Raw genomic sequence first — 55,170 nt, 5'->3', positions numbered from 1 at the left:
TGCTGGTCACGCGCAAGGGCGCGGTGAGCGCCAAGGCCGGCGAGCTGGGGATCATCCCCGGCAGCATGGGCGCCAAGAGCTACATCGTGCGCGGCAAGGGCAACCCCGAGAGCTTCATGAGCTGCAGCCACGGCGCGGGCCGCAAGATGAGCCGCACCAAGGCGAAAAAGCTCTACACGGTGGCCGATCAGATCGCCGCGACCGAAGGCGTGGAATGCCGCAAGGACGCCGAGGTCATCGACGAGATCCCGATGGCCTACAAGGACATCGACGCGGTGATGGAAGCGCAGAAGGACCTGGTGGAGGTGGTGTACACGCTCAAGCAGGTGGTGTGCGTCAAGGGCTGAGCCGCGCGGCCGGCCTTTTCGCAAAGAAAAACGGGAGAACGCAGGATGTCCATCGCACTGGAAGCGCTGCCGCAGGAGCGGGCGCATGCCCTCGCGCTGCTGCGCGAGCGCATGCAGGCCGCGGGCTGCGTGTTCGATTTCGCCGTGCGCGGCGTGCTGGCCGATGCGGGCGTGGAACTGGCCCACCATCGCGCCGTGCTGCGCGCGATGTTCGACGACATCGATGCGCAATGGGCGCTGCACCGCCAGGCATTGCGTGCCCAGGGCATGGACCTGCCCGAGCCGCTGCCCGCGGCGATGCAGCACGAGCTGGCGCGCGCCAGTGCGACGCCGTGGGACGCGCGCAGTGTGTGCGACGCATCGGGCTTTAAGCCGCGCCGCAGCGAAGGCATCAGCTTCCCGGCCCCGCCCACCACCCCCTTCGAAAGCCTCTTCCGCGCCTTCGACGATCCGCCGTATGGCACGCGCGCGCAGCCGGGCCTGTTCGCCGATTTCTGCCAGGCCGTGGGCCTGCTGCCGGCGCAGGACATCGTGGTGTTCGATTGGGTCGGCGACCCGGAACAGGCGCCGCAGCGCAGCGCCTGGAGTGCCTACTTCGACGACGGCAAGGAGTGGTGGGGCATCTGGTGCCTCACGGTCTGGAACCCGCGCCAGCGCACGATCGCGGCCCTGGCCGCGAGCGCGACCGATTGACGACAAAAAAAGCCTGATGAAAAAGAGCAACAAGCAACGCCGCGCCGAGATCCGCGCCCGCCGCCTGGAGCGCGCGGCGCGCCTCGAAGCCATGCTGGGCGCACCCGACCCGCGCCGCGCGCCGCCGCTGCGCGCACCCGGGCTGGAGCCCGCGGACGTCGGCGTGCTGGCGCGGCACAACAACACCTACGGCGCGCTGCCGACCTACTACGTCGACCGCGCCTTCACCTGCCGCGACTGCGGCGCCGAAGAGGTGTGGACGGCCAGGCAGCAGAAGTGGTGGTACGAGGTGGTGCATGGCCCCATCGACAGCCATGCGGTGCGCTGCCTGGACTGCCGGCGCGCGCGGCGCGCCGGGCTGGCCGACTCGCGCCGGGGCGAGGGCGCCAACCGGCTGGGCGAGGAAGTGGCCTGGCTGCGCGCCGTCGGCGACGCAGCGCCCGACGCCGAAACCGAGCGCCGTGTCGAGGCCGCATTGGCCAGCAAATGGGAGGGCGTGCGCAAGGTCGCCATCGACGTGCTGGGCCGCTGGCGCCGCCCGCAGGACGCGGCCCGGCTGCGCGAGTGGGCGATGGACGAGCGCCGCGAGTGGTTCAACTCGGTGCGGCGCGCGGCCTCCGAGGCGCTCGCGCCGCTGCTGCGCCACCCGCAGGACGATGCCTGGGTGCTGGAAGCCTTCGCCGCGGCGCGCTACGTCAGCTGGCCCTGGGGCGCCTTCGTGCAAGGCGTGCCCGCTGCGACGCTCGATGACTTCCTGGCGCGCGAACTCGATGCCGGCAACCCGAGCCGCCTGGCCAACCTGTGCGTGATGCTGATGCACGCGCGCCGGCTGCCGTCTGCCGCGCTGTGGCGGCGCCTGCGGGCCCATCCGCACCCAGACGTGGCCCGCATGGTGCGCCATGCCGCGCAGGTGCTGGAGGCGGCCGGGGCTTCGCAAAACAAGAACGCTTGAAATGAAAGACGAAGAAGAAATACGACAGACGATCGAGCTGGACGGCTCGCAGGGCGAAGGTGGCGGCCAGATCCTGCGCACCGGGCTGGCGCTGGCCATGATCACGCAGCGCCCGTTGGCACTGAGCCAGATCCGCGCGCGCCGGCCCAAGCCGGGGCTGATGCGCCAGCACCTGGCCTGCGTGCAGGCCGCGGCCGCCATCAGCGGCGCGCAGGTGCAGGGCGCCGAGCTGGGCGCGCAGGCGCTGCGCTTCACGCCCGGCCCCGTGCGTGCAGGCGACTACCGCTTCGCCATCGCCAGTGCCGGCAGTTGCACGCTGCTGCTGCAGACGGTGCTGCCCGCGCTCTGGCTGGCCGCGGGGCCGAGCACGGTGCATCTGCAGGGCGGCACCCACAACCCGATGGCGCCGAGCTTCCACTTCCTGGCGCAGGCCTATGCGCCGCTGCTGCGCCGACTGGGGGGTGATCTTCAGTTGCAGCTGCGCCGGCACGGCTTCTACCCCGCAGGCGGCGGCGAGATCCAGGCGCAGATCACGCCGCTGGCCGCCGTGCCGCAGCCTTTCGATCTGCTGGAGCGTGGGCCGCAGCTGTCGGCCAGCGCCGAATGCCTGGTGCCCGGCCTGGCGCGCCAGGTGGGCGCGCGCGAGCTGCAGGTGCTGCGCGAAGCGCTGGGCTGGTCCCATCAGCAACTGCGCGTGGGCGCGGCGCGGCAGGACGAAGGGCCCGGCAATGCGCTCATGGCGACGCTGGTGCACTTGCACAGCACCGAGCTGATCACCGTCTTCGGCGAACGCGGCCGCACGGCCGAGGCCGTGGCGCAGGCCCTGGTGGATGAAGTGCGCGCCTGGGAAGCCAGCGAGGCCGCGCTGGGCGAGCACCTGGCCGACCAGTGGGTGCTGCTGCTGGCGCTGGCCTGCTGGCGCAGCGGGCAGCCGGCGGCGTTCAGCTGCACCCGCGTCAGCGCGCATCTGCGCACCAACTGCGCCGTGATCGAGCGCTTCCTGCCGCTGCGCATCGGCATCGATGAGGCTGCTGTCGCGGGCGGTGGCGGCGCGGTGGTGCGCGTGCAGCCGCTGTGAGGCCCGGCATTTACAGACAGGACACATCCGCCCGCAAGGGCCAGAAGAGAATCCGGCAACAAGAATGACTCTCAATGCCACCATGTCCTCGCTGGCTTCTTCCACTTTGCACGGCTCCCGCCGCCAGGCCCTGAAGACCGGGGGCATGGCGCTGCTGGGGGCCGCGTCCTTCCTGGCCACCGGCCGCGCGGTGCGGGCGGCGGCCGCCTGGCCCGCACACCCGGTGCGCTTCGTCGTGCCCTTTCCGCCGGCCTCGGCGCCCGATGTGCTGATCCGCCTGGTCAGCGAGCATCTGGCCCGCCAGTGGGGCCAGGCCGTGGTGGTGGACAACCGCCCCGGCGGCAGCGGCGTGATCGGCATGAACCACATCCTCTCGTCGCCGGCCGATGGCTACACGCTGGGCTTCGTGCAGGGCTCGGCCATCTCGGTGGCGCCCAGCCTGATCCGCGGCGTGGGCTATGACTTCGAGCGCGACTTCGTGCCCATCACCCTGGCCGCCGCCGCGCCCTTCATGCTGGCCGTGCCGGCCGATTCACCCTACCGCACGCTGGCCGACCTGATCGCCGATGCGCGCCGGCGCCCCGAGGGCGTGGAAGTGGCCGACAACGGCCGCGGCACCGCCCCGCACCTGGCGGCCGCGCTGCTGGGTTTGAAGGCCGACGTCCGCTTCCTGCACGTGCACTACACCGGCGGCGCCCAGCAGCTGCAGGCCACCTTGGGCGGGCAGACCCGCATGATGGTCGAGACCTACAACGTGATTGCCGGTGCGGTGCAGGGCGGCCGGTTGCGCGTGCTGGCCAGCATGGGCGACCGCGTGGAGCCCGGCCTGGAGGCTTTCGCACTGGCCCGCGACACCGTGCCCGGTGCCGTGGCGCATGGCCTGTTCGCGGTGATCGCGAAAAAGGGCGTGGACGCCGCCGTGCTGGCGCGCGTGCAGCGCGACATGGGTGCGGCGCTGCGCGATCCGGCGGTGCTGGCCCGATCGCGCGAGCTGGGCGTGTACCCACGCCCCGGCACGCCGGCCAAACTGGCCCAGGTGATCGCCGAGGACCAGCGCACCTGGCAGGGCGTGCTCAATGCCTTGCACATCGTGCCGGAGTGAGGGCCCTCAGCCAGGTCTGGACAGAGCGGATTGGCGAATCGCGTCTCGCAGCCCTGCAATCAAGGCCGAAGATGGAATCGCGCATCGTTGCGGGGCTCTGGTGCAACGCCGGGCGCGCTCACCCCGTCCTTTGCAACTGCCCCGCATCCAGCGCCAGCACCTCCAGCACCTCGGTGCGCCCGCGCACGGCCACGGTTTCCAGTTGCTGCGCCTGGACGCGCAGGCCGGCCTGCTCGGCCGCGAAGCGCGAGAGCACCAGCCGCGCCTGCGCCTGCTTGCTGTGGTCCTGCAGGCGGCTGGCGGTGTTGACCACTTCGCCCACGGCGGTGAAGCTGGTGGTTTCCAGGTACCCCACTTCGCCCACGGCGGCGCGGCCCGCGTGCAGGCCCATGCCGTAGTCCAGGCGCTGGCCGAACTCGACCTCGAAGCCGCGGCTCCAGATGCTCAGGGCGCGGTCGATGCGCCGCGCCGCGTCCAGGGCCTGGGCGCAGGCCACGTCCAGCTCGCTTTCGAGGCCGAAGATGGCCATCACGCTGTCGCCGATGAACTGGTTGGGCTCGCCGCCGGCCTCGCGCACGGCGGCGCCCACGCGCGCGAAGTAGCGGTCCAGCACGTAGACCAGGTCGAAGGGCCATTGCTGCTCCGACAGGCCTGACCAGCGCCGCAGGTCCACGAAGAGCACGGCCACGTCGCGCTCCTGACCCAGGCGCTGCAGCGCGCTGGTGCCGGCGGGCGTCATCAGCGGCACCACCTCAATGTCGCCCGTGGGCCGAAGCTGGCAGGCCAGGCGTACGCCCTGCGGGGCACGCACGCGCGCGAGGGTGCGGGCTTCGTCGGCCTGCGGGGCGGGCAGGTGCGCGGCGGGTCCGCGCACGCGCACGCGGCAGGTGGAGCAGCGCGCCCGGCCGCCGCACAGCGACAGGTGGGGCACGCCATGGGCCAGGCTGGCCTCCAGCACCGACCAGCCGCGCGGCACCTGCACCGGGCCCTGGGGGTAATCCAGCTGCACGGAACCGGCACGGCGCCGGAGGCTCCAGGCGGCGCGCAGCGCCCAGCCGGCGGCCAGCAGGGCCAGCAGCAAGCCATAGGCCAGGCGCAGGCGCTCGGCCGCCAGGTCCAGCGCGGCGCCCTGGTCATGGGGGCCGGCCGCGGCGCCGCTCCAGGCGATCTCGCGGCCCATCGCAGCAAAGCCCGCGATGGCCAGCGCCGGCAGCAGCACGCCCACGGCCAGCAACACGGGGAAGGCGCGCGCATAGCCCGCGCGCACGCGCAGGCCCAGGTGCAGCCCCAGGCAGCCGTGCAGCCAGGCGGCCAGCAGCATCGCCACCTGCAGCAGCGCGCCTTCGCTGCCCCACAGGCCGCCCACCACGCGCAGGTAGCTGCCGGGCAGGCCGTACATCTGGTGGCCCCAGCGCATGGCGCTCAGGTGGCTGGCCAGCAGCAGCGGCAGCGACAGACCCAGCGCGATGCGCAGCGCATCGATGAGCGGCATGCGAAGGCTGTGGCGGCCCCACAGCGCGGCCAGCGCCAGGCCGACGTGCGTGAGCGCCGCGCCGTAGAGCAGCGTGGTGCCCGGCGCGCTGTGCCAGAGGGCGCGCGCCACCGCCAGCACCGATTCGGCCGCCTGCAGCGACACCAGGCCCAGCGCATGGTTGAGCAGATGGCTGCACACATAGCCCATCAGCACCAGGCCGCTGGTCCAGCGCAGATCCCTGGCGGACACGGGGCGGAAGCGGGGCAGGGCGGGCATGGGCGCGCAGCATAATGCCTGCCCCTCATGGACAGCTCCCTTCGCTCCAGCCTCGCGCTGCGCCGCATCGACCTGCTGGCCGGCTTGGGCGAGCCGCGCCTGCAGGCGCTGGCCCAGCGCTGCCGCTGGCAGCATGTGCCGGCCGAGCGGCCGCTGCTGCTGCGCGCACAGGACCGCGGCGAAGTGTTCCTGCTGGTCTCGGGCCTGGTGCGCGTGACCACCTACGCCGCCAACGGGCGACAGGTGACCTTCCGCGACCTGGGCGCGGGCGAGGTGCTGGGCGACATCGCGGCGCTGGACGGCCAGCCGCGTTCGGCCGACGTGCTGACCCTGGAAGACAGCGTGGTGGCCGTGCTGGAGCGCTCCGACTTCCTGGCCCTGCTGCGCGAGGAGCCCGAGCTGGCGCTGCGCGTGATGCAGCGGCTGGCCACGCTGGTGCGCGAGCTGTCCGAACGCGTGATCGAGCTGAGCACGCAGGGCGTTCAGAACCGCCTGCATGCCGAGCTGCTGCGGCTGGCGCGGCTGGCCGGGGTGGCGGACAACCAGGCCCGCCTGGCCCCCGCGCCGCGCCATCTGGAGCTGGCGGCACGCGTGAGCACCAACCGCGAGCAGGTCACGCGCGAGCTCAATGCGCTGGTGCGCGCCGGCCTGCTGCAAAAGCAAGGCGGCGCGCTGGTGCTGACCGACGTTGCGCAGCTGACCCGGATGGTGGCCCAGGTGCGCGGCGAGGCCGCACCTGCGCCTGCGCCGCTCAGTTGAACCGGCCCTGGCTGCCGCCCACGCTGTAGCGGCCCGCGCCCAGCAGGGCCACGGCCAGCGCGCCGAAGAGGAACAGGCCCTGCAGTTCCAGGGCCCAGCCGCCCTGCTTGGTCAGCGCGAAGAAATGGCCGGTGTGCACCAGCACGATCGCCACCACCATGTTGATGGCCACCACCAGGGCTGCGGGGCGGGTCCACAGGCCGATGATCAGCAGCACCGGTGCGACGATCTCGCCGACGTACACGCCATAGGCCAGCACGCCCGGCAGGCCCAGGCCTTCGAGCAGGCCGACCACGAAGCCGGGGCCGGTGCCGATCTTGAACAGGCCGTGCAGCAGCATCAGCAGGCCCAGGCTCAGGCGCAGCAGAAGCTTGCCGGCGTCGTCGTGGTTGCGGCGTGCCGGCGGCAGGGCGGAAGCGGAAGAAGAAGCCGCGCCGTTCATTGGGCGCTCTGCGCGGCGGGCGTGCCGGCCAGGGCTGCGGGGGCGGGGCTGGCCAGGTAGGTGGCGGGCACCTGACTGTCGGCAAAGGCGCTGCGGTTCAGGTTCTGGCGCGGGTCGTGGGCCGCGGCCACGGCTTCGGCGCGCACGCTGGCGCGGTCGCGCGACTGGGGCAGCGGGCCCAGCGCGATCGACGAAGCGTTGATGTTCTGGTTGGGGGCGTGGGCCTGGGCCACGGCCTGGGCCTGCACTTCGGCGCGGCTGAGCTGGCCCTGGAAGTCGAGCACGCCCTGGTAGGGCTCGGCATGGACGGCGGCGGCCAGCAGGGACAGGGTTGCGGCGGCGAGGGTCTTGTTGACGAAGCGCATGAGGAACTCCTTGGTTGCAGGGGGTGGATGAACGGCGGCGTCCGGTGGCGATGTGCTGTGGCGGCGCCTGCCGATGCCCTGCAGTGTGGCCAGCGCGCGCGGGCCTGGAAGTGCGTTTACGCACAGCTTCGGCAAGGTCGCGCGCGTGCGGCCACAATGCGGCCGGTCTCCGGCGCCTGCCGTGCCTTTTCTTTCCTCGCGCTGCGGCGCCCGAGTGCCTGCCTTGCTCTTCGGCCTTCCCCTCATCACAGACCCCTTCTTCTACGCCGTGGCGGCGCCCGCCGTGTTCCTCATGGGGGTCAGCAAGAGCGGCTTCGGCGCCGGCTTCGGCTCACTGGCCGTGCCGCTGATGGCGCTGGCCTGCACGGTGCCGCAGGCGGCGGCCATCATGATGCCGCTGCTGCTGGTCATGGACCTGCTGGGCATCGCGGCCTTCCGGCGCGACGTGGACTGGAAGCTGCTGCGCTTCCTGCTGCCCTGGGCGCTGCTGGGCACGGTGGTGGGCGCGCTGCTGTTCCGCGCGCTCTCGCCCTCCACGGTGGCCGGCGTCGTGGGCGTGTTCACGCTGCTCTTTTTGGCGCAGCGGCTGCTGTTCCCGCCGCGCGCGGACAGCCCGCCGCCTTCTCGCGTGAGCGGGGCGCTGCTCACCGTGACGGCCGGCTTCACGAGCTTCATCTCGCATGCGGGCGGGCCGCCCCTGAATGCCTATCTGGTGCCTTTGCGCCTGTCGCCCATCGTGTTCACGGCCACGGTGGCCTACCTGTTCTTCGCGGTGAACCTGAGCAAGTGGATCCCCTATGCCTGGCTGGGCCTGCTGGACTGGCGCAACCTGGCCACCTCGCTGCTGCTGATGCCGCTGGCGCCGCTGGGCGTGTGGGTGGGCGTGCGCGTGGCGCGGCGCATCAGCGCGCTGTGGTTTTATCGCGTGCTGTACACAGGCATGCTGCTGACCGGCCTCAAGCTGGTGTGGGACGGCTTTCTGGCCTGATCCCCTTCCTCGTCTTTCAAGGAGCCTTCGATGTCCGATCTTTTCATCCTCACGGGCGCCTCGCGCGGCATGGGCCGCGCCATCGCCCGCCAACTGCTGCAGCGTGGCGAGGTGACGCTGCTGACCCTCTCGCGCGGCGTGGACGCTGGGCTGGAGGAAGTGGCGGCCGATGCGGGCAGCCTGCTGCTGCAGTGGCAGGTCGACCTGGCGGAGCCGCTGGGCGCAGCGCAGCGCGTGAACGACTGGCTGGGCTCCCTGCATGCGCAAGCCTTCCAGAGCGCCACGCTGATCAACAACGCCGGCACCGTGGGCCGCCCGGCGCCGCTGGCGCAGGCCGATCTGGCCGAGCTCTCGCAGGCGCTGCGCGTGGGCCTGGAGGCGCCGCTGCTGCTGAGTTCGGCCTTCCTGCGCGCCACGCGCGGCTGGGCCGCGCCGCGCCGCGTGCTCAACATCTCCTCGGGCCTGGGCCGCAATGCCATGGGCAGCCAGGCGCCCTACTGCGCCTCGAAGGCGGGCATGGACCATTTCTCGCGCGCGGTGGCGCTGGAGGAGTCGGCGCAGGACGGCGCGCGCATCGTCTCGCTGGCGCCCGGCGTGATCGACACCGACATGCAGATCGCCTTGCGCGGCGCCGATGCGCAACTCTTCCCCGACCGCGGCCGTTTCGAGAAGCTCAAGCAGGACGGGCTGCTGGACAGCCCCGAGACGGCCGCCGCCAAGGTGCTGGCCTGGCTGGACAGGCCGGACTTCGGCGCGCAGCCCGTGGCGGACGTGCGCCAGCCCTGACCAGGGTCTGTGCGGGTCAGAAGCTCTTGCCGGGGCCGTTGATCAGCCAGGGCGTGCCGAAGCGGTCCACCACCATGCCGAAGATCTCGGCCCAGAAGGTGGGCTCCAGCAGCATCTGCACGTTGCCGCCTTCGGCAAAGGCGTCGAACACGCGCCTGGCTTCGTCCACGCTGGGCAGGCTCAGGGCCACGCCGAAGCCCTTCATGCCTTCGTAGGGCTGGCCCGGCATGGAATCGGAAGCCATCAGCATGCCGCCGCCCAGGCTCAGCGCCGCATGCATGATGCGCTGCTGCGCCTCGGGCGGCATCTTCTGGCCTTCGCCGTCGGGCATCTCGCCCATGGTCATCATCATTTCCAGCTTGCCGCGCAGCACCTGCTCGTAAAAGCGCATGGCCTGTGCTGCGTTGCCGTCGAAGGTCAGGTAGGCATTGATGGGGGACATGGGGGCTCCTTGGGGAAGAGGGCACGAAGGTGGAACGGCAGGGCAAGCGCGAAAGCCGCGCTCGCGGCCCCGGGGCCGTGCCCGGCGCAGGGCGAAGACTGGCACAGCGGCGCAGCCGCGTCCACCGCGCCTGTTTCAGACAGGCCCGGCTGCGCGCAACCGGGTCATCGGCTGCATTTAGGATGGTGGCTCCGTCTTGCAGGAATCCGCCTCCATGCCTGTTGTTCTGATCGCCAATCCCAAGGGCGGCGTGGGCAAGTCCACGCTGGCCACCAACGTCGCCGGCTACTTCGCCACGCGGGGGCATTCCGTGATGCTGGGCGACGTGGACCGCCAGCAGTCCTCGCGCCTGTGGCTGGGGCTGCGCCCGCCGCAGCTCGCGCCGATCCAGGGCTGGGAGGCGGAGAGCGAGGAGGGCCTGCTGCGCCCGCCCAGGGGCACCACGCATGCGGTGCTCGATTCGCCGGCGGGCCTGCACGGCAAGCGCCTCAGGCAGGTGCTGGCGCTGGCCGACGTCGTGCTGGTGCCGCTGCAGCCCAGCCTGTTCGACATCTACGCCACCAGCGACTTCGTGCAGAAGCTGCGCGAACGCACCGAAGGCGGCAAGGCCGGCAAGCGCGTGGCGCTGGTGGGCATGCGCGTGGGCACGCGCACCCTGGCTGCCGAGCAGTTGCGCGAGTTCGTGTCGCAGCTCGACGTGCCCGTGGTGGCCGAGCTGCGCGACACGCAGAACTATGTGCAACTGGCCGCGCGCGGCCTCACGGTCTTCGATGTGGCACCGTGGCGCGTGCAGCGCGATCTGGCGCAGTGGGACGCGCTGACCCAGTGGCTGGACGGCGGCCGCGTATTGCCGCAGCAGCCCCAACCCCCTTCAGGTAATCCCTGAGAGCGGCTGTCGCGGCAGCAACAAGGGCGGCGCCGGTGCGCCCGCAGAATGCCGCGCATGAGCATCCGAACCTTCCAGACCCTTGAGGACCTGGCCGCCTGCGTCGGTCAGAGCGTGGCCACCAGCGACTGGGTGCAGATCACCCAGCCGCAGGTCAACCAGTTCGCCGAGGCGACCGGTGATCACCAGTGGATCCACATCGACGTGGAGCGCGCCAAGGCCGGGCCTTTCGGCGCGCCCATCGCGCACGGTTTTCTCACGCTGTCGCTGCTGCCCACCTTCTTCGAAAGCGCGATCAAGATCGAGAACGTGCGCATGGGCGTGAACTACGGCCTCAACCGCGTGCGCTTCATGTCGCCCGTGCCGGTGGGCAGCCGGCTGCGCGCGCACATCAAGCTGCTGTCCAGCGAAGCCATCGACGGCGGCGGCCGCCAGCAGACCTGGGAAGTGACGGTGGAGCTGGAAGGCGCCAGCAAGCCGGCCTGCGTGGCCGAGTCGGTTTCGCGCGCCTACGCCTGAGCCTGCGCCGACGCGAAGCCGTTCTGCCGCCAGGCCTCGAACACGGTCACGGCAACGGCGTTCGACAGGTTCAGGCTGCGCTGGCCCTCGCGCATGGGCAGGCGAAGCAGTTGTTCGGGCGCGAACTGCGCGCGCAGCTCGGGTGCCAGGCCGCGCGTTTCGCAGCCGAAGACCAGCCAGTCGCCGGGCCTGAAGGCCGTGCCGTGCACGCTGCCCGTGCCGCGCGTGCTCAGGCCGAACAGGCGGGTGCGATCCGGCTCGCAGCGCGCGAGGAAGGCCGCCCAGTCGGCATGGCGCTGCACCGGCGCGTACTCGTGGTAGTCCAGCCCGGCGCGGCGCAGCAGCCGGTCGTCCATCGAAAAGCCCAGCGGCTCGATCAGGTGCAGCGCGCAGCCCGTGTTGGCGGCCAGCCGGATCACGTTGCCGGTGTTGGGCGGGATCTCGGGTTCGACGAGGACGATGTTGAACATCAATGGGGCCAGATGTAGAGCAGCGCGACTGTCATGCAGAAATAGCGCGCGAACTTGCCGATGGCCATGTACAGCACGCAGGGCCAGAAGGGCATGCGCAGCCAGCCGGCCACGGCGCACAGCGGGTCGCCCACCACGGGCAGCCAGCTCAGCAGGCAGGCCCGGGGGCCCAGCTTCTCCAGCCAGGCCAATGCGCGCAGGTGGTGCGAGGACTTGCTGTACTTGTCGGCCACCTTGTGTGCGCCGTAGCCCATCCACCAGCTCACGGCACCGCCCAGCGTGTTGCCCGCAGTGGCCACCGCGACGGCGGGCCAGAACAGTTCGGGGTTGAGCTTGAGCAGGCCGAACAGCGCGGGCTCGGAGCCCAGCGGCAGCAGCGTGGCCGAGACGAAGGCCACGAAGAAAAGGGTGGACAGGCCGTACTCGGGCAGAGCGAGCAGCGCCAGAAGGGAATCGAACCAGGCTTGCATGGGTGGCCGCCGAGTATAGGAAGGCGCATGTGCACGCCCTGTCGTCGCACAGGCCGCGCACATGCAGGCCGGGGCATCGCGCGCGTGCCGTCGGGCGCTTTCAGCTCGATACCAGTGAGCGCGGCGCGTTTCAGTCGCTGAAATCCCGGCTGGCTACAATCGCTGCCTCATTTTTCAGCAGCCTGCGGCTGCTCGTTTTTGCCTTCCTCCCCCCATCATGCAGATCGGCCCCATTGCGCTGGAGAACCGGCTGTTCGTCGCGCCCATGGCAGGGGTGACGGACCGGCCCTTCCGCATGCTGTGCCGTGCCTGGGGCGCGGGCTATGCGGTGAGCGAGATGGTCACTTCGCGCAAGGACCTCTGGCATTCGCTCAAGACCTCGCGCCGCGCCAACCATGAGGGCGAGCCCGGCCCGATCGCGGTGCAGATCGCCGGCACCGACGCGGCCATGATGGCCGAAGCCGCGCAATACAACATTGACCGCGGCGCGCAGATCATCGACATCAACATGGGCTGCCCGGCCAAGAAGGTCTGCAACAAGTGGGCCGGCTCGGCGCTGATGCGCGACGAGCCGCTGGCGCTGGAGATCGCGCAGGCCGTGGTGGCTGCGGCGGCCCCGCATGGCGTACCCGTGACCTTGAAGATGCGCACCGGCTGGAGCACCGAGCACCGCAATGCCGTGAAGCTGGCGCGCGACTTCGAGCGCGCGGGCATCCAGATGCTCACCGTGCACGGGCGCACGCGCGAGCAGGGCTACAAGGGCCAGGCCGAATACGACACCATCGCCGCCGTGAAGGCGGCCGTGCGCGTGCCCGTGGTGGCCAATGGCGACGTGACCAGCCCGCACAAGGCACGCGAGGTGCTGGCCGCCACCGGCGCAGACGCCGTGATGATCGGCCGCGCGGCTCAGGGCCGGCCGTGGATCTTCCGCGAGATCGGCCATTTCCTGGCCACCGGCGAGCTGCTCGCGCCGCCGCGCGTGAGCGAGGTGCGCCAGGCGCTGCTGGGCCATCTGCGCGAGCACTACGCGCTGTATGGCGAACTCACCGGCGTGCGAAGCGCGCGCAAGCACATCGGCTGGTATGTGCGCAGCCTGCCCGGCGGCGAGGCCTTTCGCAGCGCCATGAACCGCATCGAGGACGCCGAGGAACAGTGGCAGGCGGTGGACCGCTACTTCGCCGCGCTGGCGGCGCAGATGAGCCTGATGCCCGTTGCCAGCGAACAGCCGGTGGATGACGATGCCGACGCGCAGGAGGAAGCCGGCGCGCATTGCGCCATGGCTTGAGCCACAAGAAGAAAAAAGCCTCCACCGAACAACACACATACCCAGAACAACAGATCGACCATGAGCAAGAAACTGATCGAGGACTGCGTACGCGGCAGCCTGGAGGGCTATTTCAAGGACCTGCGCGGCACCGAGCCCGACGGCATGTACGACATGATGGTGCGCGTGATGGAGAAACCGTTGCTCGAAGTGGTGATGGCCCGCGCCGAGAACAACCAGTCGCGCGCGGCGCAATGGCTGGGCATGAACCGCAACACCCTGCGAAAAAAACTGGTCGAGCACCGGCTCATCAAATAGGCCAGGCCCGCAAGAAGACGGCCCGCCCCGCGCGCCTCATCCCTCATTTCCCTTCCTCTCTTTTCTTTGCAAAACACCATGGCGCTCACGGCCCTTCTCTCCGTTTCCGACAAGACCGGCATCCTCGAATTCGCGCAGGCGCTGCATGGGCTGGGCGTGAAGCTGCTGTCCACCGGCGGCACCGCCAAGCTGCTGGCCGATGCCGGCCTGCCGGTGACCGAGGTGGCCGACCACACCGGCTTTCCCGAGATGCTGGACGGCCGCGTCAAGACGCTGCACCCCAAGATCCACGGCGGCCTGCTGGCGCGCCGCGACCTGCCGGCCCACGTGGCGGCCATCGAGCAGCACGGCATCGCCACCATCGACCTGCTGGTGGTGAACCTCTACCCCTTCGAAGCCACCGTGGCCAAGGCCGGCTGCACGCTGGAAGACGCCATCGAGAACATCGACATCGGCGGCCCGGCCATGGTGCGCAGCGCGGCCAAGAACTGGAAGGACGTGGCGGTGCTGACCGACGCCTCGCAGTACGCCGTGGCGCTGGCAGAGCTGAAGGCCCATGGCAGCATCAGCGCCAAGACCAAGTTCGCTTTCTCGGTCGCTGCCTTCAACCGCATCGCCGACTACGACGGCGCGATCAGCGACTTCCTCTCGGCCGTGGACTTCGACGCCAGCGCGGGCCAGAGCGCGCCCGTGCGCTCGCTGTTCCCGGCGCAGAGCAACGGGCGCTTCGTGAAACTGCAGGACCTGCGCTACGGCGAGAACCCGCACCAGCAGGCCGCCTTCTACCGCGACCTGTACCCGGCGCCGGGTTCGCTGGTCAGCGCGAAGCAGCTGCAGGGCAAGGAGCTGAGCTACAACAACATCGCCGACGCCGACGCTGCCTGGGAATGCGTCAAGAGCTTCGGGCTACCTGCCTGCGTGATCGTCAAGCACGCCAACCCCTGCGGCGTGGCCGTGGGCAAGGACGCACTGGAGGCCTACAGCAAGGCCTTCCAGACCGACCCGACCTCGGCCTTCGGCGGCATCATCGCCTTCAACCGCGTGGTCGATCTGGCTGCTGCCGAAGCCGTGAACAAGCAGTTCGTCGAAGTGCTGATGGCGCCGGGCTACACGCCCGAGGCGCTGGCCGTGTTCCAGGCCACCAAGGCCAAGCAGAACGTGCGCGTGCTGCAGATCGACCTGCCCCCGGGCGGCGACACCGACTGGGCCAACGGCCGCAACGCGATGGACGTCAAGCGCGTGGGCTCGGGCCTGTTGATCCAGACCGCCGACAACCACGAGCTGCAACTGGCCGAGCTCAAGGTCGTGACGAAGAAGCAGCCCACGCAGGAAGAGCTGCAGGACCTGCTGTTCGCCTGGAAGGTGGCCAAGTACGTCAAGAGCAACGCCATCGTGTTCTGCAAGCACGGCATGACCATGGGCGTGGGCGCAGGGCAGATGAGCCGCCTCGATTCGGCGCGCATCGCCAGCATCAAGGCCGAGCACGCCAAGCTCTCGCTGGCCGGCACGGCCGTGGCCAGCGACGCCTTCTTCCCCTTCCGTGATGGCCTGGACGTGGTGATCGACCACGGCGCCACCTGCGTGATCCAGCCCGGCGGCTCGATGCGCGACCAGGAAGTCATTGACGCCGCCGACGAGCGCGGCGTGGCGATGGTGTTCACGGGCGTGCGCCACTTCCGCCATTGAAAGCCGGGCACGACGAGCCGGCCGGGGCTTTCGAAGACGACGCCGACACGCCGCGCCCCCGCTGGGTGGGCGTGGCGCTGGCCTTGTGCGTGGCGCTGCTGGTCGTGGGCCTGCTCATGACCTCGGTCTTCATCATGCGCAATTACGCATCGACCGATTCGGCGCCGGCGGCTGCCCGCACGCAGGGCGCCGGGCTTCAGCGCAGCTTGGCGAACACCTCGCGCGCCGCCGCCACCGTGGCCGCGATGTCCTCGTCGGTATGGGCCGCGCTCACGAAGCCGGCCTCGTACAGCGCGGGCGCGATGTAGACGCCGCGGTCCAGCAGGCCGTGGAAGAGGGCGTTGAACTTCGCGCTCTCGCTCTTCATCACGGACGCGTAGTTGCGCGGCAGCTCGGGCAGCAGGAAGAAGCCGAACATGCCGCCCTCGTGCTCGGTGCAGAAGGGCACGCCGGCCTCGTCGGCCGCGGCCTGCAGACCCTGCACCAGCGCCTGCGTCTTGGCACCCAGCGCTTCGTAGAAGCCGGGCTTGGCGATCTCCTTGAGCGTGGCCAGGCCGCAGGCCGTGGCCACCGGGTTGCCCGACAGCGTGCCGGCCTGGTAGACCGGGCCGGTGGGCGCCATCTGTTCCATGATCGCGCGCGAGCCGCCGAAGGCCGCCAGCGGCATGCCGCCGCCGATCACCTTGCCCAGCACCGTGATGTCGGGCCTGATGCCCAGCACGCCCTGCGCGCCGCCCAGGCCGACGCGAAAGCCCGTCATCACCTCATCGACGATCAGCAGCGCGCCATGCTGCGTGCACAGCTCGCGGCAGCGCCGCGCGAACTCGGGCGTGGCGCGCACGAAGTTCATGTTGCCGGCAATGGCCTCGATGATCAGGCCCGCGATGTCGGCGCCGTGCAGCGCGAAGGCCTCGTCGAGTTGCGCGACGTTGTTGAATTCCAGCACCAGCGTGTGCTGCACCACTTCCTCGGGCACGCCGGCCGAGGTGCTCTGGCCGAAGGTGGCCAGCCCGGAGCCGGCCTTGACCAGCAGCGCGTCGGCATGGCCGTGGTAGCAGCCCTCGAACTTGATGATGCGCTTGCGGCCCGTGGCGCCGCGCGCCAGCCGGATGGCGCTCATGCCCGCTTCGGTGCCCGAGCTGACCAGGCGCACCATCTCCATCGAAGGCATCAGCGCCAGGATCGCCTCGGCCAGCTCGATCTCGCGCTCGGTCGGTGCGCCGAAGGACAGGCCCTCGGTCACGGCGCGCTGCACGGCCTCGATCACGGCCGGGTGGCCGTGGCCCAGGATCATGGGGCCCCAGGAGCCGATGTAGTCGATGTAGCGCGCGCCCTCGGCGTCCCACATGTAGGCGCCCTGGGCCCGGCTGATGAAGCGGGGGGTGCCGCCCACGGCCTTGAAGGCACGCACGGGTGAATTGACGCCGCCTGGAATGACGGCACGGGCACGGTCGAAGAGCTGGGTATTGATGGTCATGTCAGTGGTCGATGGCGCTGCGGGCGCCCCGCAGAAGGTCCGGGACGGCAAGCGCAGCGAAGCGGCCTGGGGGGCTGCTTCATTCAATGTCGGGTGTCGTGGGGAGGCAGGCCGAAGTCGGTTGCGGGGTCGTCGCTGGGTGGGGCGCCCTCGTCTTCCCCGTCGCCTTCCTCGGGGTCGGGCTGGGCCCAGAACAGGCGGTCGGGCAGCACATGGCCCATGCCGGGTCTGAAGCCTTCGTCGAGGCAGCGGTCCATGTAGGCCAGCGCTTCGCTGGTCGCGGCCACCAGTTCGGTGCCGGTGGCCAGCAGTGCCGCCAGCGCGGCCGACAGGGTTTCGCCGGCGCCCGTGAACACGGCCTCCAGGCGCTCGTATTTCTCGGTCACCAGCACGGCGCTGGGCGAGGCCAGCACGTTCTCAAGATAAGGGTCGGGTCGCACGATGCCCGTGACCAGCGTGTAGGCCACGCCATGCTCGCCGGCGGCACGCGCGATGTCGCGGGCCGAGGGCGGGCGGGCACCCTCCCAGTCGGGCAGCAGCCAGCGCCACAGGGTGCTGTGATTGCCCACCAGCACCGTGGTCTGCGGCAGCAGCAGGTCGCGGAAGGCGTCGAGGTAGCTCTCGATGGCGTCGTCTTCCCACCAGGCCAGGTGCGGCATGTAGGCCACCAGCGGCACGTCGGCATAGTCCGAGGCGACCTCCGCCACGCGGCCCAGGTTGTCGGGCGTGCCCACGAAGCCGACCTTGATGATCTGCACCGCCACGTCTTCGAGGATCGCGCGCGCCTGCTCGGCCACCTGCTCGTCGTCGAAGGCGAAGTGGTCGAAGATCTGAGCCGTGTCGCGCGCATAGGCGCCCGTCACCACGCCCAGCATGTGAGCGCCCACCGACCCGATGGTCAGGGCGTCACCGCTCAGGCCGCCAGCGCCGCTGGGATCGCTGGCATTGAAGACCAGCACGCAGGCCGGCTGGGCACTTTCGGCCTCGTCGGCGCCGGCATCGGCGGCCTCGGGTTGACCGTTACCATCGTCTTCCGGTGAGCCCTTCGACGGTAGTAAGCACGTATTCATCGACGGGCTTGGGACGTCAGAAGGTGGCGGATTGGAGACGTCTTGCGCAATATTTGAAAAGACGTCTGGATACAATAATTGCATTCTACGTACAAGGCTCGTAAGCTGCGATGGATACCAAAACTTGGATGTGCCTGATCTGCGGGTGGATCTACGACGAAGCTCAGGGCGTTCCCGAGGATGGTATTGCCCCTGGCACTCCCTGGGAGCAGGTTCCGATGAATTGGACCTGTCCCGAATGTGGCGCGCGCAAGGAAGATTTCGAGATGGTCGAGATTTGAAGCCACGGACGCAGGCCGGCCGTGGACGCTTGGCCTGATTCTGAGTTCGGAGCGAAGAGGAGGATGCCGATGAGCACGAACAATTCCGGTTTCAAGGTGCTGGTCATCGACGACAGCAACACGATTCGACGCAGTGCAGAGATCTTTCTCAAGCAAGGTGGCCATGAAGTGCTGCTGGCAGAAGACGGCTACGACGCACTGTCCAAGGTCAACGATCACAAGCCGCAGCTGATTTTCTGCGACATCCTGATGCCCCGGCTGGACGGCTACCAGACCTGCGCCATCATCAAGCGCAATGCGCACTTCGCCCATGTGCCCGTGGTCATGCTGTCGTCCAAGGACGGCGTGTTCGACAAGGCACGCGGCCGCATGGTGGGCTCGGAAGACTATCTCACCAAACCTTTCACCAAAGAACAGTTGCTGCAGGCCGTGCAGCAATTCGGTGCCGTCAGCGCAGCGGCTTGATCCAGGAAAAAACAACCATGCCCATCCAGAAGATTCTTGTCGTTGACGATTCGAAGACCGAGCTGATGTTCCTCTCCGAGTTGCTGGCGAAGAATGGCTTTGCCGTGCAGACCGCCGAGAACGCCGATGACGCCATGCGGCGCCTGGAGGCCAGCAAGCCTGACCTGATCCTCATGGACGTGGTCATGCCGGGCCAGAACGGTTTCCAGTTCACGCGGGCGCTGGCGCGCAACCCGCTGTTTGCGCAGGTGCCGGTGATCCTGTGCACCAGCAAGGACCAGGAAACGGATCGCGTCTGGGGCATGCGCCAGGGCGCGCGCGACTACATCGTCAAGCCCGTGCAGGAAGCCGAGCTGCTGGCGAAGATCCGCGCGCTCGGCTGAAGGTCCTCGCCCAGCACCCGTCGTCGCCATGGCCACCCGCGAAGCCCTCCGAGAATTCCAGGCCCGACTGGCCGGGCGCCTGCAATCCGCGCACACCACCAACGTGGCTGCCTGGCTGGCAGTGGAGGCCGGCGCCGGCCGCTATCTCTTTCCGCTGGGGCAGGCCGGCGAGATCTTTCCCTGGACGGCGCCCACGCCGGTGCCCTACACCCAGCCCTGGTACCTGGGCGTTGCCAATTTGCGCGGCGGTCTTTGGGGCGTGGCGCAGCTGTCCGCCTTCATGGGCGACCCGGCGGCCCGCACGCAGGCCGTCAGCGAGGCCGCACGCGAGCAGACGCGCCTGGTGGCCTTCAACGAGGTGCTGGAAGTCAATTGCGCGCTGGTGGTGGACCGGCTCGTGGGCCTGCGCGGCCTCGAAGCCTTCGCCAGCTCGCAGGCCCCCGATGAATCGGCGCCGCCCTGGATGGGCGCCACCTACACCACGGCAGAGGGCGAGAACTGGCAGGAGTTGAACCTGCAGGTGCTGGCCAGCCGCCCCGAGTTCCTGAGTATTGGCGCCTGAGCGCCCCCAGTTTCGCGCTCTCCCGCCCGCGCCACATAGCAAGAAGGACAGACCGTGAATTCGATTGCTGACAAATTCAAGAAACTCCTGCCCGCCAAGGCTGAGAGCGCCCAGACGCCCCCCGTGTCGGTGTCGACCTTCGGCATCGATCAGGCCGACACGGTGCAGCCGCCCCAGGAGCGCACGGTCTACATGCCGCGTGGCGACAAGGCTGCCTCGGATCCGCCCAGCGTCTACGACGCGCCGGTGGACTTCGCGCCCAGCCACGTGTTCGACGAACCCGCCGCGGCGCCCGCCACGGCCGTGTTGCCCGAGCCCGAGCCCGAGGCCGAGCCGGAGGTCGCGGCGGCGGCCGTGACCGAGGACAGCACCGGCAGCGCTTCGGCACGACGACAGCGCTTCATGGTCCTGGGGCTGGCGGGCTCGGTGCTTGCGCTGCTGCTGGTGGCCGGCGCCGCCATCCTGAGCGCGGACCGCGTGGCCCAGCAGGTGGCATCCAGCGGTCAGTCCCTGATGCAGTCGCAGCGCCTGGCCAAGTCGGTGTCGCAGGCCCTGGTGGGCAGCGAGGCCGCCTTCGACGAAGTGAAGGACAGCGCGAATGACCTGCAGCGCCGCGTCACCGGCCTGGGCGGCGGCGACGAAGGGTTGCAGCTGCACGCGGTGGGCGATGACTTCGCTGCCGAGATGGCCAAGATCCAGCCGCTGGTTGAACGCGCATCGGCCAGTGCCAAGGTGGTGCTGGACCAGAAGCCCATGCTGACCCGCGTGGGCAGCGCGCTGCGCAACATCAACCGGCAGTCTTCCGAGCTGCTGGAAATGAGCGAAACCGTGTCGTCGCTGAAGATGCAGCAGGGCGCATCGCTGCCCGAGATCGCGGCTTCCGGCCAGCTCGTGATGCTGACGCAGCGCATCGGCAAGTCCGCCAACGAGTTCCTCACGGTGGAGGGCGTGAGCCCCGACGCCGTGTTCCTGCTGGGCAAGGACCTGAACAGCTTCCAGGAACTGGCGCGCGGCCTGCTGGATGGCAGCCCCCAGTTGCGCCTGCCGGGCGCGCGCGACCCGCAGACCCGCGAGCAGCTGGAACTGCTGCTCAAGAGCTACGAACAGACCCGCGCGGAAGCCGGCGGCATTCTGGGCAACCTGCAGGGCCTGGTGGCCGCGCGCGAAGCGCAGGCCACCATCCTGTCCGACAGCGAGCCGCTGCGTCTGGCGCTGGGCGAGCTGCAGCAGAAGCTGTCGCAGCGCACGGGCCTGAGCGGCACCATGCTGGCCCTGCTGGTGCTGCTGGCCATGGCCTCTCTCGGCCTGGCGGCTGCCATCGGTTATGCGCAGGTGCGTGAGGGTCGTCTGCGGGCCGCGGCCGCCGAGCAGGAGCGCCTCGAAGCCGAGCGCCAGAGCGAGGAGGCCACGCGCGTCAACGCGGCCAACCAGGCCGCCATTCTGCGGCTGATGAACGAGCTGCAGACGGTGGCCGAAGGCGATCTGACGCACGAAGCCACCGTGACGGAGGACATCACCGGCGCCATTGCCGACTCGGTGAACTACACGGTGGAAGAACTGCGCATCCTGGTGGGCAACGTGCAGAACACGGCAGCGCGCGTGGCCCAGACGACTTCGCAGGTGGAAAACACCTCGACCGAACTGCTGGCGGCCTCCACCGAGCAGCTGCGTGAAATCCGTGAAACGGGCCAGTCCGTGCTGACGATGGCCGAGCGCATCAACGGCGTGTCGGCCCAGGCGCAGGAGTCGGCCGCCGTGGCGCGCCAGTCGCTGCAGGCTGCATCCTCCGGCCTGGACGCCGTACAGAACGCCATCGCCGGCATGAATGCCATCCGCGACCAGATCCAGGACACCTCCAAGCGCATCAAGCGCCTGGGCGAATCCTCGCAGGAGATCGGTGAAATCACCGAGCTGATCTCGGACATTACCGAACAGACCAACGTGCTGGCGCTGAATGCCGCCATCCAGGCCGCGTCGGCCGGCGATGCGGGCCGCGGCTTCTCGGTGGTGGCCGAGGAAGTGCAGCGCCTGGCCGAACGCTCGGCAGACGCCACACGTCAGATCGCGGCGCTGGTGAAAGCGATTCAAACCGACACGCAGGACGCGGTCGGCGCCATGGAGCGCTCGACGCAGGGTGTGGTGCAGGGGGCCAAGCTCTCCGACAACGCCGGTACGGCCCTGACCGAGATCGACAGCGTGTCGCGTCGCCTGGCGGAACTGATCGAGCAGATCTCGCAATCGGCCTCCCGCGAAGCCGAATCGGCCAACGTGGTGGCCGCCAACATCCAGCAGATCTTTGCCGTGACGGAACAGACCGGTGAAGGCACCCGCACCACGGCACGCCAGGTGCGCGAGTTGTCGCACATGGCCGAAGAGCTGCGCCAGTCGGTGTCGCGTTTCAAGATCGCCTGATTTCCTCACGAGCTTTCTACCGTGCCCACTTCCTCGCCCGCCCACGCGCCTGTCGCCGGCAATGCGCCGGCCTCCGAAGACCTGGGGCCCCTGGCCTGGGTGAGTGCAGAAATCCAGAAGTCCACGGAACTGGCGGTCAAGTCGCTGCGGCGAGTGGCCCGCGAGACGGGCTTGCCGCTCGAGGAATCGGGCGGGCTCCTGCGCATGGCGCGCCAGCAGCTGCACCAGGCCACCGGCGTGCTGCGGATGGTGGGGCATGGTGCGCCGGCGCGGCTGCTGGGTGTGATGGAGCAGGCCGTGGGCCGCTTCGTGGACGAGCCGCCGCGCTGCACCGACGACAGCGTGAGCCGCATCGAGCATGCGGGCTTCGCGCTGACGGACTTCATCGGTGCGGTGCTGGCCGGCAAGCGTGTCTCGACGGTGGCTCTGTTTCCGCAGTACCGCGATGTGCTGGAACTGGTGCGCGGCGAACGCGTGCATCCAGCCGACCTGTGGAACTACCCCTGGGTGTGGGCCGAGGTGCAGCGTCCCACCAGTCATCGCCCATTGGCCTACGGCCCGGCCGTGCGGGCAGTGTTCGACCGCGCGATCCTCAAGGTGGTCAAGGAAGGCGACGAAAGCGCGGCGCGCGAACTCAGCGCGCTGTGCGTCGCACTGGGCCTGGGCGCCGCACAACCCAAGGTGGCCAGCTTCTGGATGCTGGCCTCGGGCTTCTTTGAAGCGCTGGCCCTGGGGCTGGTGCCAGCTGACAGCTATGTCAAGCTGAGCGCCTCGCGCGTGCTGCTGCAGTACACCGTCCTGGCCCGCGGTGAACTCAATGTCTCCGAGCGCCTTGGGCAGGACCTGCTGTTCTTCTGCGCGCAGGCCGCGCCCGGTTCGCGCGAGAACGCGCCCATGCTGCGCGCCGTGCGCGTGGCCTGGGGCGTGCAGAACCACGGTGCAGTGAACTATGGCGCCGTGCAGTTCGGCCGTTTCGACCCTGCTGTGCTGGCGCAGGCGCGCAAGCGCATCGAGACCGCCAAGGAGATGTGGACCGCGCTGGCCGGCGGCGACACGCAGCGCATCCGGCAGGTGTCCGACAGCTTCGGGCAACTGGGCGATTCGCTGCACAAGCTGCATCCCGTCACCGCGCCCATGGTGCAGGCGCTGCAGGACGCCGTGGAGGCATCGCTGCGCTCGGGCCAGCCGCCCTCGACCGAACTGGCCATGGAAGTCGCCACCTCGGTGCTGTACCTGGAGGCGGCCTTTGAAGATCTGGACCCGCAGGACCAGCAGCTCACGGCGCGCACCGCGCAACTGGCGGCACGCATCGAGAGCGCGCGCCGCGGCGGCCAGTCGCAGCCGCTGGAGCCCTGGATGGAGGAGCTCTACCGCCGCGTGAGCGACCGCCAGACCATGGGGTCCATCGTCGACGAACTGCGTGCGCACCTGCTGGAGCTCGAGAAGTCGCTGGACCAGTTCTTCCGTCGGCCGAACGAGAAAGCCTCGCTTCGCGTCGTACCCGGCCAACTGCAGCAGATGCGTGGCGTGTTCTCGGTCCTGGGCCTGGAGCAGGCCGCGCAGACCGTGCAGCACATGCGCGACGAGGTCGAAAGCCTGATGGCACAACGCGGGGCCGTCGAGCCCGCAGACCACGACCTGCTGGGCAACAACCTGGGCGCGCTGGGCTTCCTGATCGACATGCTCGGCTACCAGCCGGGTCTGGCGCGGCGGCTGTTCGTGTTCGACGAGGCGCGTGGCGAGCTCAAGCCCCTGATGGGCCGCCAGCTCGAAGACACGCCGGTGCATGGCATTGGCGCCGATGCCGGCGTGGCCGGCGGCATCTCGGTGCCGCAGACCGACAGCGTGCTCAGCGTCGAAGACGTGGACAAGCAGATCGCGGCCAAGCTGGCTGCGCTGGCCACGCCCGCCAAGGCCCCGCGCGCCGCTGCCCCAGCACCAGCCCGGGGCGCCGGCAGCAGCAGCGCCCGGATCGGCGACGCCGCGGCCCTGGCCGACACGGAGGTCACCGAACTCGAGGAAGACGACCTGCAGGCCATCTTCCTGGAAGAAGCGGGCGAGGTGCTGCAGCAGGGCCGTGCGGCCGTGATTGCGCTGGAGCGCGACCCCACCGACACCGCCGAGCTCACCGTGCTGCGCCGGGCCTTCCACACGCTCAAGGGCAGCTCGCGCATGGTGGGTCTCATGGACTACGGCGACGCGGCCTGGGCCTATGAGCAGGTGCTCAACACCTGGCTGGCCGACCAGCGCCCCGTCACCTCCGAGCTGCTCAGCGGCGCCACCCAGGCGCTGGACCAGTTCAGCCAGTGGGCCGATGCCATCGCGCGCCGCGAAGCCCACGGCTGGGAGCCTGCGCCGCTGCGGGCCGCCGCAGAGGCCCTGGGCCGCGGCGAGGCCGCACCGCCCGTGCAGACGGCACGCCATCTGGATGATGCCGCCGCGCTGGCCGTGGCCGCGCGCCAGATCGCGGCCGACCTTCCGCCCGCCGAGGAGCCGGCGCCGGCTTCGCCGCTGCCGGATGAGCCAGCTGCCTCCCCGGTGTCGGTGCGGGCGCTGCCAGACCTGCCTGATCTGCCCGACCTGGATCTGGATCTGCCCGCAGATGCTGCGCCGACCGAGCGCCCCGGCCTCGCCGAACTGGCAGCGCTGGCCGAGCGCGCAGAGCGCGGCGACGAAGAGCGCCGCGCCGACGCCGAGGCCCTGGACCTGCATGGCGATGACTTCGCCATCACCGACATCGTGCATCCGCTGTACGAGGAGTCGCCGCAGCGCCCGCCCGCCACCGAAGCGCTGGAGCTGGGCGAGATCGATTTCGAGGACGCATTGCGCCGCGAGGCGCCGGGCACGGGCACGGGTGAAAGCACTTCCAAGCCTGCTCCCGCAGAAGAGCCGCTGGCCTTCACGCTGCCATCGGACTGGACCGAAGAGGGCCAGCCGCGGCCCACGCGCGTCGACGAGGTATCCCAGGCCACCCCAGCCGGCCTGCCGGACCTGGACCTGCCGGGCGAGTTGCCGCCCCTGGAGCCGGGCGGCGAAGCCGCAAAGCCGTCCGAAGCCATCGCCGCGCTGGACAGCACCCGTATCGAGCTGACCGCGCCTGCGCTGCCCGAAGACGAAGAAATGGCGCAGCCCCAGGCCGCCACCGAGCCCGTGTTCCTGGCCGACAGCGCCGTGCTGCAGGGCCTGGATCTGGACCTTGACCCGGCCCCGGTTTCTTCCGCGCAGGAATCGACACCTGCGTCGACCGGTGCGCAGGATTCAGCGCTCGAGCAGACGCCCGCCTCGGACGAGGCTGGCGACCTGCCTGAGAGCGCCGATGTGCCCGACGCGTCCGGTGTCGATGACGAGGTGCTGGCCGAATCCGATTCGCCGAACGACAGCCGCCCGGTGCTGACCCTGGTGCCGCCAGCGCCGCTGGATGCGCCTCAGCCGGCCGCCGGCTTCAGCGAAGACGCCGTCAAGGTCATCGGCCCGCTGCGCATCGGCATCGCGCTGTACAACGTGTACCTCAACGAGGCGGACGAATGGTCGCGCCAGTTGGCCAATGACGTCGGCGAATGGGCACTGCAGCCCCATGAAACCGTCTCCGACAGCACCGTGGCGCTGGCCCATTCGCTGGCCGGCAGTTCGGCCACGGTGGGCTTCCAGGGCCTGTCGGGCATGGCGCGGCTGTTCGAAGCCGTGCTGCAGCACCTGCGGGGCCATGGCGACGGCACCGCGGCCAAGGGTGCCGCGCTGGTGGCCGCGGCGCATGAAGTGCGGCGCCTCTTGCACCAGTTCGCGGCCGGCTTCCTCAAGGAGCCGGATCCCGTGGTGCTGCAGTCGCTGCGCCAGTTGTTGATCGCGCCGCTGCCACCGGCCCAGCCGCCGCAGGCCGACGGCTTCGAGCCGCAGGAAAGCGCGGCCACCTTTGCGCCCACGGCGCGCTCCACATCCGGCCTGGGCCTCGAGGACGAAGACGCCATCGACATCGAGGACGTGGTCGATCCCGAGCTCTTCCCGATCTTCGAGGAAGAAGCGGCCGAGCTTCTGCCGCAACTGGACCGCGCGCTGCAGCAATGGGCCCACAGCCCCACCGACAGCGGGCCGCGCACGGCCGCCCTGCGCACCCTGCACACCCTCAAAGGCAGTGCGCGCCTGGCGGGCGCCATGCGTCTGGGTGAACGCGCGCACCGCATGGAGTCGGCCATCGAGGCCATCGCCGTCGATGCCGGCGAGCGCGATGCCATCGAGGCGTTGGCGGCTGCGTTCGACGGCCTGCAACTGACCTTCGATGCATTGCGCAGCGCCGACGAGGCAGGCCAGGCCGAGCTGGCACAACGCGCCTCCGAGGCGGTGGCAACCGCCCCTGCGCAACCCGCCACAGCCTTCCTCGAAGAGCTTCCGGAGCCGGCCCGGGCCGAGCAGGAAGCAGAAGCTGATCGCCCTGAGCAGGCGCAGGCCTGGGGCGAAGAGTCGCCGCAGACCGCGCAGCCGCGGCAGCCGGGTGACGGTGCGGGCCTTGCCGCGCCGCTGCTGCCGCCGGCGACGCTGCGCCTGGGGGCGGTGCGGGCTGCCTCCACCCAGACCGTGCGCGTGCGCACGCAACTGCTGGACCGCCTGGTCTCGCAGTCCGGTGAAGTCATCATCACACGTTCGCGGCTCGAGGCGGGCCTGCAGCAGCTCAGCGCTTCGCTGTCGGAGCTGACCGGCAACCTGGACCGCCTGCGCCAGCAGCTGCGCGACGTGGAAGTGCAGGCGGAAAGCCAGATGCAGTCGCGGCTGGCCCAGACCCTGGACACGCCGCAGAGCTTCGATCCATTGGAGTTCGACCGCTTCACGCGCGTGCAGGAGCTCACGCGCATGATGGCCGAGTCGGTCAACGACGTGGCCACCGTGCAGCGCACGCTGCAGAAGACGGTTCAGACCGCCGAAGACGGCCTGGCCGCGCAGGGGCGCCAGACGCGCGACCTGCAGCGCGGCCTGCTGCGTACGCGCATGGTCGAGTTCGAAAGCCTCGCCGACCGGCTCTATCGCGTGGTGCGACAGGCTTCCAAGGACACGGGCAAGCAGGTGCGCCTGGACATCACGGGTGGCAGCATCGAGATGGACCGCGGCGTGCTGGAGCGCATGACGCCGGCCTTCGAGCACCTGCTGCGCAACTGCGTGGCCCACGGCATCGAGGATGCCGAGACGCGCGAGCGCGCCGGCAAGGACGCGGTGGGCCTGGTGCGCATCGCGCTGAGTCAGGAGGGCAACGACGTGTCGGTGCGCTTCGCCGACGACGGCGCCGGCCTGCAGCGTGATCGCATCCTGGCGCGGGCCCGCGCCCTGGGCCTGAGCGAGGCTTCGGAACTGAGCGCCGCCGAGGCGGCCGAACTGATCTTCCTCCCTGGCTTCACAACCGTGTCGCAGGTGTCCGAACTGGCCGGGCGCGGCATCGGCATGGACGTGGTGCGTGCCGAAGTGGCGGCCCTGGGCGGGCGCATCGAAACGCACAGCGCTGACGGACAGGGCACGGAATTCCGCCTGGTGCTGCCGCTGACCACGGCCGTGACCCATGTGGTGATGCTGCGCGCGGGCGAGAACACCGTGGGCGTGCCGTCCAATCTGGTTGAACTGGTGCAGCGCGCCAACGCCGAGGAACTGGCACGCGCCTACGAGACGCAGCACTACCCCTTCGGTGGCGAAGACGTGCCCTTCTACTGGAGCGGCGCGCTGCTGCAGTCGAGCGCGCGCAGCGAGCGTACAGCCGGCCGCACCAACACCATCGTGGTGGTGCGAAGCGCGGCTCAGCGCCTGGCCCTGCACGTGGATGAAGTGCTGGGCAACCAGGAAGTGGTGGTCAAGAACCTGGGGCCGCAGCTGGCCCGCGTGCCGGGCATGGCGGGCATTTCGGTGCTGGCCTCGGGTGCGGTGGCGCTGATCTACAACCCCGTGGCCCTGGCGGCGTTGCATGGCGAGAGCGCACGGGCCCTGCAGTCGCTGCACAAGAGTGCGTCGTCGTCGGCGGCTGCTGCTGCTGTGGCTCCGCAGGCACAGGAAGAGTCGCCTTCGGCGGCCACGCCCGTGCCGGCGCCATTGCAGGCGGCGGCGCAGATCCCGCTGGTGCTGGTGGTGGACGACTCCATCACCGTGCGCCGCGTGACGCAGCGCCTGCTGCAGCGCGAAGGCTATCGCGTGGCGCTGGCGGCCGACGGCCTGCAGGCGCTGGAGCGGCTGCAGCAGGAGCGACCGAGCGTGGTGCTGTCCGACATCGAGATGCCGCGCATGGACGGTTTCGACCTGGCCCGCAACATCCGCGCGGATGCCGCGCTGGCCGGTCTGCCGATCATCATGATCACCTCGCGCATTGCCGAAAAGCACCGCGAGCATGCGCGCGAGCTGGGCGTGGACCATTACCTGGGCAAGCCCTACTCCGAAGACGATCTGCTGGCGCTGGTGCGGCGTTTCACGCAGCAGCAGGCTTCTTCGGATCCGGTCTCGGTCTGAGGCGGGCACAGGGCGCAACCGTTCCGGCCCCACCTGTTGGAGAAAGAAAGCGCGGCCTGTGTGCCGCGCTTTTTCTTTGCTGCGCGGATCGACTGCTGGCTCAGCCCCGCACGCGCCGGCGCGGGCTTTTCTGCCCCTTGGGCTTGGCCGCAAAGGGCTCGGGCGCTTCAGTGCCGCGCACCACGCCGTAGCGCGCCAGCGAGGCTTCGCGTGCCTGCGCATGGTCGACCAGAGGCTGCGGGTAGTGCTCGCCCAGGCGGATGCCGGCCGCTTCCAGCTCCAGCGGTGAAGCGCGCCAGGGCGCGTGGATCAGCTTGTCGGGCAGCGCCGCCACTTCGGGCACATAGCGGCGGATGAACTTGCCCTCGGCATCGAAGCGCTCGCTCTGCGTGACGGGGTTGAAGATGCGAAACCAGGGCTGCGCATCGCAGCCGCTGGAACTGGCCCATTGCCAGCCACCGTTGTTGGAAGCCAGCTCGAAGTCGTTCAGATGCTGCGCGAACCAGGCTTCGCCGCGCCGCCAGTCCAGCCCCAGGTCCTTGCACAGGAAGCTGGCCGCCACCATGCGCAGGCGGTTGTGCATGTAGCCGGTCGTCAACAGCTGGCGCATGGCCGCGTCCACCAGCGGGTAACCGGTGCGGCCTTCGCACCAGGCCGCGAAGAGGGCGTCTGCATGCTTGCCCTGGTGCCAGTGGATGCGGTCATAGACCGCCTTGAAGCTCTTGCCCTGGCCCACCTGCGGGTGGTGCGAAAGCAGTTGCAGGTAGAAGTCGCGCCAGATCAGTTCGCTGACCCAGGTGGCAGCGCCGCTGTTGCCCTGCAGCGCGAGCTGATGGGCCGGCGCCGCCAGCTCGCGGATGGACACCGTGCCGAAGCGCAGGTGCACGCCCAGGTAGCTGGGCCCGCGCACGGCCGGGTAGTCGCGCGTCTTGTCATAGCGGTCGATGCGCTCGAAGAAGCGCTCGAACATGGCTGCCGCGCCCTCCGTGCCGGCCGGGATCTGCAGGCTGGGCAGATTGGTGGGCGCAAAGCCCAGCGCCTGGAGCGTGGGCAGCGCTTCGTGGGCCGTGGCCAGGCCGGCCAGTTCGCCGCCGCCGGCGGCCACCTCGGGCATGCGCATCAGCGCCTGCGCATGGTGATGCACGGGGTAGCTCTTGAGGTAGAAGTCGTCCACCTTCGCCAGCCAGGCGCGCTTGTAGGGCGTGAACACCGTGTAGGGCGTGCGCGACTGGGTCATCACCTCGTCGCGCTCGAAGATGCAGTGGTCCTTGAAGGTGTGGAAGCTGATGCCCGCGTTGGCCAGTGCGCCCAGCACCTGCGCATCGCGCTCCAGGGCCTGGGGCTCGTCGTCGCGGTTGGCGAACACGGCCTGCACCTGCAGCGCGCGCGCCAGCTTCGGGATCTCTTCCTGCGCCACCGCATGGCGCACCAGCAGCTCGCCGCCCATGCCGCGCAGGCGTTCGCGCAGCGCCTGCACCGAGGCCAGGATGAATTCCACGCGCCGGTCGCTGCGCAGCCCGTCGGGGCGCGGCTGAAGGTCCTGGCCCGGCAGCGCATCGAGGATCGCGCGGTCGAACACGAAGACGCACAGCACTTCCTGGCAACTGCGCAGCGCGTGATAGAGAGCGGCATGGTCGTGGGCGCGCAGGTCCCGGCGCAGCCACACCAGGCCGCGGGCATAGCGCTTGTCGACGGCCAGTAAAATAGGGGGCATGGCCAGCGATTCTGCCCCGATCAATCTCACGCATCACTTCCTGATCGCGATGCCGGGGCTGCAGGACCCATCCTTCGCCCGCAGCGTGGTCTACCTGTGCGAACACAGTGAACGCGGGGCCCTGGGCCTGATCATCAACAAGCCCAGCGACATCAAGCTCAAGGGACTGTTCGAGAAGGTGGAGCTGCAGCTCGCGCGCCATGACCTCGACGACGCCCCCGTGTTCCAGGGCGGCCCGGTGCAGACCGAGCGCGGCTTCGTGCTGCATGAGCCCGTGGTCGGCACGCCGCACGGCGAGGGCAGCGCACCGGCCGAGGCCGGCGAGGGCCAGGGCGCGGTCTATGCGTCCACCATGACCATTCCGGGCGGGCTGGAGATGACCACCTCGCGCGACGTGCTCGAGGCCATGGCCACGGGCGCCGGCCCGCGCAAGGTGCTGGTGACGCTGGGCTATTCGGCGTGGGAAGAGGGCCAGCTCGAATCGGAACTGGCCGAGAACAGCTGGCTCACCGTGGGCGCCGATCCGGCCGTGATCTTCGACACGCCCATCGAGCAGCGCTATGACAAGGCCCTGTCGCTGCTGGGCCTGGAGGCCTGGAAGCTCTCCCCAGAGGCGGGGCACGCGTGAGCCCCGCTGCCGCCGTGCCCGCGCAGCACCAGTCCTTCCTGGCTTTCGATTTCGGCACCAAGCGCACCGGCGTGGCCAGCGGCAACAGGCTGCTGCGCAGCGCCACGCCCCAGGCCACCATCGGCGTGCAGGGCGACGCACGCTTTGCGCAGATCGCCGCGCGCATCCGCGAATGGCAGCCCGACGCGCTGGTGGTGGGCGTGCCCTTCCACCCCGACGGCGCCGAACACGAGAACACGCGCGCGGCGCGGCGCTTCGCGCGCCAGCTGCAGGGCCGCTTCGGCCTGCCCGTGTACGAGGTGGACGAGCGCTACAGCACCACCGAGGCACTGGCCGGCGGCGCGCGCGATGCCGACGCGGCCAGCGCCTGCATCATCCTTGAACAATTCCTAAGAGGGCTGGATTGAGCAGCCTCGATGGCGGACCTCCCATGACTTCTGACCTGAGCCAACTCCCCGATGCCGAGCGCGCGTACCAGACGCTGCGCGAGGGCGTGCAACAACTGCTGCGCGAGCACACCCGCCTGGTGGGCGTGACCTCCGGCGGCGCCTGGCTGGTCGAGCGGCTGCAGAAGGACCTGGGCCTGCCCGGCGAGCCCGGCATCATCTCCTCGGCCATGCATCGCGACGATTTCGCGCGCCGCGGCCTGGCGGCCAGTGCGCAGACCACGCTGCCCTTCGACGTGAATGGCGCCGACGTGCTGCTGCTGGACGACGTGCTCTACACGGGCCGCACCATCCGTGCCGTGCTCAACGAACTGTTCGACTTCGGCCGCCCGGGCTGCGTGCGCCTGGCCGTGCTGGTGGACCGGGGCGGGCGCGAGCTGCCGGTGGCGGCCGACTTCGCGGCGCTGCGCCTGGAAGGCGTGCCCGACACGCAATCGGTGGCGCTGGCGCGTGCCGACGACGGCAGCTTCAGCCTGCAGGTGCAAGCCGCCGCGTGAACCGTACAACGCATCACTGAACTTCCAAACCATGCTGTACAAGCGAAACCCGCAGCTCAACAAGAACGGCGAGCTGATCCATCTGCTGTCGGTCGAGGGGCTGCCCCGGGACATCCTCACGCACATCCTCGACACGGCCGCGAACTTCGTGAGCGTGAACGACCGCGAGGTGAAGAAGGTGCCGCTGCTGCGCGGCAAGAGCGTGTTCAACCTGTTCTTCGAGAACAGCACCCGCACGCGCACCACCTTCGAGATCGCGGCCAAGCGCCTGTCGGCCGACGTGCTCAACCTGGACATCGCGCGCTCCTCGGCGAGCAAGGGCGAGTCGCTGCTGGACACCATCGCCAATCTCTCCGCGATGGCGGCCGACATCTTCGTGGTGCGGCACAGCGAATCGGGCGCGCCCTACCTGATCGCGCAGCATGTGGCGCCGCACGTGCACGTGGTGAACGCTGGCGACGGCCGGCATGCGCACCCCACGCAGGGGCTGCTCGACATGTACACCATCCGCCACTACAAGAAGGATTTCTCCAACCTCACGGTGGCCATCGTGGGCGACGTGCTGCACTCGCGCGTGGCCCGCTCCGACATCCATGCGCTCACCACCCTGGGCGCGGCCGAGGTGCGCGTGGTGGGCCCGCGCACGCTGGTGCCGGGCGATCTGGCACCCATGGGCGTGAAGGTCTTCCACTCGCTGGAAGAAGGCATCAAGGATTGCGACGTGGTCATCATGCTGCGCTTGCAGAACGAGCGCATGAGCGGCGCGCTGCTGCCCTCGAGCCAGGAGTACTTCAAGACCTACGGCCTCACGCCCGAGAAGCTGCGCCTGGCCAAGCCCGACGCCATCGTGATGCACCCCGGCCCCATCAACCGCGGCGTGGAGATCGCCTCCGAGGTGGTGGACGGCAAGCAGAGCGTGATCCTACCGCAGGTGACCTTCGGCATCGCGGTGCGCATGGCCGTGATGAGCATCGTGGCTGGCAACGAAGCATAAGAACATGAACATCCTGATCAACAACGGGCGCGTCATCGACCCCGCCTCCGGCTTCGACGGCCCCGCCACCGTCGCCATCGCAGACGGCAAGATCCACAGCATCGGCGCGGCACCCGCGGGCTTCGCGGCCGAGCGCCAGATCGACGCGGCGGGCTGCCTGGTGCTGCCGGGCCTGGTGGACCTGTGCGCGCGGCTGCGCGAGCCGGGCTACGAGCACGAGGGCATGCTGGAAAGCGAGATGGGCGCGGCCGTGGCCGGCGGCGTGACCAGCGTGGTCTGCCCGCCCGACACCGACCCCGTGCTCGACGAGCCGGGCCTGGTCGAGATGCTGAAGTTCCGCGCCGAGAAGCTGCAGCGCGCGCGCCTGTTCCCGCAGGGCGCGCTCACGCGCGGCCTGCAGGGCGAGGTGCTGACCGAGATGGCCGAGCTCAGCGAGGCCGGCTGCGTGGGCTTCGGCCAGGCCGAAGTGCCGCTGAGCAACACGCAGGTGCTGCAGCGCGCGCTGCAATATGCCAGCACCTTCGGCCACACCGTCTGGCTGCGGCCCCAAGACCGCGACCTGGGCAAGGGCGTGGCCGCCAGCGGCCCGCTGGCCACGCGACTGGGCCTGTCGGGCGTGCCCGTGGCGGCCGAGACCATCGCGCTGTTCACCATCTTCGAGCTCATGAAGTCCTCGGGCGCGCGCGTGCACCTGTGCCGCCTGTCCAGCGCGGCCGGCGTTCAGCTGCTGCGCGAGGCCAAGGCCGCGGGCCTGCCCGTGACGGCCGACGTCAGCATCAATTCGCTGCTGCTGAGCGACACCGACATCGGCTACTTCGACAGCCGGGCCCGCCTGTCGCCGCCGCTGCGCCAGCAGCGCGACCGCGAGGCGCTCTCGGCAGCCCTGGCCGACGGCACCATCGATGCGCTGGTCTCCGACCACACGCCGGTGGAGGCCGATGCCAAGAACCTGCCCTTCGCCGAAAGCGAAGCCGGCGCCACGGGCCTGGAACTGCTGCTGCCGCTGGCACTGCAATGGAGCCGCCAGGACGGCGTGAGCCTCACGCGTGCGGTGGAGGTGGTGACGGCAGCCCCGGCCCGCCTGCTGGGCGAAGGTGCCGGCGTCGGCCGCCTGGCGGCCGGTGCCTGGGCCGACGTGGTGATCGCCCACCCCACGCAGGAATGGCAGGTGCAGCCCGATGCGCTGCGCAGCCAGGGCAAGTACACCCCTTTTGCGGGCCATGCGCTGCAAGGCCGTGTGCGCGCCACGCTGGTGGGCGGGCAACTGGTGCACGACGCACCGCTGGCCGCCGCGGCCTGAGCGCGAGCGGACCGCGCCCGTGCGACACCTGCACGCCATCGCCCGCCTGCTGCATGCCGTGGGGCTGGCGCTTCAGGGCTGGTGGATCATCCGCCGCCGCTTCGAGCTGATGGACGATGCCCGGCGCGCCACCGAGGTGGAGCGCTGGGCGCGCCGCATGCTCCGGGTGCTGGGCATCCAGCTGCTGGTGCAGGGTGAGCCGCCCCCTGCGCGCACGCCGCTGCTGCTGATCAGCAACCACATCTCCTGGCTCGACATCCTGGTGCTGCATGCGGCGCGGCATGTGCGCTTCGTGTCCAAGTCGGCGGTCAAGGGCTGGCCCTTCATCGGGCTGATGGCCACGGCTGCGGGCACGCTGTACATCGAGCGCGAACGCCGGCGCGACGCCATGCGCGTGGTGCACCACATGACCGAGGCGCTGCGCAACGGCGACCGGCTGGCGGTCTTTCCTGAAGGCACCACCAGCGACGGCCGCGTGCTGCTGCCTTTTCATGCCAACCTGCTGCAGGCCGCCATCTCGGCCGGCGTGCCGGTGCTGCCGGCCGCGCTGCGCTTCGTGGACGCGGCCACGGGCCAGACCAGCTTTGCGCCGCGCTACGTGGACGAGGACACGTTGCTCAGTTCGCTGTGGCGCACCCTGTGCGCGCCGCCCCTGCTGGCCATCGTGCGCTATGGCCAGTTGCAGGACTCCCACGGCCGCGACCGGCGCGAATGGGCGCAATCGCTGTACGCCGACGTCACCGCGCTGCGCGAGCAGGCCGTGCCCTGACCGCGCAGCTCTGGCGGCCGCAGCGGATGCGTTAAAGTCTCGCCCTTCGTTCCCCCCTTCGTCTCTGTAGTTCAATGGATAGAACGGCCCCCTCCTAAGGGGCAGATACAGGTTCGATTCCTGTCAGGGGCACCACCTGCTTCGAGTTCGATGCCGTGGTGTGCGATGAACAACGACAAGGAAACCCGCGTGCTGCAAGGCATCGCGGGTTTTTTCTTTTGCGCAAGGTGCGTGGGACGGGGCTGACGCCGTATTCGGGCAGGCTGCCCGCACGCGGGAATGGATGTGGCGCCTAGAACAGCTACTGACTCACCCACTCACTCATTCATTCATTCCGAAGGAGCAGCCATGGGCACCCCTATCCGCCACCCGGCGCCTGCCAACCCTTACGAAAACCGCAGCGACGCCCCCCTGCCGCCCAGCACGCAGGTCGACCAGGATCAGTCGCCCGCAGGAGATCGCGGCGATGGCGCGCGCCGTCACCGCGAGCAGCGCGAGCAAGTGGCGGGCACGCCGGGCAGCAAGCCCACTGAGGAGCGCTGAGCACCCGTCCCGAAAGGCGGCTGGCCAGCGGCCCCGCCTACAGGCGCAGCCGCTGCGCACTGGCAAGGCGGCATGCTGCGGCACTCGCAAAGTGCAGGGAACAGGCCCCTGGAGGCCGCTGCAACCCCGCAAAGCACCAGCCATGCCCCGCAAGGTCAAAGAAGTCCATCCCCAGCCCGGCATGCCCAACAGCGGGAGTCTGAAGGCGCAGCTCGCCACGCTGTTCTGGACCTGGCTGATCGTGCTGGCCGCGCTGTCGGCCGTGGCCGGGCTGGCGCTGTGGCTGGTGTCAGCCTGGAAGGGCTGAGCCCCTAACGGCCGCAGAAAAAGGAAAGGCCGGAGGAATCGTCCGGCCTGGTCCGACCCAGCCGCATGCGCGGCCGGGTCCACGGGTCTGGTCACACCTTCTCAGATCGCCGGCGGATCCTGATCGCGCTCGAAGTGGCGGTGCCGGGCGATCGCCGTCATGAAGGCATCGGCCAGCGCGTCCAGGTCCGCCACGTCGCCGATCAGCAGGCCCGGGTCGGGCTCGCCGTCCGGCAGGGTCGGCGGCAGGTCGGCCAGCGTGGCCAGCGCATGCGAGGCGCCGAGCATCAGGATCGGCTTGCAGTGGCGGAACTGGTCCTTGACGAACTCCAGCGTCTGGCCCGCGCGGGACAGTGCCGCGACGCCGTCCGCGCCATCGGGCAGCACCAGCGCATCGAAGAGGAAGCCCGGCGAGTTCTCCAGCGTGGCGTCGGCCTGCAGCGTCAGCCCGTCGGCCGTGGCGAAGGCGCCCAGCCGCGGCCCCACCAGGCGCGGCACCGCGCCGGCCTCGAAGAGCTTGCCCACCAGCGCCTGCAACGAAGCGCCGTCCACCCCGTCGGCCACCAGCAGCGCGATCTTGCGCGTGCGAATGCCCCCTTCGCCGGGCCGGGCCATCAGCGACAGCGCGCTCGAGTGGCGCACTTCGGGCTCGGCCGGCGTGGGCAGCGCACGGGGCAGGGCGGCGGGCAGCGGCATGCCCAGGCCCGCAGCCACCTGGGCCGCCAGTTCCTCCGACACATTGCGCAGGCTGGCCACCACGCGCTCGCGCACGGCCGGCACCGTCACTTTCGACAGCTCGAAGCGGAAGGCCGCCGCGATGTGCGCCTGCTCCACGGGGCTCTGGCTGTCGAAGAACAGCCGCGCCTGCGTGTAGTGGTCAGCAAACTTCTCGGGCTTGATGCGCACCTTGTCGCGGCTCTCCTGTGCCTCCTGGCGCGAGCGCACGCTCATGAAGCCCTGGGCCGCGCCAGCCTGGAAGGGGCAGCCGCCGGCCAGCGAATTGGGCTCGTAGGCCACGCGGCCGCGGTGGATGGCCTGGCGATGCATGCCGTCGCGCTGGTTGTTGTGCACCGGCGCTACAGGGGCATTGATCGGAATCTCGTGGAAATTGGGGCCGCCCAGGCGGCTGATCTGCGTGTCCACGTAGGAGTGGATGCGCCCGGCCAGCAGCGGGTCGTTGCTGAAGTCGATGCCCCGGATCACATGTGCGGCGCAGAAGGCCACCTGCTCGGTTTCGGCAAAGAAGTTGTCGGGGTTGCGGTTGAGCACCAGCCGGCCCACCACCTGCACCGGCACCAGCTCTTCGGGCACGATCTTGGTGGCATCCAGCACGTCGAAGCTGAAGGCCTGGGCCTCTTCCTCGGTGAAGACCTGCAGGCCCAGTTCCCATTCGGGGTACTCGCCGGCTTCGATGGCTTCCCACAGGTCGCGCCGGTGGTAGTCGGGGTCGGCGCCCGAGATCTTCACCGCCTCGTCCCAAACCAGCGAATGCGTGCCCAGCCTGGGCTGCCAGTGGAACTTGACGAAGCGCGATTCGCCCTGCGCATTCACAAGCCTGAAGGTGTGGACGCCGAAGCCCTGCATGGTGCGGTAGCTGCGCGGGAGCGCGCGGTCGCTCATGGCCCACATCAGCATGTGGGTCGATTCGGGCATCAGGCCCACGAAGTCCCAGAAGGTGTCGTGCGCCGAAGCCGCCTGCGGCATCCCGTGGTGGGGCTCGGGCTTGACGGCGTGGACCAGGTCGGGGAACTTCATCGCGTCCTGGATGAAGAACACGGGCATGTTGTTGCCCACCAGGTCCCAGTTGCCTTCGTCGGTGTAGAACTTCACCGCAAAGCCGCGCACGTCGCGCGCGGTGTCCTTGGAGCCGCGCTCGCCCGCCACGGTGGAAAAGCGCACGAACACCGGCGTGACCTTGCCCGCCTCCTGGAAGGGCGCGGCCATGGTGAGCGAGTGCAGCGGCTCATAGCACTCGAAGAAGCCGTGCGCGCCCGAGCCGCGCGCGTGCACGATGCGCTCGGGAATGCGCTCGTGGTCGAAGTGGGTGATCTTCTCGCGCAGGATGAAGTCTTCGAGCAGCACCGGCCCCCGGGCCCCGGCCTTGAGCGAGTTCTGGTTGTCGGCCACCGGCACGCCCTGGTTGGTGGTCAGGCGCTGGCCCGTGGCGTCCACGCGCGTGCGCTGCAGGGGCTGGCTCAGCGGGTCCTGTCCGGCGGCTGCGGCCTCGCCGGCCTTGGCGTTGAGGTTGAGTTCCGACAGGGTGCTCGCGCCGGCCGCCGGGATCGGCGGCTCCACGCTCTGCCCCATCGGCGCGCCATCGCTCGCCAGTCCTTCGTGCTCGGCGGCCTTGGCCGCGTTGTGCGGCTGCGCGGCGGCCAGGGCCTGCGTGGCCGCCGCCTTCTGGGTGGGCAGATCGCTCAATGCGGCTTCGGGCGGCGCGCTCTGGGCCGGTCCGCTGTCGGTATTGCGTGCGGCGGCCTGCGCGGCGGCCAGCGTGGCGGGAGAGGGGGCGGATGCGGCGGCATCGGCGCCCGGCTGCTGCGATTTCTTCACCATGGGGGGCTCCTTGTTGACCAACGCTGCAACTTAGAAGCGCAGCTGTGCCGCGCGCGTAGGAACGCATGTGCTGCGCCCGTCAGCAGCCCGCGGGCGGGCGGCAGGCCGGCGGGACAGGCGATGGCCTACACGCCACGTGCCTGCGGCGGCTGCAAAGTACGGGCACGTTCTTGCATCACGGATGAAGGAGACCAGCGTGCAGGCTCAAGACCTCGGCAGTGCCCTGCATCGGCGCGTGGCGCACTACCTGCGCGAGCACCAGCTCGTGGTGGCGACGGCCGAGTCGTGCACCGCAGGCCTGATCGCGGCAAGGCTGGCTTCGGCGCCGGGCGCGGGCCAGTTGCTCGAATGCGCCTACGTGGTCTACGACCCGAAGGCCAAGGTGCGCTGCCTGGGCGTGCCGGCGCCCCTGCTGGCGCGCCACAACCTGACCAGCGAGCCCGTGGCCCTGGCGATGGCGCAGGGCGCGCTGCGCAGGAGCGAGGCCAGCGTGATCGTCTCCAACACCGGCGTGGCCGATGATTCGGACCCCAACATCCCGCCCGGCACGCAGTGCTATGCCTGGATCTTCAGGCTGCAGGGCCGCACCCATGCCTTCACCGCCACGCAGCGATTCACCGGCACGCGCAACGCCGTGCGCGAGGCCAGCGCGGACCATGCGCTGCGCCTGCTGCCCCATTACCACCAGCTCTGTCTGACCCAACCCGATCCGCCCCCACCATGACCAGCCCCAACGCCCCCACAGTTCGCGAACAGATCCTGCAGGCCCTGAAAGTCGTGCGCTTCTTCGATGCGCAGGCCGAGCTGGAGCGGCGCGTGGCTTTCCTCGCGCGCTACCTGGCCAGCAGCCAGCGCTCCAGCTACGTGCTGGGCATCAGCGGCGGCGTGGATTCGCTGGTGGCCGGCACGCTGGCGCAGCGCGCCGTGGCCCGGCTTCGCGCTGAAGGCCGGCCGGCCCGCTTCGTGGCCGTGCGCCTGCCCTACGGCACGCAGAAGGACGAGGCCGATGCCGCGCGCTGCATTGCATTCATCGCCCCCGACGAGGTGCAGACCGTCGACATCAGGAGCGCGGTGGATGCGCTGCACGGCCAACTGATGGCCGGCGGCCTGTCGCTGGGCGATGCGGCGGCCGAAGACTTCCACGTGGGCAACATCAAGGCCCGCATGCGCATGGTGGCGCAGTACGCGATCGCGGGCGCCACGGGCGGGTTGGTGATCGGCACCGACCATGCCGCAGAGGCGCTGATGGGCTTCTTCACCAAGCACGGCGATGGCGCGGCCGACGTGCTGCCGCTGGCGGGCCTTTCGAAGCGGCGCGTGCGCGCCGTGGGCACCGCGCTGGGCGCGCCCGACGACCTGGTCATGAAAACGCCCACCGCCGACCTCGAAACCCTGCAGCCCCTGCGCCCCGACGAAGACGCCTTCGGCGTGAGCTACCAGGTGATCGACGATTTCCTCGAAGGCCTGCCCGTCGCGCCCGAGGCCGAGCAGATCATCCTGCAGACCTACGCCCGCTCCGCCCACAAGCGCGAGCCGGCGGCCGTGCCGGGCTGAGCCGGGACGCGGGCTCAGGGTGTCAGCACCACCTTGCGGCAGTTCTCTTCGGCCTTGTTGAAGATGTCGTAGCCGCGCGCGGCATCGGCCAGCGGGAGCTGGTGCGTGATGATGGCCTCGGGCCTGAGCTCGCCGGCCAGGATGTGCTCCAGCAGCCGCGGCATGTGGGCCTGGGCATGGGTCTGGCCCGACTTGAAGCTCAGGCCCTTCTCGAAGGCGTCCCCGAACAGAAAGCCGTGGATGAAGCCCGCATACACGCCGGGCACGCTGATGGTGCCGCCTCGCCGGGTCGCCGCAATGCACTGGCGCAGCACCTTGCCGCTGGAGCCTTCGAGCTTGAGGTCGGTCAGCACCGTCTCCAGCGTGCTGCCCTTGGCCTCGAAGCCGACGGCGTCGATGCTGGCATCCACGCCGCGGAAGTCGGTGCGCTCGATGATGACTTCGGCCGGGTCGTCCTGGCGGCCGAAGTGGATCGGCTCCACCCCATAGGCCTGTACCGCGAAGGCCAGCCGGTAGTCATGCTCGTCGATCATGAAGATGCGCTCTGCGCCCAGCAGGCGCGCGCAGGCGGCAGACATCAGGCCCACCGGCCCGGCGCCGAAGATCGCCACGCTGCTGCCGCGTTCGATCTGCGCATTGAGCGCGGCCTGGTAGCCCGTGGGCAGGATGTCCGACAGGAAGAGCACCTGCGCGTCGGCTACGCCGTCGGGCACCTTCAGCGGACCCACGTTGGCCTTGGGCACCCGCACGAACTCCGCCTGGCCGCCCGAATAACCGCCATACAGGTGCGAATAGCCGAACAGGCCGGCGCCAGGTCGCGTGCCCTTCTTGTTGAGGATGGCGCCGCGGCCCGGGTTGGTGTTCTCGCAGGCGGCGAACAGCGTCCTGTTGCAGAAGAAGCAGTCGCCACAGGCGATGGTGAAGGGCACGACCACGCGGTCGCCCTTGCGCAGCGAGGTCACGCCCGGCCCCGCGTCCTCGACGATGCCCATGAACTCATGGCCCAGGATGTCGCCCGAGGCCATGGCCGGGATCTTGCCGCGGAAGATGTGCAGATCGGAGCCGCAGATGGCCGTGGCCGTCACGCGCAGCAGGATGTCGTCTTCCTGCTCGAGGACCGGGTCGGGCACGGTGTCGACCGAGACGTTCATCGCAGACTGGTAGGTCAGGGCTTTCATGGACGGGTTCCTTGCAGGGGTGGAAGCGGTGGCTGCGCAGCCTCAGGCGCGCCGGGGCCGCAGGGCCCAGGCCGCGCCCGCGGCCATCAGCCCCAGCAGCACATAGCCGCCCGGGGCAGCGAAGGGCCGGCGCTGCCGACGGAAGCCGCCATCGACTTCGTGCGTGCGCGAGCTTTGGAAGAGATTGCCGTCGGCCGCCAGCGCCGGGCCCGCGCCGGCCAGCGCGCGGCGCATCACGTGCCCCATGGCGCGCGCCAGCAGGTCGGGCGCCAGCGCATGCGCAAACATGCCGGGCAGGGCAGGTGCACCCATGTAGGTCTTGGCCCTCGGGCGTTCGCTGGCGCTCAGCGCCACCAGCACGCGCGCCACGCGCCGCGGGTCGATCAGCGGCGGCGGCGCGCCCACCTGGCGACCGCTGTAGTTGGCGCCGTGGGACAGGCCCGGGCTGTCCACGAAGGTGGGATAGACCTCGCACACGTGCACGCCGGGAAGATCCACCAGCTCCCCGCGCAGCGCTTCCGAGAAGCCGCGCAGCCCGAACTTGCTGGCGGAATAGGCCGCCGCATAGGGCGTGGGGATCCATCCGCCGATGGAGATCATGTTGATCAGCGTGCCCCGGCCGCGCTGCCGCATGGCGCCCAGGATGGCGTGGGCACCATGGATGTGGCCCAGCAGATTGGCCTCGACCACGCGGCGGTGCGCCGCCACGGGCGTTTCGTCGAAGCGGCCCACCGCGCCCACGCCTACGTTGTTGATCCACACGTCCACCTGGCCCAGCACCTCCAGGGCGCGGCGCGCCAGCGCGGCCACGGCTTCGGGGTCGGTGACGTCCGTCGGCACGGCGGTGGCGCGACCGCCCAGGGCCTCGCATTCGCGCACCAGGCCCTGCAGGGCCGCCTCGTCGCGCGCGGCCAGCACCAGGGCCGCGCCTTCGCTCGCCATGGCCAGCGCGGTGGCGCGGCCGATGCCGCTGGAGGCCCCCGTCAGCACGATGCCCTTGGCGGCCAGGCGCGGCGGCGCCGGCAGCGCGCCGGGCGAGGGCGCAGGGGTCGATGGGGCAACGGAAGCGGCATCTTGCGGCGTCATGGGCAGTTCCTCGGGTCTGGTTGCAGCGGGTGGGATGGATGGCGTGAAGGCATACGCTCAGGCCGGCGTCGCGCGCGGCGTGCGCGCAGCCGTGCCGTGCGCGCGTCGGACAGCACGAGGGGCCAGGTGCGGTGCTGCCGGCGCAGCGGGCCACATCAGGCGCGTCCTACCCGCTGCCACTGCGCCAGATGACGACAGGCCCCCTCGCAGCGGCGCATCTTGCTGGGCACCTGGCCATGCGTGCCTGGCCCCGAAGGCCGGCGTGCAGCCGGAACCTTCACCCCTCTTTCACCGAACAGGAACACCGCATGACCACCCATGTGACCAAGGCGCTGGTGCGCAACAGAGAAGGCGTGCTGCGCGAGCTGCAGATCCTGCGCCACACCCACCCGGACCCGCGCCGCCAGTCCCAGAACGTGCACGAGGAATACCTGCTGGACGGCGCGCCCGTCGAACGCACCAGCGAGGGCTATCGCGTGATCTCCACAGGCGAAGTGCTGCGCCGCACCGCCAGCGCAGACTGAAGGGGATGCGCGGCGGCGCCCGGCTCAGGCGGGCTCGCCGGGCGCCGGAAAGTCCGTGCGCGGCGGAGCCTGCACGGGCGGCACGGGGATCGGCGGCGGCTCCTGGCGGGGCAGATCCTGCGCGGGCATGTCGGGGTCGGGGTTGGGCTGTTCGCCCGGCAATGTGGCCATGGTGGAAAACTCCGTGCGCGATGTCGTGCGGTGTGCACGGCTTGCAGCGTGCACCCCCGCCTGCAAACGGGCCGTAGGCCGCCTCTGTCGTGCGCTGTAGGCGCGGGCTCGGCCTTCGTCGCCTGTGGCGGCCACGCGCGCCAGCGCGGCCGTCCGACGCGCCCGCGCCCCGCAGCGCCCTACGCTGAGCGCCATGACCGATCCTTCCAAGACCTCCAAGCCCGTGCCCGTCTCCTCGGCCCGCAACGGCTACCTCAACACCCGCACGCTGACCGTGGGTGGCGTGATCCTGCTGGTGCTGCTGGTGGCGATCTTCGTGCCCTGGTAGGGCGGGCCGCGCTGCGCCGCCTCAGATCTGGTTGCGCATGGCCTGCGCGGCCTCGCGCAGCACGGGCAGCACGCGGGCCACGGCGTCCTTGCTCTGCTCCTGGCCCATCGGCATCGTGATGTTGAGCGCGCCCACCAGCGCGCCGTGGCGGTCGCGCAGCGGCACGGCGATGCCACGCGAGTTCAGGTCCAGCTGCTGCTCCGACAGCGCCCAGCCCTGCGCACGGATGCGGGCGAACTCCTTGCGCAGGTCCTCCTTGTCGGCGATGGTGAAGGAAGTGAAGACCTTGAGTTCGCGCGTGGCCAGCCAGCGCGCCAGGTCGGCGTCGCTGCGCAGGGCCAGCATCAGCATGCCCGAGGCCGTGACCTGCGCGGGCACCCGCGCGCCCAGCACATAGCCCGTGTTCATGCTGCGGTTGGGGCCGTTGCGCGCGATGTAGACCACGTCGTCGCCGTCGAGCACGCTCAGGTAGGCCGTCTCATGCGTGCCGGCCGTCACGCGCTGCAGGAAGGGCTGCACGATGCGCGGCAGCCGCGCCGACTCGAGGTACGACTGCCCCAGGCGCAGCACGCGCGGCGTGAGCCAGAACAGCTTGCCATCGCTGGCCACGTAGCCCATGTGCTGCAGGGTCAGCAGGTAGCGGCGCGCGGCGGTGCGCGTCATGCCCGTGCGCTGGCCCGCTTCGCTCGCCGTCATGCGCGGGTGGGCGTCGTCGAAGGCCTCGATGATGCTCACGCCGCGCTCCAGCCCCGCGATCCAGTCGCGCCGGTCCAGACCGGCCGGCGCTTCGTCGCCCGTGTCGGCGGCGTGCGCCTCGGGCAAGGGGGGCGTGTGGGGGGAGGGCAGGGCCATGGTGCAGAGCGGGCGAAGGAAGGCGCGGCGGGCTGTGGCCCTGGGCCGCGGACCGGCCGATGATGCCCGCTCGCCGCGCGGCCCCGCAAGCCGGCGCGCTTTCGGTGCGATCATCGGCAGCACACATCCGCGGCCTGCCGGCTCCCGGCACGCCCTCGCAGACCCAGGGCCCCTTCCATGACCGACATTCCCGGCAACACCGACCTCTACCTGATCCCCGGCGATCCGGTCACCAACGTCCGGCTGCCGCGCATGTTCAACGCGGTGTTCGAGCGCTGCGGCATCCCGGCGCTGATGCTTCCCGTGCAGGTGCGCGCGCGCGACTTCGCGGTCTGGCTCAAGGCCAGCTTCCTGGCCCACAACGTCAAGGGCATGGTGGTTGCGCCGCCGCACAAGCCGCTGGCCGTGAACCTGCTCGACGGCTGCGGGCTGTTCGCGCGCGTGGCCGGCTCGGTCAACGTGATCCGCCGTGCGGCCAACGGCGACCTCGAGGGCGACCTGTTCGACGGCGAAGGCATCGTCGGCGCGCTCGACCGCTTCGACATGGCTTTTCGCGGCCAGCGCGTGCTGATCCTGGGTGCGGGCGTGAGCGCGGCGGCCATCGGTGTTTCATTGGCCGAAGGCGGCGGCGACAACGGCGCGCGCGAGATCGCCTTCTACGACCCGGTGCCGGGCAAGGCGGCCGGCGTGGCCGCGCGCATCGACGCGGCCTTCGACGCGCGCGTGCGCGTGGCCCCCAGCGCCGACCCGGCCGACTACGAACTGGTGATCAACGCCACCTCCATCGGCCTGCGCAGCGAGGACCCGCTGCCCTGCGACGTGAGCCGCATGGCGCCCGGCGCCGCGCTGTTCGACATCCTGCTGCGCAACCAGCCCACGCCGCTGGTGCAGGCTGCCCGCGCACGGGGCCTGCGCGCGCAGCCGGGTTTCGAAATGCTGATCCAGCAGATGGCGCACTACATGGACTACTTCGGCCTCGATGCCGCGGCCGAGTTCGTGCGCGAGGATTCAGACTTCTTGCGCGAGCTGATCTACCCCGCGGCACTGGCGGGCGAGATCCGCCATCCGCGCGGGCCGGGCGGCGCCTGAAGCGGCGCCCGGCTCGGGCTGCTGCCTACTTGGGCGTGTAGACCATGCGGATGGACTCGGTGGTCTGTACAACGTTGCCGCCACTGTCCAGGACCTGGGCCTTGACCACCTGCCCTCGATAGGGCCCATCGGATGGAACCCAACTTAGATTACTGCTGGGGCTGTTGTCGAAGACAGTCTTGAACTTGCAGGCATTGGCAAAGTCGCCCAATGGGGTCTGCACGGTTTCCCGGCCGATGTAGGTCGCCTGGGTTTTCACTGCAGACTCCGTGCTGCTGCTCGAGCCGTCAGTTTGGGTGACGGTGATTCTCGCGGTGCTGTTGTGGGTCACCACCTGGCCCGGTTGCTGATCCTTGGGCGAGGTCAGAGGTGGGTCGTAAACAGTGACGATCGTGGTGGTCTGTGATTCCAGGGTGCTGACGCTTCGCGCGCCATAGACCACATGATCGTTGCCCACCAGATCCACGTACAACGAATTGACCACGGAGGCGCCAGCAGACGTGAACGGATAGCGCTGGGGCACCGGGTTCAAACCAGCAAAAGCTTCTCGCTCACCCGTTATGCGTGTGCTGACGGTAGTGGTCGAACTCCCGTCTGGCGCTGAGGTCCGCGTTTCATCTTCCTTCGCGGTGCCGGCGACAAAATCAGCTTCATTCAGGCAGGCGCCCGAGCTGGTGGCCGAAGGCGGCGGCGGTGCAGGGGGTTCAACCGGCGGCGGTGCGGGCGGCTCTGTCGGCGGGGGGGCGGGCGCCGGGCCGGGTGGAGGGGCCGGTGCCGGCCCGGGCGGGGGCGCCGGCGGGGTGCCGTTGTCGGAACCGATGGAGCCCAAGGCCGGGAAGCCTCCACCGCCGCCGCCTCCGCCTCCACAAGCGGCCAACAAGGTTGCGACCGCAGCCGCCACGGCGCAGGTGCGCCAGCATCGTTTTTCTGTCATTGCGTCCTCTCTGTCTTGAAATCGTTTGCTGCGGCGTCGGCCCAGCGCCAACGCGAATCCAGTCTAGGCAGCGGGTTGCGCAGGGCGTAGTGCCCAAAGTCACTCGCCATGCACCCCACGCCAGTCCTGTGTGCCCGTGGCCTACAGGCCGAACAGCCCCACCGGCACGCACAGCAGGCCGCTGCAATCCTTGGGCGTGAAGTACAGCGTGCTGTTGGCGTTGCCGGGCAGGACGTAGTCGCCGATCAGGCCATTGCCCTTGGCGCCTTCGGCATTGGCCTGGGCGATGAAGGCTGCGCTGGTGCTCTCGGGAGGCAGGCCGTAGAACGCGAACGTGGAGGCCTGAGACAGGTCCTTGGCGAACACCACCTTGTGTGCGTCCGAGAACAGGAACTCCGTGCGGAAGCGATAGCCGCGCGCGCCCTGTGCGTTAAGTTGCGCGTAGAAGCCCGCGGCATCACCTGTCGGGTCCAGCAGCTCGTAGCCGTAGGTGGCGCCACCGGTAGATGCCTTCTCATAGACGCTCACCGTCTCCGTGCCCACGACAAACGCAGTCGTGGTGTTGAAGTAGCCCTCGGCCCCCTGCGCATTGGCTTGCGTGAGAAAGGCGCCGTTGCCGCTTTCTGCCAGCAGCACGCGGTAGCTGTAGCTCGCGGTCGAGCCGTTGTCCTTGCGGTAGATGTAGACGAAGTCCTTGCCCGCGACATAGGCGCCGCCCCAGGTGAAGCCGCGCGCGCCTTGTGCGTCCAGCTGCGCCTGCATGGCCGCCCGGTCGGCCGGCAGGGCCAGCAGTTCGTAGCTGTAGGTGGTGTCAGCGTCCTTCACGTAGCCCTCCACCACCTCGGTCGTGGTGGGGCTGGTCGTGAAGGCAAAGCCACTCAAGAAGCGAAAGCCGCGCGCGCCCTGGCTGTTGAGCTGCGCCAGGAAGGCTGCGCTGTCGGCGGCCGTGGGCAGTGCCTCGTACAGGAAGGTGCGCGTGATCGGCGCGGGCGGTGGCTCGGGGGCCGGCGCAGGGGCCGGTGATGGTGCCGGTGCAGGGCCGGGGGCGGGCGCGGGGGCGGGGGCGGGTGGCGGCAGGATCGGCAGGAAGCCGCCGCCGCCGCCACCTCCTCCACAGGCGGTCATGGCCAGGGCTGCTGCGGCCGCGGCGGCGATGGCGCTCAGTCTTTTGTGCATGGTGGTGTCTTCCCTGTCGTTCGGATGAATGAAGGTTTCGCACGCTAGGCCAGCACCCCGCATTTCGGCGAGTGCCTAAAGTCATCTGGACAGCGCGTGCGTGCCAAGCAGTTCACGCAGGCCGGCCATGGCGCTGCGCGCAGGCCTTGGGCGCTCAGGCCCGGCCCGCCGGCCCGGTCAGCTCGGCAATGGCCTGCAGCAGCGTGGCCGCGCTGACCGGCTTGGACAGCACCGGCGTGCCCGAGGCGCGCACCCGCGCCAGGCGCTCGGGGGCGGTTTCGCCGGTGATCAGCAGCAGCGGCATATGGCCGAAGCGCTCGCGCAGGCGCTGCGCGACCTGCAGGCCGTCGGCACCGTCGGCCAGGCGGTAGTCGCACAGCAGCAGCGCAAAGGGCCGCGCCGCCGCCTTGGCCTCGGCCAGCACCTGGACCGCGGCGGCTTCGTCCGCCACGGCCACGGTTTCCAGCGCATAGGCATGCAGCAACTGGACCATGCCCTCGCGGATCTCGGCCTCGTCGTCGATCAGCAGAATGCGCCCCTGCAGCCGCGGCGCGGCAAAGCCATGCTGCACGGGGCCGTCGGGCCCGTCGAACAGCCGCTCGTCGTCGGCGCCCGCGGCCGGCTCGGCGGCATTGAGCACCAGCCTGAACCGCGTGCCGCGCCCGGGGCGCGATTGCACCTGCACCGGGTGCGCAAGCAGGCGCGACAGGCGCTGCACGATGGACAGGCCGATGCCCAGGCCGCGCGCGCGGTCGCGCCCCGGGTTGTCCACCTGGTAGAACTCTTCGAAGATGCGGCCCAGCTGGTCGGCGGCGATGCCGATGCCGGTGTCTCGCACCTCCAGCCACACCTGTTGCGCGCCGCGCGCATGCGCCACCACGGTGACGCCGCCCTGGCGGGTGTACTTTAGCGCGTTGTCCACCAGGTTCGACAGCAGGCGGTACAGCAACTGCGGGTCGGTGTGCACCCACAGGCCGCTGGGGCGCACGCGCAGTTGCAGGCCCTTGTGTTCCGCCTGGGCCGAGAAGCTGTGGTGCAGCGCCAGCAGGAGGGTGTCGAGCGCCAGCGCGCGCGGCGCGGCGCTGACCACGCCGGCATCCAGGCGCGAGACGTCGAGCATGGTGTCCAGCGACTCGCCCAGCGCATTGACGGCGCGCATCAGCCGTTCGGCGTTGGCGCGCTCGGGGTGATCGCGCAGGCCGCTTTCCATCGCCGCGCCGAACAGGGCGATGGCATGCATGGGCTGGCGCAGGTCGTGGCTGGCGGCGGCCAGGAAGCGGGTCTTCTCGGCGCTGGCTCGCTCGGTGGCGGCCACCTGCTCCTTCAGGCGCGCGGCCAGCGCCTCGTTCTCGAAGCGCAGGATCAGCGAGTTCGTCAGCTGCCGATGCTCCTGCACGCCCACGCGCAGCATCATCAACAGGTACACGGCAGCAAAGACCGCCAGAAAAGCATGCAGGCTGGTCGCCTGCAATGCCAGCGCAATGATCAGGCTGCCCATCATGGGCACGGTGTGGCCAATCATCGCGGCCTTGAGCGGCCGCAAGGACTGCACCGCCCGCGCGCAGTTGCCCATCATCACCACTGCCAGCACCGAGGTGACGCTCAGGTTGCCGCTTGGCACGAACAGCCAGGGCGCCAGCCCATCGGCAAGACCCAGCACGATCACGACCTTCGTGATTCGGCGAGCCCAGAAGGCACTTTGCGAAGCCGGAATACCCGGATGCCAGCGCGGCGAGAAATAAAAGCCCACATACAGCAGCACATGCAGCGCAACAAACGCGAGCGCCCATGGGTCGTCCAACTGCGCGTACATGAAGCCGCCGAACACGAAGACGAACACCATGCGCGCAGCAAAGGTGGCGCGGTAGGTGAAGTAGACCGAGGCCACATGCTCCCGCAGGACCTTGGCGTCGATGTCCTCCACAGGCACGACGCCGGGCCGAGCGCCGATGTCTCTACTCATTGACTGAACTTCCGTCGCAGGGCGGCCCCGCGTTGTGTTTTGTATGGATGCCCGCCGGCTCAGCGCAGGCTGCTGATCAACTGCGCGCGCGAGCGCATGCCGAACAGCAGCAGGATAGTGGACACGTAGTTCTTCACCGTCCCTTCGGCCAGGCTGGTGATCTGCGCGATCTCGCGGTTGGTCTTGCCTTCGAGCACCAGCCGCAGCACCTGCGCCTGGTGCGGCTTGAGCTGTTGCCAGCCCCGGCTGGCGGGGGCGGGCGCCGGCTTTGCCGCCGGTGCGGGCTTGTCGGCCTGCCCGTCCACCACGCCGCTGCCCAGCAGGCCGCAGGCGCGGATGAAGCTCACAACCTCGCGCAGATTGGCCGACTTGGGCAGGAAGGCCCGCGCCCCGAGCGCGAGCGCGCTCTGCGCAATCGCGTTCTGGCTGAAGGCCGACATGCCGGTGCCCGAGAGCGCAACGATGCGCGCCTGCGGAAAGCGTTCGCGGAAGGTGGCCAGGCCGCTCAGGCCCTGGGTGTCGGGCAGCGCCAGATCGAGCAGCACCAGGTCGATGGTCTGGCCCGTTCCCACATGCCGTGCGTACAGCGCCAGGGCCTGCGCCAGGCTCTCGGCTTCGAGCACCTGAAGCCCGGCCGCAGCGGGCGAGGGCTGCGCCTGCAGCAGCGCCCGCACGCCCAGGCGCACCAGTTCGTGGTCATCGACCACGAGGATGGTGCAGGCGCGCCGGGGCTGCGAGGCCGCCGCATCAGGCGCTGGAGGGTCGAAGGCATCCATGCGGAAGATGCTAGTGCGCGGGGCCGGGGGTCGTAGTGAACAAAGTCACTCAGAGTCTCGCTGCGAGACCTGTGCCGCAACGCTTCTTCCGGGGGCTGCGTGGCGCGCCGCAGGCTCCCCCCAACTCCCTAGGGCAAACCCTTTGAATGCCCGATTAACGAACGTTATTGTGCGATTATCGAACGCACCGAACATGCCTCCTGTTGTGGCGCACGGGCCCGGATTTCTACAGTGCGTCTATGCACCGCTCCATCGCGACCGTTTCCCTGAGTGGCACCCTGCGTGAGAAGCTCAACGCCATCGCCGCCGCCGGCTTCGACGGTTTCGAGCTTTTCGAGGCCGACTTCATCAATTTCAGCGGCTCGGCCAGCGAGCTGGGCCGCATCGCGGCCGACCTGGGCCTGTCCATCGACCTGTACCAGCCTTTCCGCGATTTCGAGGCCATGCCCGAGGCGCAGTTTCGCCGCAGCCTTGATCGCGCCGAGCGCAAGTTCGACCTGATGCAGGCCATGGGCGCTTCGCTGATGCTGTGCTGCTCCAACACCTCGCCGCTGGTGAAGGATGATCCCGCGCTGGCCGCCGAGCAGTTGCATGCGCTGGCCGAGCGCGCCGCGCGCCGCGGCCTGCGCGTGGGTTACGAGGCGCTGGCCTGGGGCCGCGCGACTTCGCTCTACAGCCAGGCGTGGGAGATCGTGCGCCGGGCCGATCACCCCAGCCTGGGCCTGATCCTCGACAGCTTCCACACCCTCTCGCTCAAGGACGACCCCGCGGGTATCGCGCAGATTCCGGGCGAGAAGATCTTCTTCGTGCAGATGGCCGATGCGCCGCTGATGGCCATGGACGTGCTGCAGTGGGCGCGCCACCACCGCAGCTTTCCGGGGCAGGGCGACTTCGACGTGGTGGGCTTCTTCGCGCAGGCGCTGCGCGCGGGCTATCGCGGCCCGCTGTCGCTGGAGATCTTCAACGACGTGTTCCGCGAAACGCCCAACCGCCGCACCGCCGTGGACGCGATGCGCTCGCTGCTGTGGCTGGAAAGCCAGGTGCGCGAGCGTCTGGCCGCCGCCGAAGAACCGCGCGGGCGCCTGCCCGCGCCCACGGTCGAGCTGTGCGAGCCGCCGCCGGCCCCGCAGCTGGGCGGCATGGGCTTCATCGAATTTGCGGCCGACGAGGCCGCCGCGCAGGCGCTGGGCCAGCGCCTGCAGCAGCTGGGCTTTGCGCGCATCGGCCGCCACCGCAGCAAGGCCGTGACGCTGTACCGCCAGGGCCAGGTCCACTTCATCGTCAACGCGCAGCCCGATTCCTTTGCGCGCCAGCGCTTCGAGCTGCATGGCACCTCGGTGTGCGCGCTGGGCCTGCTCGCGCAGGACCCGGAGGGCGCGGCAGCGCGCGCCACGGCCATGTGCTCGCAGCGCCACGACAGCCCGCGCGGCCCCGGCGAATCGGCGCTGCCCGCCATCGTGGCGCCGGGCGGCAATCTGATCCACTTCCTGCCGCAGTCGCCGGACATCGAAAGCCTGCTGCGCGCCGACTTCGTGTTCGACGAGCCCGCGACCGGCTGCGAAGGCCATGGCCTGCTGTCCGTCGACCACGTGGCGCTGGGCCTGGCCGTGGACCAGCTCGACACCTGGGTGCTGTTCTCGCGTGCGGTGCTGGGCCTTGAGCCCGGCGAAAGCCTGGAGCTGGCCGACCCCTTCGGTCTGGTGCGCAACCGCGGCCTGAGCAACGCCGAACGCACGGTGCGGCTGGTGCTCAACGCCTCGGTCAGCCAGCGCACGCAGACGGCGCGCACGCTCAGCCGCACGGGCGGCGGCGCGGTGCACCACATCGCGCTGCGCTGCGAAGACATCTTCGCCACCGTGCAGCGCATGCGCGACGCGGGCGTGGGCTTCGTGCCCATCTCGGGCAACTACTATGACGACCTGCCCACGCGCATGGACCTGGCGCCCGAGTTCGTGGCGCGTCTGCGCGCGGCCGGCGTGCTGTTTGACCGCTCGGCCGAAGGCGATTACCTGCACATCTACACCCAGAGCCTCGAAGAGGGCCTGTTCTTCGAAGTGGTGCAGCGCATCGGCGACTACGACGCCTACGGCGCCGCCAATGCGCCGGCCCGCCTGGCGGCCCAGGCCCTGCAGCATCCCTGAACCCGCGACCACCTCACGCTTCTCTCTTTACCTTCGCCGCGCGCAGGCCCGACCCGCGCCGGCCCTTGCCCATCGGAGACACCATGTCCACAGCCACCGCCCATGAACCCCAGGGCCAGCACCAGTCGAAGAAGGCCGCCGCCAGCGGCTGGATCGGCTCGGCGCTGGAGTACTACGACTTCTTCATCTACGCCACCGCCGCGGCGCTGATCTTTCCGCAGATCTTCTTCCCCAAGGGCGATCCGGCCATCGCCATCATTGCCTCGCTGGCCACCTACGGCGTGGGCTACGTGGCGCGGCCCATCGGCGCCTTCGTGCTGGGCCACCTGGGCGACACGCACGGGCGCAAGCAGGTGCTGGTGTGGTGCATGTTCCTGATGGGCTTCTCGACCATCGCCGTGGGCCTGCTGCCCACCTACGACCAGATCGGCCTGTGGGCGCCCGCGCTGCTGGTGCTGTGCCGCCTGGTGCAGGGCTTCGCCGTGGCCGGCGAGATCTCGGGCGCCAGCTCGATGATCATGGAACACGCGCCCTTCGGCCGCCGCGGCTTCTTCGCCAGCTTCACGCTGCAGGGCGTGCAGGCCGGCCAGATCCTGGCCGCGGCCGTGTTCCTGCCGCTGGCGCACTACATGCCCGCCGAGCAGTTCAACGACTGGGGCTGGCGCATTCCCTTCCTGCTGAGCTTCGTGGTGATCGTGGCCGGCTGGATCATCCGCCGCGAAGTGGCCGAAACGCCCGCCTTCACCGACAAGGCGGCGCAGAAGGACCGCGCACGCTCGCCGGTCATCGACGCCTTCAAGTACAGCACGCCGGACATGCTGCGCGTGGTGTGCATGGCGCTGATGAACGTGATCCCCGTGGTGGCCACCATCTTCGGCGCCGCCTACGCGGTGCAGCCGGCCTACGGCATCGGCTTCGCGAAAGACATCTACCTGTGGATCCCCGTGCTGGGCAACATCCTCGCGGTGCTGGTGATCCCCTACGTGGGCAACCTGTCGGACCGCATCGGCCGCCGCCCGCCCATCATCGTCGGCGCGCTGGCCTCGGGCCTGCTGGCTTTTGGCTACCTCTACGCCATCAGCATCAAGAACGTGCCGCTGGCCATCTGCATGTCGCTGCTGATGTGGGGCGTGGTCTACCAGGGCTACAACGCCGTGTTCCCCAGCTTCTACCCGGAGCTGTTCCCCACCCGCACGCGCGTGTCGGCCATGGCCATCTCGCAGAACATCGGCACCGCCATCACGGCCATGCTGCCGGCGCTGTTCACCTTCGTGGCGCCGCCCGGTGCGGTGGACATCTGGCTCAAGGTCGGCGCCATCGCCTTCGGCATCACCGTCATCGCGGCGCTGGCTGCCTTCAGCGCCCGCGAGACCTTCCGCGTGCCCATGAACGAACTGGGCCGCGCCGATGCCACGCCCATGAGCAAGGACGACTACGATCGCCTGCGCCAGGAGGCGCTGGCTTCGTCCTCCGAACCCAAGACCGCCAACGCCTGACCCGAGCCCGCCAGACCTTCCCATGATTTCCGGCAAGACCACGCTGATCGCCCACCTCGGCTATCCCACCGAGAGCTTCAAGGCGCCCATGATCTACAACCCCTGGTTCGAACAGCAGGGCATCGACGCCGTGGTCGTGCCCATGGGCGTGAAGGCCGAGGACTATGCGGCCGCGCTGCCGCTGATCATGCGCTTTTCCAACCTGCGCGGCGCGCTGGTGACCATGCCGCACAAGATCAGCACGCTGCATCTGGTCGACGAGGCCACGCCCACCGCGCGCATCGCGGGCGCCTGCAACGCCATCCTCAAGCGGCCCGACGGCACGCTGCTGGGCGACATGTTCGACGGCGCAGGCTTCGTGCGCGGGGTTGAACGCAAGGGCCGCAGCTTCAAGGGCGCGCGCGTGCTGGTGTCGGGCTCGGGCGGCGTGGGCTCGGCCATCGCGGCCTCCATCGCTGCCGCAGGCGCGGCCGAGCTGATGCTCTTCGACGCGAACCCGACCTCGGCCCAGGCCCTGGCCGGCCGCCTGCGTGAGCACTATCCGAAGCTGGAGGTGAGCACGGGCTCCAACGATCCGGCCGGCTGGGACGTGATCGTCAACGCCACGCCGCTGGGCATGAAGGAGGGCGATCCGCTGCCCTTCGACGTGGCGCGCATCGCGCCCGGCACCTTCGTCGGCGAAGTGGTGATGAAGACCGAATACACGCCACTGCTGCAGGCCGCGGTGGCGCGCGGCTGCGCCGTGCAGGTGGGCACCGACATGCTCTTCGAGCAGATCCCGGCCTACCTGGAGTTCTTCGGTTTCGGCAGCACCACGGCCGAAGCCCTGCGGGCCGTGGCCACGTTGAAATACTGAGTGAGAGATGCGGGGCGGGCCGACGACCCGCCCCGCGCAGCGTTTTTTTTCATCAACCAGAAAGAGCAGGAGACACGCCATGAAAAGACTGAACTTCATCGCCACCCTGGTGGCCGCCGCCGCACTGGGCGCCACCGGCCTGGCCGGCGCCCAGGTCAAGGAGCGCACCATCAAGTTCGCCTTCCAGAACCAGACCGGCCACCCGCAGGCGCAGGGCGCACAGAAGTTCGCCGAGCTGGTGGCGCAGAAGTCGGGCAACAAGCTCAGCGTCAAGCTCTTCCCGGGCGGCACGCTGGGCGGTGACCTGCAGACCGTCTCGGCGCTGCAGGGCGGCACGGTGGAAATGACCGTGCTCAACGCCGGCATCCTGGCCGCGCAGGTCAAGGAATTCGCGGTCTACGACTTCCCCTTCCTCTTCGGCAACGCCAAGGAAGCCGACGCCGTGACCGATGGCGCCTTCGGCAAGAAGCTGCTGGCCAAGCTCGACGAGAAGCAGATGCATGGCCTGGGCTATTGGGACCTGGGGTTTCGCAACCTGACCAACAGCCGCCGCGCTGTGGCCAAGGCCGACGACATCGCGGGCCTGAAGGTGCGCGTGATCCAGTCGCCGATCTACATCGACCTGTTCAACACCCTGGGCGCGAATGCCACGCCCATGCCCTTCCCCGAGCTGTACCCGGCGCTGGAGCAGCGCGTGGTGGACGGGCAGGAGAACCCGAACACGGTGATCCTGTCCTCGCGCTTTGCCGAGGTGCAGAAGCACCTGACCGAGACCCGCCACATCTACAACCCGCAGGCGCTGATCATCAGCAAGAAGTTCTGGGACCAGCTCTCGGCGGAAGAGAAGAAGATCAT

Annotated in this window: 54 protein-coding genes and 1 tRNA gene (2 of these 55 cut by a window edge); 37 read left to right on the top strand and 18 right to left on the bottom strand. The window is 69.8% G+C overall.

All coding sequences use genetic code 11. The annotated features are described in order from the left end of the window. The 5 genes from PGB34_RS03460 to PGB34_RS03440 all read left to right on the top strand — a co-directional run. A protein-coding gene (locus PGB34_RS03460) for an RtcB family protein (protein WP_271426669.1) crosses the window boundary here: on the top strand, positions 1-347 show its end. The gene continues 886 nt to the left of window position 1, outside the view; 347 of the gene's 1,233 nt are visible here — the last part of the coding sequence; its start codon lies beyond the left edge, outside the window; its stop codon occupies positions 345-347. A 45-nt stretch (positions 348-392) separates the two neighbouring features. After that, positions 393-1,040 (top strand): hypothetical protein, encoded by a 648-nt coding sequence (locus tag PGB34_RS03455; protein ID WP_271426668.1) that lies wholly within the window; start codon positions 393-395, stop codon positions 1,038-1,040. A gap of 16 nt (positions 1,041-1,056) precedes the next feature. Beyond that, positions 1,057-1,992, top strand: coding sequence for a zinc-ribbon domain-containing protein (locus PGB34_RS03450; protein WP_271426667.1), 936 nt, complete (start codon positions 1,057-1,059; stop codon positions 1,990-1,992). Position 1,993: 1 nt separating this feature from the next. Next, on the top strand, positions 1,994-3,070 hold the full coding sequence (gene rtcA / locus PGB34_RS03445; protein ID WP_271426666.1) for an RNA 3'-terminal phosphate cyclase: 1,077 nt from the start codon (positions 1,994-1,996) through the stop codon (positions 3,068-3,070). Between the two features lie 64 nt (positions 3,071-3,134). Next, positions 3,135-4,172: a Bug family tripartite tricarboxylate transporter substrate binding protein gene (locus PGB34_RS03440; protein WP_271426665.1), complete on the top strand. Its 1,038-nt coding sequence runs from the start codon at positions 3,135-3,137 to the stop codon at positions 4,170-4,172. Between the two features lie 118 nt (positions 4,173-4,290). On the opposite strand, the gene PGB34_RS03435 is transcribed toward PGB34_RS03440, so the two are convergent. Next, positions 4,291-5,922: an adenylate/guanylate cyclase domain-containing protein gene (locus PGB34_RS03435; protein ID WP_271426664.1), complete on the bottom strand. Its 1,632-nt coding sequence runs from the start codon at positions 5,920-5,922 to the stop codon at positions 4,291-4,293. Positions 5,923-5,949: 27 nt separating this feature from the next. Between PGB34_RS03435 and PGB34_RS03430 the strand changes: the two genes are divergently transcribed. Beyond that, the gene (locus PGB34_RS03430) at positions 5,950-6,681 is read left to right on the top strand and encodes a Crp/Fnr family transcriptional regulator (protein ID WP_271426663.1); all 732 of its coding nucleotides are present in this window, start codon (positions 5,950-5,952) and stop codon (positions 6,679-6,681) included. On the opposite strand, the gene PGB34_RS03425 is transcribed toward PGB34_RS03430, so the two are convergent. Both PGB34_RS03425 and PGB34_RS03420 read right to left on the bottom strand, forming a co-directional pair. Then, positions 6,674-7,123, bottom strand: coding sequence for a DoxX family protein (locus tag PGB34_RS03425; protein WP_271426662.1), 450 nt, complete (start codon positions 7,121-7,123; stop codon positions 6,674-6,676). The genes PGB34_RS03430 and PGB34_RS03425 overlap by 8 nt on opposite strands. Further along, positions 7,120-7,488 carry an alpha/beta hydrolase gene (locus tag PGB34_RS03420; RefSeq protein ID WP_271426661.1) on the bottom strand — a complete coding sequence of 123 codons (369 nt, stop codon included), beginning with the start codon at positions 7,486-7,488 and terminating at the stop codon, positions 7,120-7,122. The genes PGB34_RS03425 and PGB34_RS03420 overlap by 4 nt, the downstream gene beginning before the upstream one ends. Positions 7,489-7,711: 223 nt before the next feature. Between PGB34_RS03420 and PGB34_RS03415 the strand changes: the two genes are divergently transcribed. Both PGB34_RS03415 and PGB34_RS03410 read left to right on the top strand, forming a co-directional pair. Further along, entirely contained in the window at positions 7,712-8,476 is a 765-nt protein-coding gene (locus PGB34_RS03415; RefSeq protein ID WP_271426660.1) for a sulfite exporter TauE/SafE family protein, read from the top strand. A 30-nt stretch (positions 8,477-8,506) separates the two neighbouring features. Further along, complete coding sequence (locus PGB34_RS03410) at positions 8,507-9,262, top strand: SDR family NAD(P)-dependent oxidoreductase (protein ID WP_271426659.1); 756 nt, start codon at positions 8,507-8,509, stop codon at positions 9,260-9,262. Positions 9,263-9,278: 16 nt separating this feature from the next. Here the strand turns inward: PGB34_RS03410 and PGB34_RS03405 are convergent, their stop codons facing one another. After that, the gene (locus PGB34_RS03405; protein ID WP_271426658.1) at positions 9,279-9,704 is read right to left on the bottom strand and encodes a VOC family protein; all 426 of its coding nucleotides are present in this window, start codon (positions 9,702-9,704) and stop codon (positions 9,279-9,281) included. Positions 9,705-9,918: 214 nt separating this feature from the next. Here PGB34_RS03405 and PGB34_RS03400 point away from each other — a divergent pair, with 214 nt between their 5' ends. Next, complete coding sequence (locus PGB34_RS03400) at positions 9,919-10,590, top strand: ParA family protein (protein WP_271426657.1); 672 nt, start codon at positions 9,919-9,921, stop codon at positions 10,588-10,590. A 48-nt stretch (positions 10,591-10,638) separates the two neighbouring features. After that, positions 10,639-11,109, top strand: coding sequence for a MaoC family dehydratase (locus PGB34_RS03395; RefSeq protein WP_271426656.1), 471 nt, complete (start codon positions 10,639-10,641; stop codon positions 11,107-11,109). Here PGB34_RS03395 and PGB34_RS03390 read toward each other — a convergent pair. Together PGB34_RS03390 and PGB34_RS03385 are read right to left on the bottom strand one after the other, a co-directional pair. Then, complete coding sequence (locus tag PGB34_RS03390) at positions 11,100-11,579, bottom strand: tRNA (cytidine(34)-2'-O)-methyltransferase (RefSeq protein ID WP_271426655.1); 480 nt, start codon at positions 11,577-11,579, stop codon at positions 11,100-11,102. The two genes, PGB34_RS03395 and PGB34_RS03390, sit on opposite strands and share 10 nt — an antisense overlap. Beyond that, on the bottom strand, positions 11,579-12,049 hold the full coding sequence (locus PGB34_RS03385) for a YqaA family protein (RefSeq protein WP_271426654.1): 471 nt from the start codon (positions 12,047-12,049) through the stop codon (positions 11,579-11,581). The genes PGB34_RS03390 and PGB34_RS03385 overlap by 1 nt, the downstream gene beginning before the upstream one ends. Positions 12,050-12,266: 217 nt before the next feature. On the opposite strand from PGB34_RS03385, the gene dusB reads away from it, so the two are divergent. The 3 genes from dusB (at position 12,267) to purH (ending at position 15,317) form a co-directional block, all read left to right on the top strand. After that, positions 12,267-13,334: a tRNA dihydrouridine synthase DusB gene (dusB, locus tag PGB34_RS03380; protein ID WP_271426653.1), complete on the top strand. Its 1,068-nt coding sequence runs from the start codon at positions 12,267-12,269 to the stop codon at positions 13,332-13,334. Between the two features lie 60 nt (positions 13,335-13,394). Next, the gene (locus PGB34_RS03375) at positions 13,395-13,631 is read left to right on the top strand and encodes a helix-turn-helix domain-containing protein (RefSeq protein WP_271426652.1); all 237 of its coding nucleotides are present in this window, start codon (positions 13,395-13,397) and stop codon (positions 13,629-13,631) included. A gap of 78 nt (positions 13,632-13,709) precedes the next feature. Continuing rightward, a complete protein-coding gene (purH, locus tag PGB34_RS03370) occupies positions 13,710-15,317 on the top strand; it encodes a bifunctional phosphoribosylaminoimidazolecarboxamide formyltransferase/IMP cyclohydrolase (RefSeq protein ID WP_271426651.1) in 1,608 nt (535 codons plus the stop codon). 196 nt (positions 15,318-15,513) lie between these two features. Here purH and hemL read toward each other — a convergent pair whose 3' ends face one another. Both hemL and thiD read right to left on the bottom strand, forming a co-directional pair. After that, positions 15,514-16,794 (bottom strand): glutamate-1-semialdehyde 2,1-aminomutase, encoded by a 1,281-nt coding sequence (gene hemL, locus PGB34_RS03365; RefSeq protein ID WP_271426650.1) that lies wholly within the window; start codon positions 16,792-16,794, stop codon positions 15,514-15,516. A gap of 83 nt (positions 16,795-16,877) precedes the next feature. Next, a complete protein-coding gene (gene thiD, locus PGB34_RS03360; RefSeq protein WP_271426649.1) occupies positions 16,878-17,864 on the bottom strand; it encodes a bifunctional hydroxymethylpyrimidine kinase/phosphomethylpyrimidine kinase in 987 nt (328 codons plus the stop codon). 110 nt (positions 17,865-17,974) lie between these two features. Here thiD and PGB34_RS03355 point away from each other — a divergent pair, with 110 nt between their 5' ends. From PGB34_RS03355 to PGB34_RS03330, 6 genes are all read left to right on the top strand, one after another. Next, positions 17,975-18,145, top strand: a complete 171-nt coding sequence (locus tag PGB34_RS03355) for a rubredoxin (protein ID WP_271426648.1) — start codon at positions 17,975-17,977, stop codon at positions 18,143-18,145. A gap of 69 nt (positions 18,146-18,214) precedes the next feature. After that, positions 18,215-18,610, top strand: coding sequence for a response regulator (locus PGB34_RS03350; protein ID WP_271426647.1), 396 nt, complete (start codon positions 18,215-18,217; stop codon positions 18,608-18,610). A 17-nt stretch (positions 18,611-18,627) separates the two neighbouring features. Further along, complete coding sequence (locus PGB34_RS03345; protein ID WP_271426646.1) at positions 18,628-18,993, top strand: response regulator transcription factor; 366 nt, start codon at positions 18,628-18,630, stop codon at positions 18,991-18,993. 28 nt (positions 18,994-19,021) lie between these two features. Beyond that, positions 19,022-19,555 (top strand): chemotaxis protein CheW, encoded by a 534-nt coding sequence (locus PGB34_RS03340; protein WP_271426645.1) that lies wholly within the window; start codon positions 19,022-19,024, stop codon positions 19,553-19,555. A 54-nt stretch (positions 19,556-19,609) separates the two neighbouring features. After that, a complete protein-coding gene (locus PGB34_RS03335) occupies positions 19,610-21,967 on the top strand; it encodes a methyl-accepting chemotaxis protein (protein WP_271426644.1) in 2,358 nt (785 codons plus the stop codon). A gap of 21 nt (positions 21,968-21,988) precedes the next feature. Continuing rightward, positions 21,989-28,438 (top strand): Hpt domain-containing protein, encoded by a 6,450-nt coding sequence (locus PGB34_RS03330; RefSeq protein WP_271426643.1) that lies wholly within the window; start codon positions 21,989-21,991, stop codon positions 28,436-28,438. 100 nt (positions 28,439-28,538) lie between these two features. Here the strand turns inward: PGB34_RS03330 and PGB34_RS03325 are convergent, their stop codons facing one another. After that, positions 28,539-30,152: a cryptochrome/photolyase family protein gene (locus PGB34_RS03325; RefSeq protein WP_271426642.1), complete on the bottom strand. Its 1,614-nt coding sequence runs from the start codon at positions 30,150-30,152 to the stop codon at positions 28,539-28,541. Between PGB34_RS03325 and PGB34_RS03320 the strand changes: the two genes are divergently transcribed. From PGB34_RS03320 to PGB34_RS03280, 9 genes are all read left to right on the top strand, one after another. Then, on the top strand, positions 30,151-30,780 hold the full coding sequence (locus PGB34_RS03320; RefSeq protein WP_271426641.1) for a YqgE/AlgH family protein: 630 nt from the start codon (positions 30,151-30,153) through the stop codon (positions 30,778-30,780). The two genes, PGB34_RS03325 and PGB34_RS03320, sit on opposite strands and share 2 nt — an antisense overlap. Further along, entirely contained in the window at positions 30,777-31,187 is a 411-nt protein-coding gene (gene ruvX / locus PGB34_RS03315) for a Holliday junction resolvase RuvX (RefSeq protein WP_271426640.1), read from the top strand. Before PGB34_RS03320 ends, ruvX begins: the two co-directional genes overlap by 4 nt. 23 nt (positions 31,188-31,210) lie before the next feature. Beyond that, positions 31,211-31,723, top strand: coding sequence for a bifunctional pyr operon transcriptional regulator/uracil phosphoribosyltransferase PyrR (gene pyrR / locus PGB34_RS03310; protein ID WP_271426639.1), 513 nt, complete (start codon positions 31,211-31,213; stop codon positions 31,721-31,723). Between the two features lie 31 nt (positions 31,724-31,754). Next, a complete protein-coding gene (locus tag PGB34_RS03305; RefSeq protein ID WP_271426638.1) occupies positions 31,755-32,717 on the top strand; it encodes an aspartate carbamoyltransferase catalytic subunit in 963 nt (320 codons plus the stop codon). 4 nt (positions 32,718-32,721) lie between these two features. Continuing rightward, on the top strand, positions 32,722-34,017 hold the full coding sequence (locus tag PGB34_RS03300; RefSeq protein ID WP_271426637.1) for a dihydroorotase: 1,296 nt from the start codon (positions 32,722-32,724) through the stop codon (positions 34,015-34,017). Positions 34,018-34,036: 19 nt separating this feature from the next. After that, positions 34,037-34,786, top strand: a complete 750-nt coding sequence (locus PGB34_RS03295; protein ID WP_271426636.1) for a lysophospholipid acyltransferase family protein — start codon at positions 34,037-34,039, stop codon at positions 34,784-34,786. Between the two features lie 60 nt (positions 34,787-34,846). Further along, positions 34,847-34,921 (top strand) — tRNA-Arg (locus PGB34_RS03290). Positions 34,922-35,134: 213 nt separating this feature from the next. Further along, positions 35,135-35,329: a hypothetical protein gene (locus PGB34_RS03285; protein ID WP_271426635.1), complete on the top strand. Its 195-nt coding sequence runs from the start codon at positions 35,135-35,137 to the stop codon at positions 35,327-35,329. A gap of 142 nt (positions 35,330-35,471) precedes the next feature. Next, the gene (locus PGB34_RS03280; protein ID WP_271426634.1) at positions 35,472-35,636 is read left to right on the top strand and encodes a hypothetical protein; all 165 of its coding nucleotides are present in this window, start codon (positions 35,472-35,474) and stop codon (positions 35,634-35,636) included. 101 nt (positions 35,637-35,737) lie between these two features. Here the strand turns inward: PGB34_RS03280 and PGB34_RS03275 are convergent, their stop codons facing one another. Further along, positions 35,738-38,191, bottom strand: coding sequence for a catalase (locus tag PGB34_RS03275; protein ID WP_271426633.1), 2,454 nt, complete (start codon positions 38,189-38,191; stop codon positions 35,738-35,740). A gap of 181 nt (positions 38,192-38,372) precedes the next feature. On the opposite strand from PGB34_RS03275, the gene PGB34_RS03270 reads away from it, so the two are divergent. After that, positions 38,373-38,915 carry a CinA family protein gene (locus PGB34_RS03270; protein WP_271426632.1) on the top strand — a complete coding sequence of 181 codons (543 nt, stop codon included), beginning with the start codon at positions 38,373-38,375 and terminating at the stop codon, positions 38,913-38,915. Beyond that, positions 38,912-39,745: an ammonia-dependent NAD(+) synthetase gene (gene nadE / locus PGB34_RS03265; protein ID WP_271426631.1), complete on the top strand. Its 834-nt coding sequence runs from the start codon at positions 38,912-38,914 to the stop codon at positions 39,743-39,745. Before PGB34_RS03270 ends, nadE begins: the two co-directional genes overlap by 4 nt. A 14-nt stretch (positions 39,746-39,759) precedes the next feature. Here the strand turns inward: nadE and PGB34_RS03260 are convergent, their stop codons facing one another. Further along, positions 39,760-40,923 (bottom strand): zinc-dependent alcohol dehydrogenase, encoded by a 1,164-nt coding sequence (locus PGB34_RS03260; protein ID WP_271426630.1) that lies wholly within the window; start codon positions 40,921-40,923, stop codon positions 39,760-39,762. A 42-nt stretch (positions 40,924-40,965) separates the two neighbouring features. Beyond that, complete coding sequence (locus PGB34_RS03255; RefSeq protein WP_271426629.1) at positions 40,966-42,009, bottom strand: SDR family oxidoreductase; 1,044 nt, start codon at positions 42,007-42,009, stop codon at positions 40,966-40,968. A 308-nt stretch (positions 42,010-42,317) separates the two neighbouring features. On the opposite strand from PGB34_RS03255, the gene PGB34_RS03250 reads away from it, so the two are divergent. Continuing rightward, on the top strand, positions 42,318-42,533 hold the full coding sequence (locus PGB34_RS03250; RefSeq protein ID WP_271426628.1) for a hypothetical protein: 216 nt from the start codon (positions 42,318-42,320) through the stop codon (positions 42,531-42,533). 24 nt (positions 42,534-42,557) lie between these two features. On the opposite strand, the gene PGB34_RS03245 is transcribed toward PGB34_RS03250, so the two are convergent. Then, on the bottom strand, positions 42,558-42,704 hold the full coding sequence (locus PGB34_RS03245; protein ID WP_271426627.1) for a hypothetical protein: 147 nt from the start codon (positions 42,702-42,704) through the stop codon (positions 42,558-42,560). Between the two features lie 193 nt (positions 42,705-42,897). Between PGB34_RS03245 and PGB34_RS03240 the strand changes: the two genes are divergently transcribed. Then, a complete protein-coding gene (locus tag PGB34_RS03240; protein ID WP_271426626.1) occupies positions 42,898-43,032 on the top strand; it encodes a hypothetical protein in 135 nt (44 codons plus the stop codon). A gap of 21 nt (positions 43,033-43,053) precedes the next feature. On the opposite strand, the gene PGB34_RS03235 is transcribed toward PGB34_RS03240, so the two are convergent. After that, the gene (locus PGB34_RS03235) at positions 43,054-43,884 is read right to left on the bottom strand and encodes an IclR family transcriptional regulator domain-containing protein (RefSeq protein WP_271426625.1); all 831 of its coding nucleotides are present in this window, start codon (positions 43,882-43,884) and stop codon (positions 43,054-43,056) included. A 177-nt stretch (positions 43,885-44,061) separates the two neighbouring features. On the opposite strand from PGB34_RS03235, the gene PGB34_RS03230 reads away from it, so the two are divergent. Continuing rightward, positions 44,062-44,973: a shikimate dehydrogenase family protein gene (locus PGB34_RS03230; protein WP_271426624.1), complete on the top strand. Its 912-nt coding sequence runs from the start codon at positions 44,062-44,064 to the stop codon at positions 44,971-44,973. 25 nt (positions 44,974-44,998) lie between these two features. Here PGB34_RS03230 and PGB34_RS03225 read toward each other — a convergent pair whose 3' ends face one another. From PGB34_RS03225 to PGB34_RS03210, 4 genes are all read right to left on the bottom strand, one after another. After that, positions 44,999-45,505 carry a hypothetical protein gene (locus tag PGB34_RS03225; protein ID WP_271426623.1) on the bottom strand — a complete coding sequence of 169 codons (507 nt, stop codon included), beginning with the start codon at positions 45,503-45,505 and terminating at the stop codon, positions 44,999-45,001. Between the two features lie 543 nt (positions 45,506-46,048). Then, positions 46,049-47,083: a hypothetical protein gene (locus PGB34_RS03220; protein ID WP_271426622.1), complete on the bottom strand. Its 1,035-nt coding sequence runs from the start codon at positions 47,081-47,083 to the stop codon at positions 46,049-46,051. Between the two features lie 154 nt (positions 47,084-47,237). Continuing rightward, a complete protein-coding gene (locus tag PGB34_RS03215) occupies positions 47,238-49,046 on the bottom strand; it encodes an ATP-binding protein (protein ID WP_271426621.1) in 1,809 nt (602 codons plus the stop codon). A gap of 59 nt (positions 49,047-49,105) precedes the next feature. Next, positions 49,106-49,822, bottom strand: coding sequence for a response regulator transcription factor (locus PGB34_RS03210; protein WP_271426620.1), 717 nt, complete (start codon positions 49,820-49,822; stop codon positions 49,106-49,108). Positions 49,823-50,061: 239 nt separating this feature from the next. Here PGB34_RS03210 and PGB34_RS03205 point away from each other — a divergent pair, with 239 nt between their 5' ends. The 4 genes from PGB34_RS03205 to PGB34_RS03190 form a co-directional block, all read left to right on the top strand. After that, positions 50,062-51,963, top strand: coding sequence for a bifunctional sugar phosphate isomerase/epimerase/4-hydroxyphenylpyruvate dioxygenase family protein (locus PGB34_RS03205; RefSeq protein ID WP_271426619.1), 1,902 nt, complete (start codon positions 50,062-50,064; stop codon positions 51,961-51,963). Between the two features lie 83 nt (positions 51,964-52,046). Next, entirely contained in the window at positions 52,047-53,459 is a 1,413-nt protein-coding gene (locus tag PGB34_RS03200; protein WP_271426618.1) for an MFS transporter, read from the top strand. A gap of 22 nt (positions 53,460-53,481) precedes the next feature. After that, positions 53,482-54,315 (top strand): shikimate dehydrogenase family protein, encoded by an 834-nt coding sequence (locus PGB34_RS03195; protein ID WP_271426617.1) that lies wholly within the window; start codon positions 53,482-53,484, stop codon positions 54,313-54,315. Between the two features lie 79 nt (positions 54,316-54,394). Then, positions 54,395-55,170 carry the 5' portion of a TRAP transporter substrate-binding protein gene (locus PGB34_RS03190; protein WP_271426616.1) on the top strand. 232 nt of this gene lie beyond the right edge of the window, so only the first 776 of its 1,008 coding nucleotides appear in the window; it begins with the start codon at positions 54,395-54,397; the stop codon falls past the right edge of the window.

This window comes from Xenophilus arseniciresistens (assembly GCF_028023875.1).
Lineage (GTDB): Bacteria > Pseudomonadota > Gammaproteobacteria > Burkholderiales > Burkholderiaceae_C > Xenophilus > Xenophilus arseniciresistens.
The sequence above is the reverse complement of the archived record's forward strand: the minus strand, read 5'-3'. Positions and strand labels throughout refer to the sequence as shown.

Coding starts and splice junctions, on each gene's coding strand:
- PGB34_RS03250 (WP_271426628.1), top strand. CDS start 42,318: ATGACCACCCATGTGACCAAGGCGCTGGTGCGCAACAGAGAAGGCGTG.
- purH (WP_271426651.1), top strand. CDS start 13,710: ATGGCGCTCACGGCCCTTCTCTCCGTTTCCGACAAGACCGGCATCCTC.
- PGB34_RS03210 (WP_271426620.1), bottom strand. CDS start 49,822: ATGGATGCCTTCGACCCTCCAGCGCCTGATGCGGCGGCCTCGCAGCCC.
- PGB34_RS03270 (WP_271426632.1), top strand. CDS start 38,373: ATGAAGGAGACCAGCGTGCAGGCTCAAGACCTCGGCAGTGCCCTGCAT.
- PGB34_RS03450 (WP_271426667.1), top strand. CDS start 1,057: ATGAAAAAGAGCAACAAGCAACGCCGCGCCGAGATCCGCGCCCGCCGC.
- PGB34_RS03230 (WP_271426624.1), top strand. CDS start 44,062: ATGACCGACATTCCCGGCAACACCGACCTCTACCTGATCCCCGGCGAT.
- PGB34_RS03300 (WP_271426637.1), top strand. CDS start 32,722: ATGAACATCCTGATCAACAACGGGCGCGTCATCGACCCCGCCTCCGGC.
- PGB34_RS03240 (WP_271426626.1), top strand. CDS start 42,898: ATGACCGATCCTTCCAAGACCTCCAAGCCCGTGCCCGTCTCCTCGGCC.
- PGB34_RS03345 (WP_271426646.1), top strand. CDS start 18,628: ATGCCCATCCAGAAGATTCTTGTCGTTGACGATTCGAAGACCGAGCTG.
- PGB34_RS03305 (WP_271426638.1), top strand. CDS start 31,755: ATGCTGTACAAGCGAAACCCGCAGCTCAACAAGAACGGCGAGCTGATC.
- PGB34_RS03275 (WP_271426633.1), bottom strand. CDS start 38,191: ATGGTGAAGAAATCGCAGCAGCCGGGCGCCGATGCCGCCGCATCCGCC.
- PGB34_RS03245 (WP_271426627.1), bottom strand. CDS start 42,704: ATGGCCACATTGCCGGGCGAACAGCCCAACCCCGACCCCGACATGCCC.
- PGB34_RS03260 (WP_271426630.1), bottom strand. CDS start 40,923: ATGAAAGCCCTGACCTACCAGTCTGCGATGAACGTCTCGGTCGACACC.
- hemL (WP_271426650.1), bottom strand. CDS start 16,794: ATGACCATCAATACCCAGCTCTTCGACCGTGCCCGTGCCGTCATTCCA.
- PGB34_RS03425 (WP_271426662.1), bottom strand. CDS start 7,123: ATGAACGGCGCGGCTTCTTCTTCCGCTTCCGCCCTGCCGCCGGCACGC.
- PGB34_RS03320 (WP_271426641.1), top strand. CDS start 30,151: ATGGCCAGCGATTCTGCCCCGATCAATCTCACGCATCACTTCCTGATC.
- PGB34_RS03440 (WP_271426665.1), top strand. CDS start 3,135: ATGACTCTCAATGCCACCATGTCCTCGCTGGCTTCTTCCACTTTGCAC.
- PGB34_RS03235 (WP_271426625.1), bottom strand. CDS start 43,884: ATGGCCCTGCCCTCCCCCCACACGCCCCCCTTGCCCGAGGCGCACGCC.
- PGB34_RS03355 (WP_271426648.1), top strand. CDS start 17,975: ATGGATACCAAAACTTGGATGTGCCTGATCTGCGGGTGGATCTACGAC.
- PGB34_RS03285 (WP_271426635.1), top strand. CDS start 35,135: ATGGGCACCCCTATCCGCCACCCGGCGCCTGCCAACCCTTACGAAAAC.
- pyrR (WP_271426639.1), top strand. CDS start 31,211: ATGACTTCTGACCTGAGCCAACTCCCCGATGCCGAGCGCGCGTACCAG.
- thiD (WP_271426649.1), bottom strand. CDS start 17,864: ATGAATACGTGCTTACTACCGTCGAAGGGCTCACCGGAAGACGATGGT.
- PGB34_RS03385 (WP_271426654.1), bottom strand. CDS start 12,049: ATGCAAGCCTGGTTCGATTCCCTTCTGGCGCTGCTCGCTCTGCCCGAG.
- rtcA (WP_271426666.1), top strand. CDS start 1,994: ATGAAAGACGAAGAAGAAATACGACAGACGATCGAGCTGGACGGCTCG.
- PGB34_RS03325 (WP_271426642.1), bottom strand. CDS start 30,152: ATGCCCCCTATTTTACTGGCCGTCGACAAGCGCTATGCCCGCGGCCTG.
- PGB34_RS03430 (WP_271426663.1), top strand. CDS start 5,950: ATGGACAGCTCCCTTCGCTCCAGCCTCGCGCTGCGCCGCATCGACCTG.
- PGB34_RS03390 (WP_271426655.1), bottom strand. CDS start 11,579: ATGTTCAACATCGTCCTCGTCGAACCCGAGATCCCGCCCAACACCGGC.
- PGB34_RS03220 (WP_271426622.1), bottom strand. CDS start 47,083: ATGCACAAAAGACTGAGCGCCATCGCCGCCGCGGCCGCAGCAGCCCTG.
- PGB34_RS03350 (WP_271426647.1), top strand. CDS start 18,215: ATGAGCACGAACAATTCCGGTTTCAAGGTGCTGGTCATCGACGACAGC.
- PGB34_RS03195 (WP_271426617.1), top strand. CDS start 53,482: ATGATTTCCGGCAAGACCACGCTGATCGCCCACCTCGGCTATCCCACC.
- PGB34_RS03405 (WP_271426658.1), bottom strand. CDS start 9,704: ATGTCCCCCATCAATGCCTACCTGACCTTCGACGGCAACGCAGCACAG.
- PGB34_RS03280 (WP_271426634.1), top strand. CDS start 35,472: ATGCCCCGCAAGGTCAAAGAAGTCCATCCCCAGCCCGGCATGCCCAAC.
- dusB (WP_271426653.1), top strand. CDS start 12,267: ATGCAGATCGGCCCCATTGCGCTGGAGAACCGGCTGTTCGTCGCGCCC.
- PGB34_RS03340 (WP_271426645.1), top strand. CDS start 19,022: ATGGCCACCCGCGAAGCCCTCCGAGAATTCCAGGCCCGACTGGCCGGG.
- PGB34_RS03375 (WP_271426652.1), top strand. CDS start 13,395: ATGAGCAAGAAACTGATCGAGGACTGCGTACGCGGCAGCCTGGAGGGC.
- PGB34_RS03255 (WP_271426629.1), bottom strand. CDS start 42,009: ATGACGCCGCAAGATGCCGCTTCCGTTGCCCCATCGACCCCTGCGCCC.
- PGB34_RS03395 (WP_271426656.1), top strand. CDS start 10,639: ATGCCGCGCATGAGCATCCGAACCTTCCAGACCCTTGAGGACCTGGCC.
- PGB34_RS03435 (WP_271426664.1), bottom strand. CDS start 5,922: ATGCCCGCCCTGCCCCGCTTCCGCCCCGTGTCCGCCAGGGATCTGCGC.
- PGB34_RS03205 (WP_271426619.1), top strand. CDS start 50,062: ATGCACCGCTCCATCGCGACCGTTTCCCTGAGTGGCACCCTGCGTGAG.
- PGB34_RS03455 (WP_271426668.1), top strand. CDS start 393: ATGTCCATCGCACTGGAAGCGCTGCCGCAGGAGCGGGCGCATGCCCTC.
- PGB34_RS03420 (WP_271426661.1), bottom strand. CDS start 7,488: ATGCGCTTCGTCAACAAGACCCTCGCCGCCGCAACCCTGTCCCTGCTG.
- PGB34_RS03410 (WP_271426659.1), top strand. CDS start 8,507: ATGTCCGATCTTTTCATCCTCACGGGCGCCTCGCGCGGCATGGGCCGC.
- PGB34_RS03215 (WP_271426621.1), bottom strand. CDS start 49,046: ATGAGTAGAGACATCGGCGCTCGGCCCGGCGTCGTGCCTGTGGAGGAC.
- PGB34_RS03400 (WP_271426657.1), top strand. CDS start 9,919: ATGCCTGTTGTTCTGATCGCCAATCCCAAGGGCGGCGTGGGCAAGTCC.
- nadE (WP_271426631.1), top strand. CDS start 38,912: ATGACCAGCCCCAACGCCCCCACAGTTCGCGAACAGATCCTGCAGGCC.
- PGB34_RS03200 (WP_271426618.1), top strand. CDS start 52,047: ATGTCCACAGCCACCGCCCATGAACCCCAGGGCCAGCACCAGTCGAAG.